General features: G+C 52.7%; 56 protein-coding genes and 1 other RNA gene (2 of these 57 only partly in view). 20 read left to right on the top strand and 37 right to left on the bottom strand.

Annotated elements, in window-relative coordinates:
- From hscA to trmJ, 7 genes are all read right to left on the bottom strand, one after another.
- Positions 1 to 1,336, bottom strand: partial view of a Fe-S protein assembly chaperone HscA gene (hscA, locus tag ACQE32_RS00575; RefSeq protein WP_426980655.1) — the 5' portion only. 515 nt of this gene lie to the left of the window's left edge; the window shows 1,336 of its 1,851 coding nt (coding positions 1-1,336); it begins with the start codon at positions 1,334 to 1,336; the stop codon falls past the left edge of the window.
- Positions 1,337 to 1,350: 14 nt separating this feature from the next.
- Entirely contained in the window at positions 1,351 to 1,869 is a 519-nt protein-coding gene (gene hscB, locus ACQE32_RS00570) for a co-chaperone HscB (RefSeq protein WP_426971644.1), read from the bottom strand.
- Between the two features lie 82 nt (positions 1,870 to 1,951).
- A complete protein-coding gene (gene iscA / locus ACQE32_RS00565) occupies positions 1,952 to 2,275 on the bottom strand; it encodes an iron-sulfur cluster assembly protein IscA (RefSeq protein ID WP_085070700.1) in 324 nt (107 codons plus the stop codon).
- Positions 2,276 to 2,284: 9 nt separating this feature from the next.
- On the bottom strand, positions 2,285 to 2,671 hold the full coding sequence (iscU, locus tag ACQE32_RS00560; protein ID WP_103060082.1) for a Fe-S cluster assembly scaffold IscU: 387 nt from the start codon (positions 2,669 to 2,671) through the stop codon (positions 2,285 to 2,287).
- Positions 2,672 to 2,695: 24 nt separating this feature from the next.
- Positions 2,696 to 3,910, bottom strand: coding sequence for an IscS subfamily cysteine desulfurase (locus tag ACQE32_RS00555; protein ID WP_426980654.1), 1,215 nt, complete (start codon positions 3,908 to 3,910; stop codon positions 2,696 to 2,698).
- Positions 3,911 to 3,949: 39 nt separating this feature from the next.
- Positions 3,950 to 4,444, bottom strand: a complete 495-nt coding sequence (iscR, locus tag ACQE32_RS00550) for a Fe-S cluster assembly transcriptional regulator IscR (protein ID WP_103060084.1) — start codon at positions 4,442 to 4,444, stop codon at positions 3,950 to 3,952.
- Positions 4,445 to 4,584: 140 nt separating this feature from the next.
- The gene (gene trmJ / locus ACQE32_RS00545) at positions 4,585 to 5,313 is read right to left on the bottom strand and encodes a tRNA (cytosine(32)/uridine(32)-2'-O)-methyltransferase TrmJ (RefSeq protein WP_085070692.1); all 729 of its coding nucleotides are present in this window, start codon (positions 5,311 to 5,313) and stop codon (positions 4,585 to 4,587) included.
- 122 nt (positions 5,314 to 5,435) lie between these two features.
- Here trmJ and suhB point away from each other — a divergent pair, with 122 nt between their 5' ends.
- Positions 5,436 to 6,239 carry an inositol-1-monophosphatase gene (gene suhB, locus ACQE32_RS00540; protein ID WP_085070691.1) on the top strand — a complete coding sequence of 268 codons (804 nt, stop codon included), beginning with the start codon at positions 5,436 to 5,438 and terminating at the stop codon, positions 6,237 to 6,239.
- Between the two features lie 63 nt (positions 6,240 to 6,302).
- Here suhB and ACQE32_RS00535 read toward each other — a convergent pair whose 3' ends face one another.
- Positions 6,303 to 7,283 (bottom strand): nickel/cobalt transporter, encoded by a 981-nt coding sequence (locus ACQE32_RS00535; RefSeq protein ID WP_427021178.1) that lies wholly within the window; start codon positions 7,281 to 7,283, stop codon positions 6,303 to 6,305.
- Positions 7,274 to 7,921, bottom strand: coding sequence for a DUF1007 family protein (locus ACQE32_RS00530; protein ID WP_426971639.1), 648 nt, complete (start codon positions 7,919 to 7,921; stop codon positions 7,274 to 7,276). The genes ACQE32_RS00535 and ACQE32_RS00530 overlap by 10 nt, the downstream gene beginning before the upstream one ends.
- 124 nt (positions 7,922 to 8,045) lie before the next feature.
- On the opposite strand from ACQE32_RS00530, the gene csiE reads away from it, so the two are divergent.
- The gene (csiE, locus tag ACQE32_RS00525) at positions 8,046 to 9,314 is read left to right on the top strand and encodes a stationary phase inducible protein CsiE (RefSeq protein ID WP_426973022.1); all 1,269 of its coding nucleotides are present in this window, start codon (positions 8,046 to 8,048) and stop codon (positions 9,312 to 9,314) included.
- On the opposite strand, the gene ACQE32_RS00520 is transcribed toward csiE, so the two are convergent.
- A complete protein-coding gene (locus ACQE32_RS00520; protein ID WP_427021177.1) occupies positions 9,297 to 10,451 on the bottom strand; it encodes a 3-phenylpropionate MFS transporter in 1,155 nt (384 codons plus the stop codon). The genes csiE and ACQE32_RS00520 overlap by 18 nt on opposite strands.
- 126 nt (positions 10,452 to 10,577) lie before the next feature.
- A complete protein-coding gene (glyA, locus tag ACQE32_RS00515; RefSeq protein WP_426971636.1) occupies positions 10,578 to 11,831 on the bottom strand; it encodes a serine hydroxymethyltransferase in 1,254 nt (417 codons plus the stop codon).
- A gap of 320 nt (positions 11,832 to 12,151) precedes the next feature.
- Between glyA and hmpA the strand changes: the two genes are divergently transcribed.
- On the top strand, positions 12,152 to 13,336 hold the full coding sequence (gene hmpA / locus ACQE32_RS00510; RefSeq protein ID WP_427021176.1) for an NO-inducible flavohemoprotein: 1,185 nt from the start codon (positions 12,152 to 12,154) through the stop codon (positions 13,334 to 13,336).
- A gap of 37 nt (positions 13,337 to 13,373) precedes the next feature.
- On the top strand, positions 13,374 to 14,066 hold the full coding sequence (locus ACQE32_RS00505; protein WP_426971634.1) for an aspartate/glutamate racemase family protein: 693 nt from the start codon (positions 13,374 to 13,376) through the stop codon (positions 14,064 to 14,066).
- Between the two features lie 111 nt (positions 14,067 to 14,177).
- Here the strand turns inward: ACQE32_RS00505 and glnB are convergent, their stop codons facing one another.
- From glnB to purL, 5 genes are all read right to left on the bottom strand, one after another.
- The gene (glnB, locus tag ACQE32_RS00500) at positions 14,178 to 14,516 is read right to left on the bottom strand and encodes a nitrogen regulatory protein P-II (protein WP_038624670.1); all 339 of its coding nucleotides are present in this window, start codon (positions 14,514 to 14,516) and stop codon (positions 14,178 to 14,180) included.
- A gap of 122 nt (positions 14,517 to 14,638) precedes the next feature.
- Positions 14,639 to 15,976 (bottom strand): two-component system response regulator GlrR, encoded by a 1,338-nt coding sequence (glrR, locus tag ACQE32_RS00495; protein WP_427021175.1) that lies wholly within the window; start codon positions 15,974 to 15,976, stop codon positions 14,639 to 14,641.
- The gene (gene qseG / locus ACQE32_RS00490; RefSeq protein WP_250650612.1) at positions 15,976 to 16,695 is read right to left on the bottom strand and encodes a two-component system QseEF-associated lipoprotein QseG; all 720 of its coding nucleotides are present in this window, start codon (positions 16,693 to 16,695) and stop codon (positions 15,976 to 15,978) included. Before qseG ends, glrR begins: the two co-directional genes overlap by 1 nt.
- A gap of 6 nt (positions 16,696 to 16,701) precedes the next feature.
- Positions 16,702 to 18,126 (bottom strand): sensor histidine kinase, encoded by a 1,425-nt coding sequence (locus ACQE32_RS00485; RefSeq protein ID WP_426971631.1) that lies wholly within the window; start codon positions 18,124 to 18,126, stop codon positions 16,702 to 16,704.
- Positions 18,127 to 18,749: 623 nt separating this feature from the next.
- Entirely contained in the window at positions 18,750 to 22,640 is a 3,891-nt protein-coding gene (gene purL / locus ACQE32_RS00480; protein ID WP_427021174.1) for a phosphoribosylformylglycinamidine synthase, read from the bottom strand.
- 267 nt (positions 22,641 to 22,907) lie between these two features.
- Here purL and mltF point away from each other — a divergent pair, with 267 nt between their 5' ends.
- On the top strand, positions 22,908 to 24,365 hold the full coding sequence (gene mltF / locus ACQE32_RS00475) for a membrane-bound lytic murein transglycosylase MltF (RefSeq protein WP_426971628.1): 1,458 nt from the start codon (positions 22,908 to 22,910) through the stop codon (positions 24,363 to 24,365).
- Between the two features lie 7 nt (positions 24,366 to 24,372).
- Here mltF and tadA read toward each other — a convergent pair whose 3' ends face one another.
- Together tadA and yfhb are read right to left on the bottom strand one after the other, a co-directional pair.
- Positions 24,373 to 24,882, bottom strand: a complete 510-nt coding sequence (gene tadA, locus ACQE32_RS00470) for a tRNA adenosine(34) deaminase TadA (RefSeq protein WP_426971626.1) — start codon at positions 24,880 to 24,882, stop codon at positions 24,373 to 24,375.
- Positions 24,883 to 24,941: 59 nt separating this feature from the next.
- Positions 24,942 to 25,577 carry a phosphatidylglycerophosphatase C gene (gene yfhb / locus ACQE32_RS00465; RefSeq protein WP_085070672.1) on the bottom strand — a complete coding sequence of 212 codons (636 nt, stop codon included), beginning with the start codon at positions 25,575 to 25,577 and terminating at the stop codon, positions 24,942 to 24,944.
- 231 nt (positions 25,578 to 25,808) lie between these two features.
- On the opposite strand from yfhb, the gene ACQE32_RS00460 reads away from it, so the two are divergent.
- Both ACQE32_RS00460 and ACQE32_RS00455 read left to right on the top strand, forming a co-directional pair.
- Positions 25,809 to 26,648: a MurR/RpiR family transcriptional regulator gene (locus ACQE32_RS00460; RefSeq protein ID WP_085070670.1), complete on the top strand. Its 840-nt coding sequence runs from the start codon at positions 25,809 to 25,811 to the stop codon at positions 26,646 to 26,648.
- A gap of 59 nt (positions 26,649 to 26,707) precedes the next feature.
- Positions 26,708 to 26,962: a YfhL family 4Fe-4S dicluster ferredoxin gene (locus tag ACQE32_RS00455; RefSeq protein WP_250650618.1), complete on the top strand. Its 255-nt coding sequence runs from the start codon at positions 26,708 to 26,710 to the stop codon at positions 26,960 to 26,962.
- Positions 26,963 to 26,974: 12 nt separating this feature from the next.
- On the opposite strand, the gene acpS is transcribed toward ACQE32_RS00455, so the two are convergent.
- The 11 genes from acpS to rpoE all read right to left on the bottom strand — a co-directional run bounded on the left by acpS (position 26,975) and on the right by rpoE (position 36,298).
- Complete coding sequence (gene acpS / locus ACQE32_RS00450; RefSeq protein WP_085070666.1) at positions 26,975 to 27,355, bottom strand: holo-ACP synthase; 381 nt, start codon at positions 27,353 to 27,355, stop codon at positions 26,975 to 26,977.
- Positions 27,355 to 28,086, bottom strand: coding sequence for a pyridoxine 5'-phosphate synthase (pdxJ, locus tag ACQE32_RS00445; RefSeq protein ID WP_426971623.1), 732 nt, complete (start codon positions 28,084 to 28,086; stop codon positions 27,355 to 27,357). The genes acpS and pdxJ overlap by 1 nt, the downstream gene beginning before the upstream one ends.
- Positions 28,087 to 28,145: 59 nt before the next feature.
- Entirely contained in the window at positions 28,146 to 28,880 is a 735-nt protein-coding gene (recO, locus tag ACQE32_RS00440; RefSeq protein WP_426971622.1) for a DNA repair protein RecO, read from the bottom strand.
- A gap of 7 nt (positions 28,881 to 28,887) precedes the next feature.
- Positions 28,888 to 29,793: a GTPase Era gene (gene era / locus ACQE32_RS00435; RefSeq protein WP_085070661.1), complete on the bottom strand. Its 906-nt coding sequence runs from the start codon at positions 29,791 to 29,793 to the stop codon at positions 28,888 to 28,890.
- Positions 29,790 to 30,470: a ribonuclease III gene (gene rnc / locus ACQE32_RS00430; protein ID WP_085070659.1), complete on the bottom strand. Its 681-nt coding sequence runs from the start codon at positions 30,468 to 30,470 to the stop codon at positions 29,790 to 29,792. Before rnc ends, era begins: the two co-directional genes overlap by 4 nt.
- A 130-nt stretch (positions 30,471 to 30,600) precedes the next feature.
- Positions 30,601 to 31,575: a signal peptidase I gene (gene lepB / locus ACQE32_RS00425; protein ID WP_085070657.1), complete on the bottom strand. Its 975-nt coding sequence runs from the start codon at positions 31,573 to 31,575 to the stop codon at positions 30,601 to 30,603.
- 9 nt (positions 31,576 to 31,584) lie between these two features.
- A complete protein-coding gene (gene lepA / locus ACQE32_RS00420; protein WP_426971621.1) occupies positions 31,585 to 33,384 on the bottom strand; it encodes a translation elongation factor 4 in 1,800 nt (599 codons plus the stop codon).
- Positions 33,385 to 33,621: 237 nt separating this feature from the next.
- Positions 33,622 to 34,089, bottom strand: a complete 468-nt coding sequence (gene rseC, locus ACQE32_RS00415) for a SoxR-reducing system protein RseC (RefSeq protein ID WP_426971619.1) — start codon at positions 34,087 to 34,089, stop codon at positions 33,622 to 33,624.
- Complete coding sequence (gene rseB, locus ACQE32_RS00410) at positions 34,086 to 35,042, bottom strand: sigma-E factor regulatory protein RseB (protein ID WP_426971617.1); 957 nt, start codon at positions 35,040 to 35,042, stop codon at positions 34,086 to 34,088. Before rseB ends, rseC begins: the two co-directional genes overlap by 4 nt.
- On the bottom strand, positions 35,042 to 35,692 hold the full coding sequence (gene rseA, locus ACQE32_RS00405; protein WP_426980639.1) for an anti-sigma-E factor RseA: 651 nt from the start codon (positions 35,690 to 35,692) through the stop codon (positions 35,042 to 35,044). Before rseA ends, rseB begins: the two co-directional genes overlap by 1 nt.
- A gap of 30 nt (positions 35,693 to 35,722) precedes the next feature.
- On the bottom strand, positions 35,723 to 36,298 hold the full coding sequence (gene rpoE, locus ACQE32_RS00400; RefSeq protein WP_085070649.1) for an RNA polymerase sigma factor RpoE: 576 nt from the start codon (positions 36,296 to 36,298) through the stop codon (positions 35,723 to 35,725).
- Between the two features lie 474 nt (positions 36,299 to 36,772).
- Between rpoE and nadB the strand changes: the two genes are divergently transcribed.
- The gene (nadB, locus tag ACQE32_RS00395) at positions 36,773 to 38,392 is read left to right on the top strand and encodes an L-aspartate oxidase (RefSeq protein WP_426980638.1); all 1,620 of its coding nucleotides are present in this window, start codon (positions 36,773 to 36,775) and stop codon (positions 38,390 to 38,392) included.
- On the opposite strand, the gene trmN is transcribed toward nadB, so the two are convergent.
- On the bottom strand, positions 38,377 to 39,147 hold the full coding sequence (gene trmN / locus ACQE32_RS00390) for a tRNA(1)(Val) (adenine(37)-N(6))-methyltransferase TrmN (RefSeq protein WP_426980637.1): 771 nt from the start codon (positions 39,145 to 39,147) through the stop codon (positions 38,377 to 38,379). The genes nadB and trmN overlap by 16 nt on opposite strands.
- A gap of 99 nt (positions 39,148 to 39,246) precedes the next feature.
- Here trmN and srmB point away from each other — a divergent pair, with 99 nt between their 5' ends.
- Positions 39,247 to 40,590, top strand: coding sequence for an ATP-dependent RNA helicase SrmB (gene srmB, locus ACQE32_RS00385; RefSeq protein ID WP_250650626.1), 1,344 nt, complete (start codon positions 39,247 to 39,249; stop codon positions 40,588 to 40,590).
- Between the two features lie 224 nt (positions 40,591 to 40,814).
- Here the strand turns inward: srmB and grcA are convergent, their stop codons facing one another.
- Positions 40,815 to 41,198: an autonomous glycyl radical cofactor GrcA gene (gene grcA / locus ACQE32_RS00380; RefSeq protein ID WP_250650627.1), complete on the bottom strand. Its 384-nt coding sequence runs from the start codon at positions 41,196 to 41,198 to the stop codon at positions 40,815 to 40,817.
- 272 nt (positions 41,199 to 41,470) lie between these two features.
- On the opposite strand from grcA, the gene ung reads away from it, so the two are divergent.
- Positions 41,471 to 42,148, top strand: coding sequence for a uracil-DNA glycosylase (gene ung, locus ACQE32_RS00375; RefSeq protein WP_250650628.1), 678 nt, complete (start codon positions 41,471 to 41,473; stop codon positions 42,146 to 42,148).
- Between the two features lie 38 nt (positions 42,149 to 42,186).
- Here the strand turns inward: ung and grpE are convergent, their stop codons facing one another.
- Complete coding sequence (grpE, locus tag ACQE32_RS00370; RefSeq protein WP_250650629.1) at positions 42,187 to 42,780, bottom strand: nucleotide exchange factor GrpE; 594 nt, start codon at positions 42,778 to 42,780, stop codon at positions 42,187 to 42,189.
- Between the two features lie 123 nt (positions 42,781 to 42,903).
- Between grpE and nadK the strand changes: the two genes are divergently transcribed.
- The 3 genes from nadK to bamE all read left to right on the top strand — a co-directional run bounded on the left by nadK (position 42,904) and on the right by bamE (position 46,071).
- Positions 42,904 to 43,782, top strand: a complete 879-nt coding sequence (gene nadK / locus ACQE32_RS00365) for an NAD(+) kinase (RefSeq protein ID WP_085070638.1) — start codon at positions 42,904 to 42,906, stop codon at positions 43,780 to 43,782.
- 87 nt (positions 43,783 to 43,869) lie between these two features.
- On the top strand, positions 43,870 to 45,531 hold the full coding sequence (recN, locus tag ACQE32_RS00360; protein ID WP_426971605.1) for a DNA repair protein RecN: 1,662 nt from the start codon (positions 43,870 to 43,872) through the stop codon (positions 45,529 to 45,531).
- A gap of 186 nt (positions 45,532 to 45,717) precedes the next feature.
- Positions 45,718 to 46,071, top strand: coding sequence for an outer membrane protein assembly factor BamE (gene bamE / locus ACQE32_RS00355; protein WP_426971604.1), 354 nt, complete (start codon positions 45,718 to 45,720; stop codon positions 46,069 to 46,071).
- A 38-nt stretch (positions 46,072 to 46,109) separates the two neighbouring features.
- Here bamE and ACQE32_RS00350 read toward each other — a convergent pair whose 3' ends face one another.
- Positions 46,110 to 46,397: an RnfH family protein gene (locus ACQE32_RS00350; protein ID WP_426971602.1), complete on the bottom strand. Its 288-nt coding sequence runs from the start codon at positions 46,395 to 46,397 to the stop codon at positions 46,110 to 46,112.
- Entirely contained in the window at positions 46,390 to 46,824 is a 435-nt protein-coding gene (locus tag ACQE32_RS00345; protein ID WP_427021173.1) for a type II toxin-antitoxin system RatA family toxin, read from the bottom strand. The genes ACQE32_RS00350 and ACQE32_RS00345 overlap by 8 nt, the downstream gene beginning before the upstream one ends.
- Positions 46,825 to 46,983: 159 nt before the next feature.
- Here ACQE32_RS00345 and smpB point away from each other — a divergent pair, with 159 nt between their 5' ends.
- The 3 genes from smpB to ACQE32_RS00330 all read left to right on the top strand — a co-directional run bounded on the left by smpB (position 46,984) and on the right by ACQE32_RS00330 (position 50,237).
- The gene (gene smpB, locus ACQE32_RS00340; protein WP_085070628.1) at positions 46,984 to 47,466 is read left to right on the top strand and encodes an SsrA-binding protein SmpB; all 483 of its coding nucleotides are present in this window, start codon (positions 46,984 to 46,986) and stop codon (positions 47,464 to 47,466) included.
- Positions 47,467 to 47,510: 44 nt separating this feature from the next.
- Positions 47,511 to 47,874, top strand: a transfer-messenger RNA (tmRNA) gene (gene ssrA / locus ACQE32_RS00335).
- Between the two features lie 1,286 nt (positions 47,875 to 49,160).
- The gene (locus ACQE32_RS00330; RefSeq protein ID WP_426971569.1) at positions 49,161 to 50,237 is read left to right on the top strand and encodes a porin; all 1,077 of its coding nucleotides are present in this window, start codon (positions 49,161 to 49,163) and stop codon (positions 50,235 to 50,237) included.
- Positions 50,238 to 50,267: 30 nt separating this feature from the next.
- Here ACQE32_RS00330 and ACQE32_RS00325 read toward each other — a convergent pair whose 3' ends face one another.
- Positions 50,268 to 51,041, bottom strand: coding sequence for an ATP-binding protein (locus tag ACQE32_RS00325; RefSeq protein ID WP_427021739.1), 774 nt, complete (start codon positions 51,039 to 51,041; stop codon positions 50,268 to 50,270).
- On the opposite strand from ACQE32_RS00325, the gene ACQE32_RS00320 reads away from it, so the two are divergent.
- Positions 51,001 to 51,159, top strand: coding sequence for a hypothetical protein (locus ACQE32_RS00320; protein ID WP_426973092.1), 159 nt, complete (start codon positions 51,001 to 51,003; stop codon positions 51,157 to 51,159). The genes ACQE32_RS00325 and ACQE32_RS00320 overlap by 41 nt on opposite strands.
- A gap of 147 nt (positions 51,160 to 51,306) precedes the next feature.
- Here ACQE32_RS00320 and ACQE32_RS00315 read toward each other — a convergent pair whose 3' ends face one another.
- Together ACQE32_RS00315 and ACQE32_RS00310 are read right to left on the bottom strand one after the other, a co-directional pair.
- Entirely contained in the window at positions 51,307 to 52,008 is a 702-nt protein-coding gene (locus tag ACQE32_RS00315) for a response regulator (RefSeq protein ID WP_426971567.1), read from the bottom strand.
- Positions 52,009 to 52,609: 601 nt separating this feature from the next.
- Entirely contained in the window at positions 52,610 to 53,554 is a 945-nt protein-coding gene (locus ACQE32_RS00310; protein ID WP_426980632.1) for a formyltransferase family protein, read from the bottom strand.
- Between the two features lie 278 nt (positions 53,555 to 53,832).
- Between ACQE32_RS00310 and ACQE32_RS00305 the strand changes: the two genes are divergently transcribed.
- From ACQE32_RS00305 to arnC, 3 genes are all read left to right on the top strand, one after another.
- Entirely contained in the window at positions 53,833 to 55,515 is a 1,683-nt protein-coding gene (locus tag ACQE32_RS00305) for an ArnT family glycosyltransferase (RefSeq protein WP_427021172.1), read from the top strand.
- A gap of 256 nt (positions 55,516 to 55,771) precedes the next feature.
- Positions 55,772 to 56,908, top strand: a complete 1,137-nt coding sequence (arnB, locus tag ACQE32_RS00300; protein WP_426971564.1) for a UDP-4-amino-4-deoxy-L-arabinose aminotransferase — start codon at positions 55,772 to 55,774, stop codon at positions 56,906 to 56,908.
- 1 nt (position 56,909) lies between these two features.
- Positions 56,910 to 57,281, top strand: the start of a protein-coding gene (gene arnC, locus ACQE32_RS00295) for an undecaprenyl-phosphate 4-deoxy-4-formamido-L-arabinose transferase (RefSeq protein WP_426971563.1). Its footprint extends 615 nt past the window's final position; the window shows 372 of its 987 coding nt (coding positions 1-372); its start codon is at positions 56,910 to 56,912; the stop codon falls past the right edge of the window.

The following is a 57,281-nucleotide window of genomic DNA, read 5'->3' as shown; positions in this document are numbered from 1 at the left end:
CAACCAGCTCACGCTCGCCCTGCAGCACATGCATGCTCATCGCCGTTTGACCATCTTTAAAGGTGGTAAATTCCTGGGCGCGCGCGACCGGAATGGTGGTGTTACGCGGAATGATTTTCTCAACCAGGCCGCCCATGGTTTCCAGCCCTAAAGAGAGCGGGATCACATCCAGCAGCAGCATATCGCTGTCCGGTTTGTTACCTGCCAGAATATCAGCCTGAATCGCCGCCCCGATGGCCACCACTTTATCCGGATCGATGGTGGTTAACGGCTGACGACCAAAAAATTCGCCAACCTTTTCACGCACCAGCGGGACACGCGTCGAGCCGCCCACCATCACCACTTCCAGCACCTCTTCCGGCGTGACATCAGCATCTTTCAGCGCCCGGCGGCAGGAGAGCAGCGTCCGCTTCACCAGCCCGGCGATCAGGTTATCGAAATCAGCGCGCGTAACCGTGCCCTGCCACTCGCCCAGCGTTACGGCAACGCTCTCATGTTCGCTCAGCGCGATTTTGGCGGCGATGGCCTTATCCAGCAGCTGCCGCTGTACGCTGTGATCGCCACGATCGTGCAGCCCGGCCTGCTCACGCAGCCAGTCGGCCAGCAGATGGTCGAAATCATCGCCGCCCAGCGCTGAATCGCCGCCGGTCGCCAGCACCTCAAACACGCCACGGCTCAGGCGCAGCACGGAAATATCGAAAGTGCCGCCGCCGAGATCGTAAACCGCAATCACCCCTTCCTGACCTGAATCCAGGCCATAGGCGATCGCTGCCGCAGTGGGTTCGTTCAGCAGACGCAGCACCTTTAACCCCGCCAGACGAGCGGCGTCTTTGGTCCCCTGACGCTGTGCATCATCGAAATAGGCGGGAACGGTAATTACCACGCCGTCCAGCTCGCCCTGCAGGCTTTCACGCGCACGCTCGGCCAGCGCCTGCAGAATATCGGCAGAAACGCGTACCGGATTCACTATGCCCGCTGCCGTCTGGATCATCGGCAGACCGTTTTCACTGGGCAGCAGTTGATAGGGAAGATGAGGATAACGCTGTTGAATATCGGCCAGCGAACGGCCCATCAAACGCTTAACCGAACTAATGGTATTCACCGGATCGGTTGCCGCCTGCTGGCGCGCTTCCCATCCTACGCAATTTTGCTGCGCCTGATACCACACCACCGAAGGCAAAAGGTGACGACCCTGCGCATCGGGCAGGGTTTCTGCCTGTCCGCTGCGCACGGTGGCGACCAAAGAGTTAGTGGTGCCCAGATCGATTCCCACGGCCAGACGACGCTGGTGCGGGGCAGCACTCAGACCCGGCTCGCTAATTTGTAATAACGCCATGTTAGTTTTCCCGGTTAGAAATCGAGCAGCTTCTCTTCCAGCTGTTCTGTCTGGCTGCGCAGTTTAGCGAGAAAACGCAGCTTGCGCACCGTATCTGCCGCCGCGTCCCACTGGGCAGCGGCCAGTTCCTGCTGCATTTGCTGACTGCGCTGCTGCATCATTGCTGCCAGCCGCTGCATAAAGGCTTGCAGTTTCGCTTCGGCGTCGGGCGCCTGTTCTATCGCGTCCAGCTCTTCCCGCAACGCCAGCTGCTCCATCAGAAAGGCGGTATCGCGCATCGTATGCTGTTCATTATTGATATCGAAACCGTGCAGCGACAGCAGATATTCCGCGCGCGGCAGCGGCTGGCGCAGAGCCTGATAGCCTTGATTGATGGTGGCGGCCTGCTGTAAGGCCTGAAGGCGTTCACGCTCCGGCTGTGACGCGAAGCGATCGGGGTGGAACTGACGTTGCAGCGCCTGAAAACGAGCGGTGAGCTCTGCCGTGTCAATCTCAAAAGAGGGCGGCAGGCCAAAAAGAGTGAAGTAATCCATAGCAGACTCAGTTGATAACAGAGGGATGCATAAAAAGAATCGCCCCGTTCCCGGAGCGATTTATTCTGCTGCTGCGCCAACGCTAAACGTTGAAGCTTTCTCCGCAGCCGCATTCATCTTTCATGTTCGGGTTATTGAACCTGAACCCTTCGTTCAGGCCTTCCTTCACGAAATCAAGCTCGGTCCCATCGAGATAAACCAGGCTTTTCGCATCGATAACCACGTTAACGCCTTTATCTTCGAAAACGGTATCTTCGGGCTGGGGCGCATCAACAAATTCCAGCACGTAGGCCATGCCGGAACAGCCAGAGGTACGTACGCCAAGACGTAAGCCAAAGCCTTTACCACGGTTATGCAAAAAGTTGCTTACGCGGGAAGCCGCGCTGTCGCTCAGGGTAATAGACATAAATCCCCCTTACTGTGCGTCTTTCTTGCTCTTGTAATCCGCGATGGCGGCCTTGATGGCGTCTTCAGCCAGGATTGAGCAGTGAATTTTCACCGGCGGCAGTTCCAGCTCTTCGGCGATCTGAGTATTTTTAATCGCAGCGGCTTCATCAAGCGACTTGCCTTTTACCCATTCGGTAATCAGCGAGCTGGAAGCGATAGCGGAACCGCAACCGTAGGTTTTGAAACGCGCATCTTCAATAATGCCGCTGTCGCTTACCTTGATTTGCAGCTTCATAACGTCGCCGCACGCCGGTGCGCCGACCATGCCGCTGCCGATAGAGGGATCGCTGTTGTCAAAAGATCCCACGTTGCGTGGATTTTCGTAATGATCGATTACTTTTTCGCTGTAAGCCATGATCTGTTCTCCTGAAACCTGAAATTAATGATGCGCCCATTCGATGCTGTTCAAATCCACGCCCGCTTTAAACATTTCCCACAGTGGAGAAAGCTCGCGCAGTCGGCCAATGGATTTGCGCACCAGTGCAATGGTGTAATCAATCTCTTCTTCAGTCGTGAAGCGGCCAAGGGAGAAACGGATTGAACTGTGTGCCAGCTCGTCGCTCATACCGAGCGCACGCAGCACGTAAGAAGGTTCCAGGCTGGCGGAAGTACAGGCGGAGCCAGAGGAAACCGCCAGATCTTTCAGCGCCATGATCAGCGACTCGCCTTCTACATAGTTGAAGCTGACGTTCAGAATGTTCGGTACGCCCTGCTCCAGATCGCCGTTAAGATAGACTTCTTCGATATCTTTCAGGCCATCCCACAGACGGTTACGCAGCGTGCGCAGGCGCGCCATTTCGCTTTCCATCTCTTGTTTCGCGATACGGTAAGCTTCGCCCATGCCGACAATCTGATGCACCGGCAGAGTACCAGAACGCATACCGCGTTCGTGACCGCCGCCGTGGATTTGCGCTTCCAGACGAATACGCGGCTTGCGACGTACGTAAAGCGCGCCGATGCCTTTCGGACCGTAGATTTTGTGCGCGGAGAACGACATCAGATCCACTTTCAGCTGGCTGAGGTCGATCGGCAGTTTGCCAACGCTTTGCGTGGCATCAACGTGGTAAATGATCCCGCGCGCACGGCACATTTCACCGATGGTCGCGATATCCTGCACCACGCCGATTTCGTTATTAACATGCATGATGGAAACCAGAACGGTATCGTCACGCATCGCCGCTTCCAGTTGCTGCAGATCAATAATGCCATTGCTCTGCGGCGCGAGATAAGTCACTTCAAAGCCTTCGCGCTCTAACTGGCGACAGGTATCCAGCACCGCTTTATGTTCGGTTTTGCTGGTAATGATGTGCTTGCCTTTTTTCTGATAAAACTGGGCGGCGCCTTTGATAGCCAGGTTGTCAGACTCGGTCGCGCCAGAGGTAAACACGATTTCACGCGGGTCAGCCCCTACCAGCTCGGCGACCTGGTTGCGCGCAATATCAACCGCCTCTTCCGACTGCCAGCCAAAACGGTGGGAACGGGAGGCCGGGTTACCGAAGGTGCCGTCCAGAGTAAGATACTGCATCATCTTTTCCGCCACACGCGGATCGGCCGGCGTGGTAGCGGAATAATCCAGGTAAATCGGTAATTTCATTGCTCTTAAGCTCCGTACATCGCTTCAAATCAAAAATTATCAGGCCCGCAGATTTATATTAATGGTCTCCTGCGTGCGGCCATTCGCCATACGGCGCGTTTCGTTATTCTGACGATCGGCTATATCAAGGATCTCTTTATTATTCACCAGCTCAGCCAGCGTAATGTTGTTGAGAAAATCGCTGATACGCTCGCTTAAATCGTGCCACAGGACGTGCGTCAGGCAGCGCTCACCGCCCTGGCAGCCCTCTTTCCCCTGGCAGCGCGTCGCGTCAACCGACTCATCGACAGCGGTGATCACCGCGCCAACGGCAATTTCAGCCGCGCTTTTGCCCAGCAGATATCCACCGCCCGGTCCGCGTACGCTGGCCACCAGGCCATTTTTACGCAGGCGCGAAAAGAGCTGCTCAAGGTAAGAGAGAGAGATCCCCTGGCGCTCTGAAATATCGGCCAGCGGCACCGGCCCTTCATGTGAGTGCAGTGCAACGTCAAGCATCGCAGTAACGGCGTAACGGCCTTTTGATGTCAGTCTCATAGCTTGGCGACCCTCAGTTATACCCTGTTTCGGAGTGATATATGATGGTCGCAAGTCTGACATTCCCGAGTGTTTTGGTCAACTATTTAACCTGGTAAAACACTCAAGTATTAGCCGCTGCGTTTGTACTCTGGCAATGCTTAATTTTCGCCGCGCTTTTTCTCAAAAGAGGCAAGCATGCCGCGCAGAATATTTAGCTCGTCACGCTCCGGGCGGGCACGCGTATAAAGGCGGCGCAGCTTGCTCATTACCTGCCCCGGATTCGACGGGCGAATAAAGCCGCTGGTCACCATCATCTGCTCCATATGCTGATAAAAGCGCTCCAGATCGTCGACAAGCGGATAGGGGCTCTCTTCATACTGCGGCTGCTCTACACGATCGCTTTGCAGGAAAGCCATGCGCACTTCATATGCCAGGATCTGTACGGCCATCGCCAGATTCAGTGAGCTGTAGTCGGGGTTAGCCGGGATCGCTACGTGATAGTGACATTTTTGCAGTTCGTCATTGGTCAGGCCGACGCGTTCACGACCAAATACGATGGCAACCGGCGCCTGCGCGCCCTCTTCCACACATTTGACGCCGCACTCGCGCGCATCCAGCATCGGCCAGGGCAGCGTACGCGAACGGGCGCTGGTGCCGACCACCAGACTACAGCCGGCAATCGCTTCATCCAGCGATTCGACAATTACCGCATCGCCAATCACATCGCTGGCCCCTGCGGCGAGCGAGATGGCCTGCGAATCAGGCTTAACCAGCGGATTAACCAGATAAAGGTTAGTCAGCCCCATAGTTTTCATCGCGCGGGCGACGGAACCCATATTGCCAGTGTGAGAGGTTTCCACCAGCACAATACGAATATTTTGCAGCATATAACTCAAGGAGGTCGGTGAGATAATTTGTTGATGCTAACATAAATGCAGGACATTTTCCGATCTCCCTGCTATACTCCGCGCCGTTTTCCTCGTTCTTTAACATCCAGTGAGAGATACTGATGCATCCGATGCTCAACATCGCCGTGCGCGCTGCGCGCAAGGCCGGCAATTTAATCGCCAAAAATTACGAAACTCCGGACGCCGTTGAAGCTAGCCAGAAAGGCAGCAACGATTTCGTGACCAATGTTGACCGCGACGCCGAGCGCCTGATTATTGAGGTGATTCGCAAATCTTATCCGCAGCACACTATTATCGGTGAAGAGAGTGGTGAACTGACGGCAGAAGATCAGGATGTACAATGGATTATCGATCCGCTGGATGGCACCACCAACTTTATTAAACGCTTACCGCATTTCGCGGTCTCTATCGCTGTGCGCATCAAAGGCCGCACCGAAGTGGCTGTGGTTTACGATCCGATGCGTAACGAACTCTTCTCCGCCGTACGTGGCCAGGGCGCTCAGCTGAACGGCTATCGTCTGCGTGGCAGCAATGCCCGCGATCTGGACGGCACCATTCTGGCAACCGGCTTCCCGTTCAAACAGAAGCAGCACGCTGCGACCTATATGAAACTGGTTGGCAAGCTGTTTACCCAGTGCGCGGACTTCCGTCGTACCGGTTCAGCGGCGCTGGATCTCTGCTATGTCGCTGCCGGTCGCGTTGACGGTTATTTTGAAATTGGCCTGAAGCCGTGGGATTTCGCCGGTGGCGAACTGATTGCTCGTGAAGCGGGCGCGCTGGTAACTGACTTTACCGGTAATCATGGCTTTATGACCTCTGGTAATATCGTTGCCGGTAATCCGCGCGTAGTGAAAGCGATGCTGGCTTCCATGCGCGATGAGCTGAGCGATGCGCTGAAGCGTTAATCTCACGCTGGCGAGAAATGCCGCACGCTTCTTCTGGAAGGTGCGGCATTTTTTTATCTTTTTTCAGCGCAGCGCGCGCAGGCCGCCTGAAATCGCCGGTTGCGCGCTGAGCCACAGCACGACGCCGCCAGTCATCAACAGCAAACCGCCTGCCAGCGCCAGGCTCTGTAACGCCACGCGTTGCCAGGGCGCAGGCGCAGTGCGCCGGTTCAGCCGTATCGCCAGCGTACGCGAGCTGTGTACCAAAAGCGCCATCATTGAGACCGTCAGCGCTGTGCCCAGCGCCATCGCCAGTGCGCTAAACACGCCCCATGCATAGACGCCAATCACCCGGGAAAAAAGCAGCATCATGATCGCGCCGGAACAGGGGCGCAGCCCCATCGACAGTACCACCAGCAGTGACGTTTTCCAGCTGGTTGCCTGGGCCAGCTGCTGATCGTCAGGCAGATTCTGGTGACCGCAGCCGCAGTGCGCATCGTGCTGATGATCAAGCGGACGCAGCTGCTGAATGCGCAGCGCGCCGTTACGCCGCAACTGACGCAGCGCGCGCCAGCACAGCCAGACGCCAAGCCCGACCACCAGCAGATAGCTGCCCTTCTCCAGCCAGTAGCTGCTGAGATGAAGCTGGCGGGAAGAGGCCTGCAGAATCACTAACACCAACGTCACCAGCGCTACCGCCACAAACCCCTGCACCAGCGCGGCGGCCAGCGTCAGGCGCAGGCTGGTTTTCAGGCGCACAGGATGCGTGGCGAGAAAGGTGGCGATCACCACTTTACCGTGTCCCGGCCCCAGGGCATGAAGAATGCCATACAGCAGGCTAAAGCCCAGCAGGGCCAGCCCAGCCTGATGCGGATGCGCTGCCGTTCGCTGCAACAGAGCAATCATCTGCTGATGCAGACCCTTTTGCCAGATAACGCTTTGCCACAGCAGCTGCGGCCAATACCACCAGGCGGCCAGCGCGCCCAGCAGCGCCAGCATCAGTACGCTCCACAGCGGCCACAGGCTGCGCCAGCGCGCGTTATCGCGTTGCAGAATCATTGACATGAGAGCGTTACCGTTTGAGCGAACTGACGGCCCAGGTCCATGCTTTCCGGCGGCGCATCGGCTTTATCCAGCGACAGGGCGAAATTTTTCAACGCAGCATCCGGCTGTGGCGTTTGCAGCGTCATTTTGCAGCGGGACGCCAGCGGTTCCGGCAGGCTTAACGCCTGAGCATTCTTCCAGGTCATATCGACAAAATAGGTGGGATCAAAAGAGCTAAAAGTATAGGTCTGGCCTTTCAACGGCTGCGGCTGCGCCAGCGGCAAAACAAATGTCAGCACCGCCTGCGCCCCGTTGCGAGCCAGCGCGTAAGATGGCGGCAGATTATCAAACTTTACCGCTTTGCCCCGATGCCAGAACTCGGTGAAATAGTGCTGTGCCAGTACGTTAGCCATTACTTCCGCCGCCAGTTTTTTCCATACCGGTGAACCGGGCTCGGCGTCGCCGGCATCATATAGCAGATCCGCTGAGGTGATCTCATCCATCGTCCAGACCATCTTTAAACCGGTCAGCGCATCATTACTGACCACCGGCATGGTTTGCATGGCAATAAAGCTGTGCGGATGAGACCAGGCTAAAGGCGAAAGGAGTAGCGTCAGGCAGCCAATACCGGCGCGTTTAATCAGGGTGGTCGCTGTCATTCATCTTCCTGTACGGCAATTCTGTGAGCCAGGTTAACGTCTGGATAAAAATATGTCGGCATGCATCTGTTGTCACGCCGGTTGTCTATGCTTATTTTTGGTATGACTGACCGGAAAATTCATGATGAGTTCTGCTACAACTACAGCACCACTCTTCTCCAGTTCCCAGCGTCGTTGTCATCTCCTGCTGATGCTCTATTTGCCCGAGCCCTTGCTGACCCTGGATAGCCTGTGCCAACTCAATCATGTAGATCCTCCGCTTGCCCGGCAAGATATAGCGGAGGTCGATGAAGAGATCCAGCGTTATCACCGCCTCGCCATTTTACAGCAGCAGGACGGCACATTTTTGCTGCAGGGCGAAGAGCTGGACAGACGCCTCTGCCTGCTGCACTGGCTGCGTCGGGCGCTGCGCGTTTCTCCGGTATTTATCGAAGGTCATTTTACGCCTGCACTGCGCCAGCATCTGCAGGCGCGTCAGATTGAAAAGCTTTTATATAACGAGCGCAACCTGCAGGCCCTGATTGAACACTGTGCAGGTCGCCTGCAACGCAACTTTAGCCCACGCGATCGGCTGTTTCTTCAGCTGTTTATGCAATATTCGCTGTGCCATGCGCGCCAGGCTAGTTTTTCGGCCCGTCAGCAGCTTTGGCTGGTAAATAAAGCCGAGCGGCTGGCGGCACAGGAGGTGATTCAGCACTGGCAGCGGCGCTGCCGCTTTGCACCCGACGCCAGCGAAATCGATTTCTATACATTGCTGTTCAGTATGATCCACGCGCCCTCCCCCGGGCGATTATCGCATCAGGGCGAACGGGAACTCATGGAGCAAACCCAACGGCTGATGGCGCGCTTTCAGTCTCTTTCCGGCATGCGCTTCAGCAATGAACAGGGGCTGTGCAGCCAGCTCTACACGCATCTGGCTCAGGCGCTGGACCGCTGCCATTTCTTGATCGGTATCGATAACAGCCTCTCTGAGGAGGTTATCCGCCTCTATCCACGCCTGCTGCGTACCACGCAAAGCGCTGTTGAAACCTTTGAAAATCATTATGGCATCCGCTTTTCCACAGAAGAGATGGGCCTGATCGCCGTTATTTTCGGATCCTGGCTAATGCAGGAGAGCGCTTTGCAGGAGAAGCAGGTGCTGCTGTTGACGGGCGATAAGGCTGCGCTGGAAAAGGAGTTAGAGCAACAGCTGCGGGAACTCACGCTGTTGCCGTTGAATATTAAATATTTATCAACATGCGACTTTCAGCGTTACGGAGCGCCGAAAGGCGTGACGCTGGTGGTCTCGCCTTATGCCGCCCCGCTACCGCTCTATTCGCCACCCTTCATTCATGCTGAGCTGCCGTTAACCGCTCACCAGCAGCAGCGAATTCGTCTATTGCTGGAATCCTGAGGCCTGTACGCGCGGACGCAGAAACAGCGCTGGCAGCACCAGCAGCGCCATTAACCAAAAGATATTACCGTGCAGATGGCGGAATAGTACGCCGCACACCATGGTCATCACCGCAATACCGCCGCCCATCGCCAGCGCCGAATAAACCGATTGCAGACGAATCACTTCCCCACCCTGACGCGCCGCGATAAAACGCATTGCCGCCAGATGGCAAACGGTAAAACTGCCGCAGTGCAGGATCTGGGCGACAATCAACCATGGCAGTTGGGTGGTCGTGGCCATCAGGCTCCAGCGCACCAGCGCGCAGATGCCGGAGAGCAGCAGCAGATCGCGCGCGCTCCAGCGGCGGAACAGACGATTGCTCAGCGCAAAAATGATAATTTCCGCCACCACGCCCAGCGACCACAAATAGCCAACCACGCTGGCGGAATAGCCCGCCTCCTGCCACCAGATAGCGCTAAAGCCATAATAGGCGGCGTGCGCGCCCTGCATCAGCGTCACGCAGAGCAGGAAACGCCATACGCTGTTTTCCTGCAGCAGAGATTTCCATTCGGTCCACCCGGCGCTCTCCGTGGCGCGAGTTTCTCCCACTGGCATTATTGCCGGTCGCAGTAGCATCCCACCCAGCATCATCACAATGCCCACGCTTAACAGCGCCAGGATCGCCTGGCTGTTCCAGGCGGTAATCAGCACGCCGGTCAGCGCCGAGCTGATGACAAACGCCAGCGAACCCCACAGTCTTACCGGCCCGTAAGGCAGCGCGATTTGGCGCGTCCAGGTGGCGGCCAGCGCATCGCTGAGCGGCACCAGCGGCGAGAAAAACAGATTGAAGCCGATCATTACCAGCAGCAGCCACAGCCACTGCTGTCCCAGCCAGAACCCGGCGGCGCACAACAGCGTTAACAGCGCCAGCAGACGCAGCGCCAGCACCAGCTGTGAGGGATCGCGCACTCGTGAGGCGATAAGCAGGCTGCCAACAAAGCGGGCAATCATTCCGGCCCCCAGCAGCAGACCGATTTTTTCCGCATCCAGCCCGCTGCCTTTTAACCATACGGCCCAGAAAGGCAGATAGATGCCATAACAAAAAAAGTAGGTGAAGTAACCGAGTGCTAACCAGTATGTTGAACGGACCGTCATATATCCCCCGACAATAAGGCGCTTACTTTGGCAAATCGTGGAAGGATAAGCAATTAAGGGTTTCTGCGGGGATAAAAAGCCCCGGCCAACGGGGCGGGGCTTTTAGCTAAAGCGAGAGGAAAACTCTCAGGCGTAAACCGGGAAGCGAGCGCAAACTTCCAGCACTTTCTGCTTCACGCGCTCGATGGTCGCTTCATCGTTGATGTTATCCAGCACATCTACAATCCAGCCAGCCAGCTCGCGAACTTCAGCTTCTTTAAAGCCGCGACGGGTGACCGCCGGCGTACCGATACGGATACCAGAGGTGACAAACGGGCTCTTGGGATCGTTCGGCACGCTGTTTTTGTTTACGGTGATGTTCGCACGGCCCAGCGCGGCATCGGCTTCTTTACCGGTAAGGTTTTTATCCACCAGATCCAGCAGGAACAGATGGTTGTAGGTGCCGCCGGAAACCACGTTGTAGCCACGTTCCAGGAAGACTTCGACCATCGCCTTGGCGTTCTTCGCCACCTGCTGCTGATAAACCCGGAACTCCGGCTCCATCGCTTCTTTCAGCGCCACCGCTTTACCCGCGATAACGTGCATCAGCGGGCCGCCCTGTCCGCCTGGGAAAACGGCAGAGTTAAGCTTTTTATACAGTTCTTCGTTGCCGCCCTTCGCCAGAATCAGGCCGCCGCGCGGACCCGCCAGCGTTTTATGGGTGGTGGTGGTAACGATATGCGCATGCGGAACCGGGTTCGGATAAACGTCTGCGGCAATCAGACCCGCAACGTGTGCCATATCAACAAACAGGTAAGCGCCAACGCTGTCGGCGATTTCACGCATTTTTGCCCAGTCGCATACGCCAGAGTAGGCGGAGAAGCCGCCAATGATCATCTTCGGCTTATGCTGCTGTGCCAGCGAAGCCAGCTCGTCATAATCGATTTTGCCCGTTTCGTCGATACCGTAAGGTACAACGTTATACAGTTTGCCAGAGAGGTTTACCGGAGAGCCGTGCGTCAGGTGACCGCCGTGTGCAAGGTTCATACCTAAAATGGTATCGCCCGGCTGCAGCAGCGCGGTATAGACTGCAAAGTTTGCCTGTGAACCAGAATGCGGCTGGACGTTGGCATAATCTGCGCCGAACAGCGCTTTGGCGCGATCGATGGCCAGTTGCTCAACGATATCTACATATTCACAACCGCCGTAATAACGTTTGCCCGGATAGCCTTCGGCATATTTATTGGTCAGCTGTGAACCTTGCGCCTGCATCACGCGCGGGCTGGTGTAGTTTTCTGAAGCAATCAGTTCAATATGCTCTTCCTGACGAACCTTTTCTTGCTCCATTGCTTGCCACAACTCGGCATCGTAATCGGCAATGTTCATATCACGCTTTAACATCCGCATCTCCTGACTCAGCTAACTTTTAACGGCACTATATGGCCCTGACGGGCGAAGGCCAACAGTGTAAACCGTTTTGCAGGTAGAAGCATAGCCTCGTGAACGGCTTTTTACGCAAACGATTGGCTTGAGCACTGGCAAGGTTTGCAGCCCGATTGCCTTCCTGCTTTTATCATGACAGTTATTCAGTCGCCGCCTGTCTGTTTTTCATTATTGCTAACGTTAGCATCCTTTATTTTTCCAGGATTATTTACAAATAACGACAAAAGCAATTAACATGCATTTAAAATGCAATTTATAAATTTCACTGGAGAGTGATTATGCTTGATGCCCAAACCATCGCCACCGTTAAATCCACCCTGCCCGCTGTGGCAGCAACGGGTCCTGCGCTAACCGCTTACTTTTATGACCGGATGTTTACCCATAACCCGGAACTGAAAGATGTGTTTAATATGAGCAATCAGCGCAATGGCGATCAACGTCAGGCCCTTTTTGACGCTATCTGTGCTTATGGCGCTAACCTTGAAAATCTGGCGGCTCTGCTGCCTGCCGTAGAGCGTATCGCGCAAAAACACACCAGTTTTTCCGTTAAGCCGGAACAGTATCAGATTGTGGGCAAACACCTGCTGGCCACCATTGATGAAATGCTCAATCCTGGCCCGGAAGTGCTGGACGCCTGGGCCAAAGCCTATGGCGTGCTGGCCAATGTGTTTATCCAGCGCGAAGAGGAAATTTATCATGATCACGAGGAAAAACCGGGCGGCTGGCGCGGCACACGGCCTTTCCGTATCAGCGCTATTCAGCAGCAGAGCGAGGTCATTAAAAGCTTTACCCTGACGCCGGTAGATGGCGAACCGGTGGCGGATTTTAACCCAGGCCAGTATCTGGGCGTGCATGTGCAGGATCCTGACTTCGCTAACCATGAAATCCGGCAATACTCTCTGACCCATGCGCCAAATGGTCGCGACTATCGCATCGCCGTAAAACATGAAGCGCTGGGTACGGTTTCCGGCTGGCTGCATGCGAAAGCAAAAGTTGGCGACGTGGTTAATCTGGCAGCGCCGGCCGGCGACTTTTTCCTGCAGGTCGAGGCGACAACACCTGTGACCCTGATTTCAGCTGGCGTCGGCTTAACGCCGATGCTGGCGATGCTGCATGCCCTTGCCAAACAGCCTCACCAGGCACCGGTAAGCTGGCTTCATGCAGCAGAGAACGGTGCCCGCCATGCGTTTGCTGATGAAGTCGCGCAAACCGGCGCGTTGCTTCCGCATTTCAACAGCCATGTCTGGTACAGCAAACCGCGTGAGCAAGATGCCGGACGCTTTAGCGCGCAGGGCAAAATAGATCTCTCTGCCGTTGCCGCCGAGCTGGCTGAAACAGATCGCCACTACTATCTTTGCGGTCCGGTAAGCTTTATGCAATTTATTGCGCGTCAGCTGCTGGATGCCGGCGTTCCCCATCAGCATATTCATTATGAGGTGTTTGGCCCGCACAAAGTGGTTTAAGCTCATTGCTGATTCCGGGTATTTACGCAGGTGACGCATGAAAACGATCGGTTTGTTGGGCGGGATGAGCTGGGAGTCAACGGCGCTCTATTACAAAATTATCAACGAAGGCATCAACGCGCAGCTTGGTGGTTTGCACTCTGCCAGGCTGGTGATGTATAGCGTGGATTTTTATGAAATAGAGCAGCTGCAGGCGGCCGGTAACTGGCAGGAAGCAGGAGAAAAGCTTGCGGCAGCAGCCCACGCTTTGCAGACGGCGGGCGCTGATTTTATCGTGCTCTGTACCAATACCATGCATAAAGTGGCACCTGCAATCGCCTCGGCGTGCACTCTTCCGCTGCTGCATATTGCCGACGCCACGGCGGAAGCGATTAAAACGGCCGGGATGGGTAAAGTCGGGCTGTTAGGCACCCGCTTTACGATGGAGCAGGCATTTTATAAACAGCGGCTGCAGAACGACTATGGCATTGAAGTAGTGATCCCGGATGAAGCCGGACGCGAAACCGTGCATCAGGTTATCTATCAGGAGCTGTGCCTGGGCCATATTAATGCCGCTTCCCGAGAGAAATATCGCGCGGTGATGGAAGAGCTGGTCGCGCAGGGAGCGGAAGCCATTATTATGGGCTGTACGGAAATTACGCTGCTTATCGATCAACAGGATGCGACGGTTCCGCTGTTCGACACCACGCAAATTCATGCTGAAGCGGCCGTCGCGCTGGCATTAGCCTGATGAAAAGCCAGCCCCGACCAGGCGCTGGCAAAGAGTGCGTTCGGATTTAAACTCCACTGGCGTCCAGGCGCGAAAGCAATCAGCTCGCCTGGACGTTAGCAGCCAGTGGAATCAGATCGCCTCTTCATCTTCTTCACCGGTACGAATACGCACCACGCGCGCCACATCGTAGACAAAGATTTTGCCGTCGCCGATTTTGCCTGTTTGCGCCGTCTGCATAATGGTATCGACGCAGGTATCGACAATGTCGTCAGCCACTACGATTTCAATCTTTACCTTCGGCAGAAAGTCGACCATATACTCCGCGCCGCGATAAAGCTCCGTATGCCCTTTCTGGCGACCAAAGCCTTTTACTTCAGTCACGGTCATCCCGGTAATGCCCACTTCAGCCAGCGCCTCGCGAACATCGTCGAGCTTGAACGGTTTGATAATTGCGTCAATCTTTTTCATAACGGACCCTTTTTCTCTCCCTCCGTGGCCGGACGGGTAATACTCAGACTGTGTGCGGTAGATACGATCTCTGTTTCCGCAGGCTAAGCTAACATATCTGACCGCGTGAACGGCACTAAAAACTACAACTCTTTGAAGTCGTTAGCATCCAGCTCGTGACGCGCCAGCAGCTTATAAAACTCGGTGCGATTGCGTCCTGCCAGCCTCGCCGCGTTGGTAACGTTGCCTCTGGTCATCTGCAGCAGCTTACGCAGATAGTTGAGTTCAAACTGATTACGCGCCTCGACAAAGGTCGGCAGCACCGTGTTTTCGCCCGCCAGCGCCTGCTCCACCAGCGCCTCGCTAATTACCGGCGCGGAGGTCAACGCCACGCACTGCTCAATAACGTTAACCAGCTGACGCACGTTGCCGGGCCAGCTGGCGCTCATCAGACGCTTCATGGCATCGGTTGAGAAGCTGCGGACAAAGGGTTTATGCCGTTCTGCCGCCTGGCGCAACAGATGATTCGCCAGCAGCGGAATATCCTCGGCACGCTCATGTAACGCCGGGATTTTCAGGCTTACCACATTCAGGCGGTAAAACAGATCCTCGCGAAACTCCTGCTTCTCCATCGCTTTCGGCAAATCACGATGGGTGGCGGAAAGAATGCGCACGTTAATGTCCAGGTCGCGGTTGCTGCCCAAAGGCCGTACTTTCCGTTCCTGCAGCACGCGCAGCAGCTTAACCTGCAACGTTTGCGGCATATCGCCGATTTCATCTAAAAATAGCGTGCCGCCTTCAGCCGCCTGGAACAATCCTTCACGCGCGCTTACCGCCCCGGTAAAGGCGCCCCGGGCATGACCAAACAGCTCCGATTCCAGCAGCTGTTCCGGCAAAGCGCCGCAGTTAATGGCAATAAAAGGTTTACCGGCTCGCGGGCTGGCGGCATGAATCGCCTTCGCCAGCACCTCTTTACCGGTACCGCTTTGCCCGTTAATCAGCACGCTGACGTCAGATTGCGCCACCATATGCGCCTGTTCCAGCAGGCGCTGCATCAGCGGGCTGCGGGTAACGATCGCTTCGCGCCAGGCATCATTGCTGGCTGGCGCGCTATGGGACATCGCTTCATCAATCGCCTTATAGAGCGCATCCCGATCCACAGGCTTGGTAAGAAAGCTGAAAACGCCCTGGCGCGTGGCTGAAACCGCTTCAGGTATCGAGCCGTGCGCCGTCAGGATAATCACCGGCAGGCCAGGATGGAGCTTCTGAATTTCGCCAAACAGCGCCAGACCATCCATTTCATCCATACGCAGGTCGCTGATCACCAGATCGACCTTCTCTCTATTCAGCTGACGCAGCGCGTCTGGCCCGCTGCTGGCCGTCGTGACCTGAAAACCTTCGCTGGTCAGACGCATTCCCAATAGCTTTAGCAGCGCGGGATCGTCATCAACCAGCAGCAAACGGGCAGAGTTACGTGGCATTATTGCGCCTCTTTTTCATGGCTGTTTTCACCTGACGGCGCAGATGTCACGCTCTCATCAGAATGACTATTATCTGAGACATCAGGCGACTTACGCGACGAGAGCTGCCGTTCAATATCGGTCAGCGTCTCCAGCTTGCGACGCGTCTCCATCAACTCCCGATTCAGGCTGCGCTGCTTTTGCCGCAGCGCATCAAGCTGACTGTCGCTGCTCTGCTGCAGATGATGGTAGCGCGTCCGGCTTTCTGATAAATCCAGCTGGGACGCCTGGTTATTACGCCACAGCTGCAGTAGCGGGCGAACCGAGGCGGGATAAGCCACGCTGAAACTGTCCAACTGCTCTACGTACTGACGCCGTTCAACCGGCGTAACGTTGCCGTTATCCAGCAGGATCCCCTGCTTAAAGCTGTTTTGCCAGTTAGTGGCGGGCCAGCCGTGCGCCTCCGCCCGCGCCTGTACCGGCGACAGCCTGGCTGCGCAATCAATGGCGCGTATCCAGTAGAGCGGATTTTTAATACTGCTGCTGTCATCAATGTGCCAGACGCGAGCGCAATCCACCGCCAGATAATCAACGATATTGATTTTTGGTTCAGGCGGCGTCGCAGCCTGATTGGGTAAAACGCTGTGTGTGGGCTGCTGACAGGCAGCAACCAGTAAGGCCGACATCAACAGCAGAGGACGGCCAAAACTTTGTGCGGCAGAGAATGTAAATATGGTCATTGGCTATCATTTCCCGGCGCTCAAATTAAGTTCAATACGGAAGCAAACATCAGCCTGATCCGTGGTGATTAGCTGCAGATCGCCCTGCATACGCCGCAGGCAATCTTTGGCAATGCTCAACCCCAGACCGCTGCCTTTAACCGCGCCCTTACGCTGCTGGCTTCCCTGGAAAAAAGGCTCAAAGATCATTGCCTGTTCTGCAACCGGAATCGGCGTGCCGGTGTTAGCAACATCAATCCATACCCGGTTGCCGTGCTTCTGGCTGCGCAGCCAAATGGTACCGGATTCACTGCCGTAATATACAGCGTTAGAATAGAGATTATCGATCACCCGCATCAACAGCATCGGTTCCGCGCGACAGGTGGCAACCTGCAGGTCTACCTCGGTTTGCATCAGTTTACTGCGCGCCGGAAGCGCGTGCGCGTCAACCACGCTATGAATAATTTCCGCCAGGTTTACCGTTTCCAGCGGCTGCGGACTGTCTGCCAGCTTGCGGTTGTAGTCAAGCAGCTGCTCGATCAAGCGCTGCAAATGACGGCTGCTGCCGTCCAGAATGGCGACCACCTCTTTCTGATCGGCGGTCAGCGGCCCCGCTACCTCATCCGCCAACAGCTCGGTGCCTTCGCGCATGCTGGCCAGAGGCGTTTTTAGCTCATGGGAGATATGGCGTAAAAACTCATGGCGCTGTGATTCCAGCCATGCCAGCCGTTCGCTCAGCCACATAATGCGCTGGCCCAGCGCCCGGATTTCACGCGGGCCTTTAAAGCCGACCATATTGCCCAGCGGCCGGCCTTCGCCCAGCCGGTTGATCATCCTTTCAACTCTTTTTACCGGTCCGATAATCATGCGGGTAAACAACAGTACCAGCCCCAGCGTTACCATAAACAGCAGCAGCGCCTGCCAGCCAAAGAACTGTCCGCGCTCGGCGATCTCCCGTTGCAGCTGTAAGCCACGCGAAAAAGCGGTTTCACGCGTGGCCTGTACCATTTGCGCGTTCGCGCTGGAAAAGCTTGTCAGGCTCTCCGTGGCAGCGCTGATCGGGTTACTGTTCAGACAGTGCAATTGCTCCAGCCGGGACAATGCCTGACGCAGGCTGTGCCAGGCGCGCAGGTCGGGCAGCACCTGAGCGTGGGCATCCAGCATCTGAGAATAGCGTACGCGCTGGGTTTGATAGAGCCGCGCCAGCATCGGATCGCCAAGAACACAATATTGACGATAGCTGCGCTCCAGCTCCAGCGCGGTGCGTGCCATAGCCTCACTGCGCCGGATGTCGGTTAGCGTGGTGCGATTAGTATCGGCAGCCTGCTGGCTGAGCGCCGAAAGGCTTTCCCAGGCTTGCCATGCCAGTACCAGCAGCGGCAGCAAGACCAGTAAAAACGCCATCAGCACCAGCTGACGCAGGGAACGCGGAAACAGTCGCCAGGTTTTCACATGCATTATCCTTATTGAAGTGAGAATGATGCTAACCAACAACGCGGCGGGAGGAAAGTCTGAAGCAAAAAGCAGCCAGCGGGAACGCGGCAATGGCCGCAGAAATAAAAACGGCAGAGCCGAAGCCCTGCCGTTCCAGATGCGATGAACATTCACCGCATTAAAATTAGGTGGTGCCTAACTCAACGTTGCGCCCGGTGTTTGATAAAGTCGCAAGCGAACTATTATCGGTACGTGGACGGCAGGCACCGTTTTGTGCGTCATTCGGCGTTTTATGAAGCGCTTGACCGCGTTAGCAGGGCTGTCATAAGGAGGTGAATGAGCCACTGCGGATATATTAGCAAACAATGTGCCAACTTTGAAATATTTATATAACTGGCTAATTATTAAGGGATTGCCGTGGCAGCTATTGGTGAAAAGCGACTTAACCTAAATATCGCCCCTCGCCTCTGTCGCTTATTGGCAACAGCCTGAGTACCATTATTAATACTTTATAAATATCATGGAGTTAAATGTCTCCTTTTGGAGACACCCGATCCCCTTCACTGTCGCAGATTAGCAACGCTCCCTTAAAAACAAAAAAACCGCACCGAAAACGGTGCGGTTGATAGCAGGATGAGAAATTATCCCAGCTGTTTACGCGCATTGCGGAAAATGCGCATCCACGGGCCATCCTCATGCCATTCGGCTGGATGCCAGGAGTTGCTCACGGTACGGAACACGCGCTCCGGATGCGGCATCATAATAGTGACGCGGCCGTTTTCACTGGTCACTGCAGTTATGCCGTTTGGCGAGCCGTTAGGGTTAGCAGGATAGTTTTCGGTTACCTTGCCATAGTTATCGACAAAACGCAGCGCCACGATGCCTTTTGCCTCCAGTGCAGCAAGATGGGCAGCGTCACGCACTTCGACAAAGCCTTCACCGTGCGATACGGCAATCGGCATACGCGAGCCAGTCATACCTTCCAGCAACAGCGACGGGCTGGCCGCTACTTCAACCAGGCTGAAGCGCGCTTCAAAACGCTCGGACTGGTTGCGTACAAAACGCGGCCAGAGATCGCTGCCGGGGATCAGCTCACGCAGGTTAGACATCATCTGACAGCCGTTACAAACCCCCAGCGCCAGCGTTTGCGGGCGATGGAAGAAGGTTTCGAACTGATCGCGAACGCGGCTGTTGAACAAAATTGATTTCGCCCAGCCTTCGCCAGCGCCCAGCACGTCGCCATAGGAGAAACCGCCGCAGGCAACCAGCGCCTGCATCTCTTCCAGGCCGATACGGCCAGCCAGCAGATCGCTCATATGCACATCCACCGCATCAAAGCCGGCGCGATGGAAAGCTGCCGCCATCTCAACATGCGAGTTGACGCCCTGCTCACGCAGCACGGCCACTTTTGGCCGGGCACCGCGGGCAATAAAGGGAGCCGCGATATCTTCCTGTGGCTTAAAGGTGAGATGAACGTTCAGGCCCGGATCGTTATCATCCTTTTTCGCTTCATGTTCCTGATCGGCACAGTTGGGGTTATCACGCAGACGCTGCATCTGCCAGGTGGTTTCCGCCCACCAGACGCGTAGCGTAGAGCGGCTTTCGCTGTAGACCACTTTATCGCCCGCGTGGATCACGAAACGATCGCCCGGCAGCGCCTTGCCAAGATAGTGAACGCCGTCGCTCAGGCCATGCTCGCTCAGCAGCGCTTCTACCACTGCGCGATCCTGCGCGCTGACCTGAATCACAGCGCCCAGCTCTTCATTAAACAGCGCCGCCAGCGCATCCGCGCCCAGCGTGGCGATATCCGCTTCGATCCCGCAGTGGCCGGCAAACGCCATCTCTGCCAGCGTGACCAGCAGGCCGCCGTCAGAACGGTCATGATAAGCCAACAGTTTCCCGGCCTGCACCAGCGCCTGTATGGCACTGAAAAAGCCTGCCAGCTGCTGAACATCACGTACGTCGGCCGGTTTATCGCCCAGCTGACGATACACCTGCGCCAGAGCGGTTGCGCCCAGAGCATTTTGCCCTTTACCCAAATCGATAAGCAGCAGCGCGTTATCTTCCGCCGTCTGCAGCTGCGGCGTTACCGTGCGGCGCACATCTTCCACGCGAGCAAAAGCGGTGATCACCAGCGACAGCGGCGCGGTCATTTCACGCTGCTCATTTTCCTGCTGCCAGCGGGTTTTCATCGACATTGAGTCTTTCCCTACCGGGATCGTCAGCTCCAGCGCCGGACAAAGCTCTTCGCCGATAGCTTTTACCGCATCGTAGAGGCCTGCATCTTCGCCCGGGTGCCCGGCTGCGGCCATCCAGTTAGCCGAGAGCTTCACGCGTTTCAGCGCGCCAATGTCAGTTGCCGCCAGGTTAGTTAACGCCTCTCCCACCGCCAGACGGGCCGAGGCAGCAAAGTCCAGCAGTGCGACCGGCGCACGTTCGCCAATAGAGAAAGCTTCGCCATGATAGCTGTCGAGGCTGGCGGTAGTAACCGCACAGTTAGCGACCGGGATCTGCCACGGCCCTACCATTTGGTCGCGCGCCACCATGCCGGTTACGCTGCGATCGCCAATGGTAATCAGGAAGGTTTTTTCCGCTACGGTCGGCAGATGTAAAACACGTTTAACCGCCTCTTCCAGCGTAACGCCATCGCGTACCAGCGCTTCTCCCTGCGCCTGCTGACGACTGACATCGCGCGTCATCTTCGGCGTTTTGCCCAGCAGGACGTCCAGCGGCATGTCGATCGGCTGATTGTCGAAGTGGCTATCGGAAAGGGTTAAATGCTGCTCTTCCGTCGCTTCGCCAATCACCGCGTAAGGGGCGCGTTCACGCTGACACAACCGATCGAACAGCGCCAGCTTGTCTGGCGCCACCGCCAGCACGTAGCGCTCCTGCGATTCATTACACCAGACTTCAAGCGGACTCATGCCTGGCTCATCATTGAGAATATCACGCAGGTTGAAACGTCCGCCGCGTCCACCATCGCTGACCAGTTCCGGCATCGCGTTCGACAGGCCGCCCGCGCCGACATCGTGAATAAACAGAATCGGGTTCTCTTCGCCCAGCTGCCAGCAGCGGTCAATAACTTCCTGACAGCGACGCTCCATCTCCGGATTATCGCGTTGCACTGATGCAAAATCGAGATCGGCGTCGGACTGGCCGGAAGTCATCGACGAGGCCGCGCCGCCTCCCAGACCAATATTCATCGCAGGCCCGCCCAGCACGATCAGCTTCGCGCCAACCGTAATTTCGCCTTTCTGCACGTGATCGGCGCGGATATTACCGATACCGCCCGCCAGCATAATTGGCTTATGGTAGCCACGCAGCTCGGTGCCGTTATGGCTGTTTACGCGCTCTTCATAGGTACGGAAATAACCGTTCAGCGCCGGACGACCAAATTCATTATTGAACGCCGCGCCGCCCAACGGGCCTTCGGTCATAATATCCAGCGCGCTAACGATGCGATCCGGCTTGCCGAAATCTTCTTCCCACGGCTGTTCAAAGCCGGGAATACGCAGGTTAGAAACCGAGAAGCCCACCAGCCCCGCTTTTGGCTTAGCGCCCCGGCCTGTAGCACCTTCGTCACGAATTTCGCCGCCGGAGCCGGTTGCCGCGCCCGGCCATGGCGAGATCGCCGTGGGATGATTATGGGTCTCTACCTTCATCAGAATATGGGTCGGCTCCTGATGGAAATCGTAAACGCCCTGCTGCGCATCCGCATAGAAGCGCCCCACCGCCGAGCCTTCCATTACCGCCGCGTTATCTTTATAGGCTGACAGCACATAGTCTGGCGTGGCGGCGAAGGTGTTTTTGATCATCCTGAACAGGGATTTCGGCTGTGATACGCCATCGATTACCCAGTCCGCATTGAAAATTTTATGGCGGCAATGCTCAGAGTTAGCCTGAGCAAACATATAAAGCTCGATATCGTTCGGGTTGCGCCCCAGTTTTTTAAACGCGGCCAGCAGATAGTCGATTTCATCATCGGCTAACGCCAGCCCCAGCTTCTGATTCGCCGTCTCCAGCGCGGCACGCCCTTGCGTCAGAATATCAACGCTTTGCAGCGGCTGCGGCTGTTGCTGCACAAAGAGTTTTTCCGCTTCCTGTAGCTCGCTAAACACCGTTTCCATCATGCGGTCATGCAGCAGCGCGGCCAGCTGCGGCCACTGTGCTTCCGTTAGCTGTGGCGCCTGCACATAAAAGGCCAGCCCACGCTCAAGACGGCGCACCTGCGGTAAATCACAATTATGGGCAATATCGGTGGCTTTAGAAGACCAGGGAGAAATGGTGCCCGGACGGGGCGTTACCAGCAGCAGACGCCCTTGTGGCGCATGTTCGGCGAGAGAGGGACCGTATTTCAGCAGACGTTGCAGGCGGGATTTTTCTTCTGCGTTCAGCGGTGCGCTGACATCGGCAAAATGGACATACTCGGCGTAAATATCACTCACCGGCAGGTGAGCGTCCTGAAAACGGGTCAGCAGTTTGTTTACACGAAATGCCGACAGAGCGGGCGAACCACGCAGAATTTCCATCATTAAGATCTCTCGTCTTCGAAGTGCCGGAGGGCGCTTCTTTGGGCGCAACAGGGAAAACGGACGATATTATAAAGAAACGGGGCCGGTAACGAAACCGTTTGCGTTGAAATTTCCGCGCTGCGAAATAGCCTGAAAATTGCACGATTCCTGCTATTAAAGTTGCTCTGTGCGGCTTTGTTGCGCAAAATGCCCCACGCTCTGGGATTTAATAGATAACAAACGCTGCCCAAAGAGACAGAGGCCTTAGAGCCACCGAGAGATAACTATTTGAAACGCCTGAAAATTAATTATCTGCTTATCGGGTTGATCACCGTGCTGCTGGCAGTAGCGCTTTGGCCAACCATCCCGTGGTACGGCGGGACGCAGGATAAAATTGCGCAGATAAAATCGCGGGGAGTGTTACGAATTAGTACCATTAATTCTCCGCTGACTTACTACACCGTCAATAACGCACCGGCCGGAATGGATTATGAGCTGGCGAAGCGATTCGCCGATTATCTGGGGGTGACGTTGCAGGTTACCGTTCGGCAAAATCTGAACGACCTGTTCGATGACCTTGATGACGGGGATGCCGATATGCTGGCTGCCGGGCTGATTTATAACAGCGAACGGCTGGCACGCTTTCGTACCGGCCCCAGCTATTATTCCGTCTCGCAGCAGCTGGTTTACCGCATCGGCACGCCGCGCCCGAAGAATCTTGGCAACCTGAAGGGGCGGCTCACGGTTGCTTCCGGCTCTGCCTATATGTCCACGCTACGCAATGTCAAAGAGAACCAGTATCCCGATCTGGACTGGGCGATCTCCACCGATCAGGGACCGAAAGCGCTACTGGAGGCAGTAGCGGATGGCGAGCTGGATTATACCATCGGCGATTCCGTGACTATCGGCCTGCTGCAACGTATTCATCCGCAGCTGGCGGTGGCGTTTGATATTACCGATGAAGAGCCTGTCACCTGGTATATGCAGCGTGAAGAAGATGACAGCCTCTATGCGGCGATGCTCGACTTCTTTAGCCAGATGGAAGAGGAAGGCGCAATGGCGCGGCTGGAAGAGAAATATCTTGGTCACGTTGGCGCTTTTGACTATGTGGATACCCGTACCTTCCTGCGCGCGATTGACGATACTCTGCCCGGTATCCGCCCGTTGTTTGAACGCTATGCGAAAGAAATAGACTGGCGGCTGCTGGCGGCAATCTCTTATCAGGAGTCGCACTGGAATCCGCAGGCGACCTCGCCAACCGGCGTGCGCGGCCTGATGATGCTGACCCGCAACACCGCTGACAGCCTGGCGGTGAGCGATCGTCTCGATCCGGAACAGAGCATTCGCGGCGGCAGTGAATATCTGCAACGCATGATGGAAAAGGTTCCTTCTACCGTGCCGGAGGATGAGCGTATCTGGTTTGCGCTGGCAGCCTATAATATGGGTTACGCGCATATACTGGATGTGCGCAAGCTGACTGAAAAACAGGGCGGCAATCCTGACAGCTGGGCAGACGTTAAGCTACGGCTGCCGATGCTGAGCCAGAAACGCTATTACAGTCAGACCACCTACGGCTATGCACGCGGTCACGAAGCCTATAACTACGTGGAGAATATCCGCAAGTATCAGCTTAGCCTGGTGGGCTATCTGCAGGAGCAAGAAAAAAAGCTGGCCCAGCGTAAAGCAGCGGAAGCGGCTTTGGGTGCGGGTTATCCGGCCGTTGCGCCCGATATCGCCATGAATTAAAGCGGTCTCAGGGCTGATTCGCCTGCGCTGCCCGCAGCGCCTGCCGCTGCGCACGTTTTTGTGCACGGCGCATGCGGAAAAAATCGCTGAGCGTGGCGGCGCATTCCTCTGCCAGTACGCCATGCTCCACCTTAACCTGGTGGTTCATGCCCGGATGCCCCAATATATCTACCAGCGACCCGGCCGCGCCGGTTTTTTCATCTCTGGCGCCAAAGACCAGTCGGCTAATGCGGCTATGAACAATCGCGCCCGCACACATGATGCATGGCTCCAGCGTGACGTATAGCGTGGTATCCAGCAGGCGATAGTTTTCCAGCACTTTACCTCCCTGACGCAACGCCATCATTTCAGCGTGCGCTGTAGGATCGTGCTGTTCGATGGGTCGGTTCCAGCCTTCGCCAATCACCTGATCATGCTGTACCAGCACCGCTCCCACCGGAACTTCGCCCTGCTCACGCGCCCGATGCGCCAGCTGTAACGCATAGCGCATCCAGTATTCATCACTTGTTTCGCTCACAGTACTCTCCAGCGGAAAAATGCGGCTGGCATTATAACCAAACCTGATAGCAGACCAAATTATTCCAACTGTTGCAGTTCGCCATGCGGCGTCACGCGCCAGCGGTGCTGGCAAAAATAGAGCAGTGGGTTGTCCTGCTTGCTGTCGCTATAGCCGCTGTAGAGCTGCAACGGCGTGCCGATCTGCTCTTCCAGCTGCACAACCTTCTCATGCCCCAGGCAGCGCAGGCTGAGAATACGTCCGCCCCAGCCTCGCTTCATTTGACTGGCGATCAGCTTTACGCGCGGCAGAAAGGCAGAGTCGTAATAGACCTTTTCCACCAGCGGCTGCGGCGACCCGGTGATCAGCCAGACATCGGCATCCTCACTGCTGAGATAATCGGTTAATCGCTGCTGCACTACCGGAAACGCCACCACCCGCTGACGGAACCAGCGGGCAAAGCTCTCCTCACGACGCTGTAACGCCGCTTCGCTGTGTCCAAAAGTGATAGACCATAGCAGCAGGCTCATTGGCCAGCGCGCCGCACGCCCCTTTAGCAACATACCGGCACCTACCACCGGCAGCAGCGGTACCACCAACAGCAAATTAAGCGGTTGTCGCCACAGCAGATAACGCATAAAGGTGCCAAACATATCCTGTTGATGTAAGGTGCCATCCAGATCAAAAAATACCACCCGTCGTTGCGAATCCGCCATTACACCGCTCTCCTTCGATAAACCTTTTGCTTCAGCATTCATTAGTGTAGACAGTAGCAGCCATCGCTGACTAACGGCAGCGCTATTGCAATGTAATTTGGCTTCCGCTTTGATCCGCGTTATAAAATTACATAAACAATGCTTTATGCTTATTCATCAGCAAGTAAGTAGCTAAGGCGGCGTGCAGGCCTGCTTCTGTTAGCTGGCAATATCAATCTGAAGGAGTCTGCCATGAGTGCCCTGTTACGCATCCGTCAACTCTATTCCGGGCTGGCGTTGAATGAGCGTCGGCTGGCCGATTATCTTCTGGCGCAGCCCGCACATGCCTGCCAACTCAGCTCGCCACGACTGGCGCAGGAAGCGGGTGTGAGTCAGTCCAGCGTAGTTAAATTTGCGCAAAAGCTGGGCTATAAAGGTTTTCCGGCGCTTAAGCTGGCGCTAAGCGCATCGCTACAGGCCAAAGAGTCAATTACGGTACATAACCATATTCTGAGCGGCGATCCGCTGAAGGTTGTGGGTGAAAAGCTGTTTACGGAAAAGGTTTCCGCTATTCGCGCTACGCTGGATATCAACAGCGAAGATAAGCTGCTGGAAACGCTGGCGCTTATCAAGCGCGCCGATCGCATTGTGCTGGTCGGCATGGGCGCATCGGGCCTGGTGGCGAAAGATTTTTCATGGAAGTTAATGAAAATCGGCATCAGCGCAGTAGCCGAACAGGATATGCATGCGCTGCTGGCCAGCGTACAGGCGCTACGCGCCGGGGATTTGCTGTTGGCTATCTCATACAGTGGAGAGCGACGTGAGATCAATCTCGCCGCGCAGGAGGCGGTGCGCGTGGGCGCTTATGTGCTGGCCTTTACCGGTTTTACGCCAAATACGTTGCAGCAGTGCGCTACCCACTGTTTATATACCGTGGCGGAAGAGCAGAGCACGCGCAGCGCCGCAATCTCCTCTACCTCGGCCCAGCTGGCGCTGACCGATCTGCTGTTTATGGCGCTGGTACAGCAGGATGCCGAACGCGCCTCTGACTATATTCGTCACAGCGAGTCGCTGGTAAAAAAACTGGTATGATCTGTTAGCGAGCGTATAATGACCGCGCTTTACGTTATTCAGGCAGGACCGGGAGCATCATGGCGTTACTGATTACTAAAAAATGCATCAATTGCGATATGTGCGAACCGGAGTGCCCTAACCAGGCGATTTCGATGGGCGATGAAATTTATGTGATTGATCCCTGGCTCTGCACAGAGTGCGTAGGACATTACGATACGCCGACCTGCATGAGCGTGTGCCCGATCGATAACACTATCGTGACCGATCCGGCACATCAGGAAAATCGTGAGCAGCTGTGGGAAAAATTTGTGCTGATCCACCACGCAGTATGAGGCGTTGCCGCCTCAACCTTCAATAATCACCGTTGCACAGGCGTAATGACGTTCATCAGCCAGCGTGACGTGAACGTTTTGCACCCCCAGCCGGGTTGCCAGCTCAGCCGCCTGCTGAAAAAAGCGTAGCTCCGGCTTACCCAGCGCATCGTTATAAACTTCAAACTGATTAAACGCCAGGCCGCCGCGAATACCTGTGCCGAATGCTTTTGCCGCCGCTTCTTTTACCGCAAAGCGTTTAGCCAGAAAACGCACCGGCTGCTGGTGCGTCTGATACTGCTGCCACTCGTTTTCACTCAGCACGCGGCGCGCCAGGCGATCGCCCGAACGGCTGATGACCCCTTCGATGCGCTCAATTTCAACAATATCGGTGCCCAGTCCAAGAATAGCCATTAGCGGCGCGCTTCCCGCATCAGCTGTTTCATCTCTTTTACCGCATCTGCCAGGCCGCTCATCAGCGCACGGCCAATAATAGCGTGGCCGATATTCAGCTCATGCATTTCCGGCAGCGCGGCGATCGGCTGCACGTTATGGTAGGTTAAGCCATGACCGGCGTTGACTTTCAACCCTTTCGACGCCGCATAGCTGGCCGCATGACGAATCCGCGCCAGTTCTGCATCACGCGCGCTGCCCTCTTCCGCTTCGGCGTAAGCGCCGGTGTGGATTTCGATATAAGGCGCGCCTGCCGCCACAGCGGCATCAATCTGACGCTCGTCGGCATCAATAAACAGGGAAACCAGAATGCCCGCCGCGCTCAGACGCTCTACCGCCGCGCTAACGTTCGCCTGCTGACCTGCCACGTCCAGACCGCCTTCGGTGGTCACTTCCTGACGCTTTTCCGGCACCAGACAGCAGAAATGCGGTTTTAGCTCACAGGCGATGGCTAACATCTCTTCCGTGACCGCCATCTCCAGGTTCATGCGCGTTTCAATGGTCTGTCGCAGCAGACGCACGTCGCGATCGGTAATATGGCGGCGGTCCTCACGCAGATGCACAGTAATGCCGTCGGCGCCTGCCTGCTCGGCAACAAAAGCTGCCTGAACCGGATCGGGATATTGGGTGCCGCGGGCGTTACGCACGGTAGCGATATGGTCAATATTGATGCCTAATAACAACTCAGCCATGACTATCCTCAGAATGTTGCGGTTATTCAGGCAGCGAAACGCGCTGGCGCTCGCTGTATTTACTCCTGGCGATCCGGCGTTTCAGCACGCTTTTTGGGAATAAACTGGCGGAACAGTTCCTGGCTTTTTAACGGCTTGCCGCCCAGCCAGGGTTTTAACGCCATTCGCGTAAAGCGTTTTGCGGCTCGCAACGTATCGCCATCAGGAAAATTTCGCTCGGCGAGCGCGCGCAGCTGCCGTCCGGTAAAGCTGCGCTGATTAATGACCAGGCTGGCAATAAAGCCTTTTTCTTCACGATAGCTATAGGTCATGCCATCTTCAATCTCTTCTCCTGTGCCAGCACAGTGCAAAAAATCGACGCCATAACCTAAATGACTGAGCAGCGCCAGTTCAAACTGACGCAATGCCGGTTCCGGGCTGCCGTTGGCCTGTGCCAGAGACTGGATGCAGTGAAGATAATCAAAGAAGAGTTCGGGAAAGGGGGTTTCATGCTCCAGCACGCGCGCAACCAGCTCGTTAACATACAGGCCGCAGTACAGGGTAGTGCCGCTTAAGGGCAAAGCCAGCGAGACCGCCTCTACATTGCGCAGCGTTTTCACTTCACCACGACCGCCCCAGCGAACCAGCAGCGGCGTGAAAGGCTGTAGCGCCCCTTTGAGATGGGAGCGCTTAGCGCGCGCGCCTTTGGAAATAACGCGCACCCGACCATGATTTTCGGTAAACAGATCCAGCATCAGGCTGGTTTCGCTCCAGGGCCGCCCATGCAGGACAAAAGCGCGTTGCCAGCCTTCCATTCAGTGATTAAAGATCGTCAACATAGCCCAGACTACGCAGCGCACGTTCGTCATCTGCCCAGCCAGACTTCACTTTAACCCACAGTTCAAGATGCACTTTCATCTCGAACAGCTCTTCCATATCCTTACGCGCTTCAATACCGATGGTTTTGATTTTGGCGCCTTTATTACCGATCACCATCTTTTTCTGGCCTTCACGCTCCACCAGAATCAGGCCGTTGATATCATAACCGCCGCGTTCGTTGGTGATAAAGCGCTCAATCTCAACCGTGACCGAATAGGGCAGCTCGGCCCCCAGGAAACGCATCAGTTTTTCACGGATAATTTCCGACGCCATAAAACGCTGTGAGCGGTCGGTGATGTAATCTTCCGGGAAGTGATGATCGGCTACCGGCAGGCGCTTGCGCACGATACTGGCAATGGTATCGACATTTTTACCGCTTTCTGCGGAGATCGGCACCATATCCATAAATTCCATCTGCTCGCTCAGGAATTTCAGGTGCGGCAGCAGGATAGATTTATCGGTAATGTTATCGACTTTATTGATGGCCAGCAGCACCGGCACTTTGTTCTCTTTCAGCTTGTTGAGAACCATTTCATCATCCGCCGTCCAGCGGGTGCCTTCCACCACAAAGATGATCAGCTCTACGTCGCCAATTGAGCTACTGGCGGCGCGGTTCATCAGGCGGTTGATAGCCCGCTTCTCTTCAATGTGCAGGCCGGGCGTATCCACATAAATCGCCTGATACGCGCCTTCGGTATGGATGCCCATAATACGATGGCGCGTGGTTTGCGGTTTACGCGAGGTAATGGAAACCTTCTGCCCCAGTAACTGGTTCAGCAGCGTGGATTTTCCAACGTTGGGGCGGCCGACAATCGCAATAAAGCCGCAGTGCATCTGTTGTTCGCTCATTCGAGTCCTAACTTAATCAGCGCCTGTTCGGCCGCTGCCTGTTCAGCTTTACGACGGCTGGAACCGGTGCCTACCACCGGATCCGCCATGCCGCTCACCTGACAGTGAATGGTAAATTCCTGATCGTGCGCTTCGCCACGCACCTGCACCACCAGATAGGAGGGCAGCGGCAGATGACGACCCTGCAGATACTCCTGCAGACGCGTTTTTGGATCTTTCTGTTTGTCGCCGGGGCTAATCTGATCCAGACGGCTTTGATACCAGTTCAGAATCAGCTGCTCGACGGTCTGAATGTCGCTGTCGAGAAACACGCCGCCGATTAATGCTTCAACGGTATCGGCAAGGATCGATTCACGACGGAATCCGCCGCTTTTCAGCTCGCCAGGCCCCAGACGCAGGCATTCGCCTAAATCAAATTCGCGCGCCATCTCCGCCAGGGTGTTTCCCCTTACCAGCGTTGCGCGCATGCGGCTCATATCGCCCTCATCCACGCGGGGAAAGCGGTGATAAAGCGCATTAGCAATAACAAAGCTCAGGATGGAATCGCCAAGAAACTCAAGACGCTCGTTGTGCTTACTGCTGGCACTCCGGTGGGTTAATGCCTGTTGCAGTAGATCCTGATGAGTAAAAGTGTAGCCCAGCTTTCGCTGGAGCTTGTTAATGAGGATGGGATTCATGCGATACCAATTTCAATAATGCGTCAATTATGCTGCATACGAAACAGGGCTGACAGCGGTCAACGCTAAACAGTTTCGTTTGCAGTGGCTTCCCGCAGGCGGGAAGCCATCCGTTTTACTCACGGCAACCTTAGTGGATGCCGCCAATACGACTCAGGCGAACGCCGGTTGGCCATTCACCCTCCTGTTTTTCAAAGCTCATCCAGATCGCGGTCGCTTTGCCAACCAGGTTTTTCTCTGGTACGAACCCCCAGTAACGGCTGTCAGCGCTGTTATCACGGTTATCGCCCATCATAAAATAGTGGCCTGCCGGCACAACCCAGCTCGCCTGCGGCTGTCCCGGCTGCTGATAATACATGCTGGCCTGACTTTGCGCTTCTGTTACCAGTAAAATATTGTGGGTTACGTCACCCAATGTCTCTTTACGGGCCGCCAGACGCAGGCCGCCGGGCATGGTTTCGCCCTGCGGCACCTGCCAGAAACCGTTACCGGATTCATTACCATCAAAGCCGCTGAAAGTCTGGATAAAGTTGCTGGGCGCTACGTCCGAGTAGGTAACCGGCAGCGCTTTATCGCACGATTTACCGCTGTCGCAAGCCGGGTTCACCGTCAGCGTTTTATTCAGAGCGTCATACGTCACGCGATCGCCAGGCAGGCCGATAACGCGCTTGATGTAATCCAGGCTCGGATCTTTAGGGTATTTAAACACAGCGATATCACCGCGTTTTGGATGCCCGGTCGGGATCAGCGTGGTTTGGGTAATAGGATCTTTAATGCCGTAGGCAAATTTCTCTACCACGATAAAATCGCCAATCAGCAGCGTCGGCATCATTGAACCGGAAGGGATCTGGAACGGCTCGTAAATAAACGAGCGCACCACGAATACCACCGCCAGCACCGGGAACACCGATGCTGCCGTTTCTACCCAGCCAGGCTGCTTCGCTACTTTCGCCAGCGTTTTATCATCCAGCGAACTGCCGGTTTGCGCCTGGGCCTGGGCCTGCTGCGCGCGGCGGGCTGGTGCCCACTTAAACCTGTCGATACACCAGATAATGCCGGTAACCAGCGTCGCAATCGCCAGAATCAGGGCAAACATATTAGCCATCAGATATCCTTATTTACTGTCTTTGCCCACGTGCAGAATGGCCAGGAACGCTTCCTGCGGCAGCTCAACGTTACCGACCTGCTTCATGCGTTTCTTACCTTCTTTCTGCTTCTGCAACAGCTTTTTCTTACGACTTACGTCGCCGCCGTAGCATTTAGCGATAACGTTTTTACGCAGCTGTTTCACTGTCGAACGGGCAATAATGTGGTTACCGATCGCCGCCTGAATCGCAATATCAAACTGCTGACGCGGGATCAGATCTTTCATCTTTTCTACCAGCTCACGACCACGATACTGCGAGTTGTCGCGGTGGGTAATCAGCGCCAGCGCATCAACGCGTTCGGCGTTGATTAATACGTCTACACGCACCATGTCAGAGGCCTGGAAGCGTTTGAAGTTATAATCCAGTGACGCATAACCGCGCGAAGTGGATTTCAGACGATCGAAAAAGTCCAGCACCACTTCCGCCATCGGAATCTCATAGGTCAGCGCAACCTGATTACCGTGATAGACCATATTGGTTTGTACGCCGCGTTTTTCAACGCACAGCGTAATCACGTTGCCCAGATATTCTTGCGGCATCAGCATGTGACATTCGGCAATCGGCTCGCGCAGCTCGCTAATATTATTCAACGGCGGCAGCTTGGAAGGGCTGTCGACATAAACGGTTTCACCACCGGTGGTTTCTACCTCATACACCACGGTCGGCGCGGTGGTGATCAGGTCAAGATCGTATTCACGCTCCAGACGCTCCTGAATGATCTCCATATGCAGCAGGCCAAGGAAGCCGCAGCGGAAACCAAAACCGAGCGCCGTTGAGCTTTCCGGCTCATAAAACAGCGAGGCATCGTTCAGACTCAGTTTGCCCAGCGCATCGCGGAAGGCTTCATAATCGTCTGAGCTGATCGGGAACAGACCGGCATAAACCTGCGGCTTCACTTTCTTAAAGCCCGGCAGCGCTTTTTCCGCGGTATGTTTCGCACCGGTTAAGGTATCGCCTACCGGCGCGCCGAGGATATCTTTAATCGCGCAAACCAGCCAGCCTACTTCACCGCAGTTCAGCACATCGCGATCCACCCGCTTCGGCGTAAAGATCCCCAGACGGTCAGCGTTGTAGACCTGCCCGGTACTCATCACCTTGATTTTCTCGCCCTTGCGCAGGGTGCCGTTTTTAATACGCACCAGCGACACAACGCCCAGATAGTTATCAAACCAGGAGTCGATGATCAGCGCCTGCAGCGGCGCGCTTGGGTCGCCTTCCGGCGGCGGAATATCACGTACCAGCCGCTCCAGCACTTCCGGCACGCCCACGCCGGTTTTGGCCGAGCAACGCACCGCATCCGTGGCGTCGATACCAACAATATCTTCAATTTCCTGCGCCGCGCGATCGGGGTCGGCCGCTGGCAGGTCAATTTTGTTCAGTACCGGCACCACTTCCAGATCCATTTCGATGGCGGTATAGCAGTTAGCCAGCGTTTGCGCTTCTACGCCCTGCCCTGCATCAACCACCAGCAGCGCACCTTCACAGGCAGCAAGAGAACGCGAGACCTCATAGGAGAAGTCAACGTGGCCTGGCGTGTCGATAAAATTGAGCTGGTAAGTTTCACCGTTTTGCGCTTTGTAATCGAGCGTCACGCTCTGCGCTTTAATAGTGATGCCGCGTTCCCGCTCCAGATCCATTGAGTCCAGAACCTGCGCAGCCATTTCACGATCGGCCAGGCCGCCGCAAATCTGGATCAAACGATCTGATAAGGTCGATTTACCGTGGTCAATGTGCGCGATGATCGAAAAGTTTCTTATATGCTTCATTATGGAGGTTATTCTGCCTTACAAATGCTGAAACTCTCGCGATGCAACCTCAGGAGAGCGTGGAATATCACAGGCGGAGACAGCCCGAATGGCGCATTGTACACGACATATCAGGGTGGTGGAATCATCGCGCCGGGAGATAAAGCAAGGAAAACGGGATGATAGCCTATTTGCTGTAAGGGAGGTGTAAAAAAGCGCAAAACATTGGCCGAACGAGATGCATCGTCCGGCTGACATTTAGTGGGATTCTGGCTCAACCCGAAGCGCATCGGGCGGCAACATAATATTCAGGATCACCGGCTGGAAAGCTTCGCCCTCGCCAAAGCGCATCGAAACGCCTTTGGCTACGATAAAGCCGCCGATTCCGCCTAACAGCGCGCCACAGGCTGCGGCCAGATCGGTATGAAACAGCATCTGAAACAGCCCGGCCAGCAAAAACAGCCCTAACAACGGCGTCATATAAACCAATAGCGCAGAGCTTAACAGGCTGCTTTCACGAATGCCTAACTCAACCCGTTGACCGGGCTGCAGCGGCTGTTCACTGGCAATCTGCATCACGTGCGCATTTTTTGGCCCCAGCTTGTTCAGCATTGCGCTGCCGCAGCCTTTGCGCGCTGAACAACTGTTACAGGTGGTTTTCACTTCCGAGTGGAGCGTGGCGATGCCATCCTGCCACGCAACTACGGTGGCCCATTCTCTCATCATCGTTGTGTACCTAAGTTGATACTGTCGGCGATACGCTTCGCCGTAGAGGGCGGCAATTCGCCAACAATGGTAATTTCAGTATTGTTGCGGGTAGCAGTTTGCACCGTGCGACGACCAGTACGCAATAGCTGCGTCGTGCTGTTTTTATCCGCCGGGCTGACGTTAATTGAAAAACTAAATAGCCCGTCTGAATAGAACCTTGATTCCACAAGCTTATTGATAGATGGCAGCGAACGTCGGCTTTGCGCCACCTCTTTCATACCAGCAGGCAACCAGACGGGCTGCCAGTTGAAAGAGACTTTTTGCGCTTCAGGCACCGAGAGCGACGGCGGCAAATCTGCCTTCTCCAGCCCCTGCATTAAATTGCGCACGCCTTCATCAACGGCAAAGCTGACCACGCGATACTGTTCCAGCGTTTCACCATCGCGATCGAGCAGATCGATACGCAACGGCAGCCGGGTTTCGCTATCCAGCCACACAATGTAGCTGTAACGCGTACCGTCGCGCGCCACAATGCGCACCACTTCGCACAGCTGATCGGCAATACGCGTGCGCCCAACGGGCACAAAATCATAGCTGGTGGTTAAGTGTTTGAAATCGGCGTAAACCACTGAGGGAAGCGCATCAACGATATGCGAGCCGGGCAGCGAGAAAGGCTCCAGCCCCGGTTCAAAGTAGCTGATATCCTTGCCACGCTGAATCACTTCCCGACGCGGCCCATCCATCTGCAACAGCTGGGCATAAATCTTGTTATCAATTACCGCATGGCGATAGCGTAACGATTCAATACCCAACCGGGAGACAGTGATGTAGGCGAGTTCATAATTGAGAGATTGGCTGGCCTGTTCCATCTGTTGTAACAACGCCCCGGATGCAGTTTCCTGCGCCGGGGCGACGGACGGATAAAACAGGCCGCCAGCCAAAAGGCTAACGACACACCAGAGCTGCTTCATTACTGCTGCTGTATTCCTAACGACTGATTTCCTGGAACCTGAACCTGCGCCTGTTGTGGGCCGTTCGCATCAAACTGCATCTGTTCGGTATGTAAACGACGCTGTAGTTCGTAATCCTGCAGCATGGCATTTACCCGACGACGCTGCTCCTGCACTTGCTGGCTGGCGCTGTTGGTGTCAAAGCTTTCAGAAGGCACGCCCAGGCTAACCGGTGAAGCCTTGCCCATCATTGGAAGCGTATTAAATACGGGCGCTTCTGAGCCCTGGCTGGCATCCTGCGGCTGGTTATAATGCTGTACGCCAACAATAACCGCCAGAGAGACACAGGCCGCCATGCCAACCTGGGTAATTTGCGCAGCCCACGGGCCCATTTTTTTCCAGAAAGGCATTTTTTCCCAGCGCGCAGGTTCTGGCTGCGCTTCCGGGATAAGCGTAGTGATATTACGCACCGGCTCTTGTTCGATAGCAGCGGCAACGCGCGCGGCAATATCGAAATGCACGGTTTCGCCCACGTCACCACGCAACGTATCGCGGATAAGATGATAGCTTTCCCATCTTTGTTGCAGCGTAGCGTCTTTAGACAATGCGGAAATCACTTCGTTGTCCAAAGTTTCGCCATCCATTAAAGCGGAAAGTTTTTCTTTCTGCATGCCTTAGTACCCTTCCTGTATCCGTTATTTCTAACGTTGGATAAGTGGTTGAACTTTGTTATCGATGGCCTCTCGTGCGCGAAAAATACGCGAGCGGACGGTGCCGACCGGACAATCCATGATGGCAGCTATCTCTTCATAGCTTAGACCATCCAGCTCCCGCAGCGTGATCGCCATACGCAGATCTTCCGGGAGCGATTCAATGGTACGGAACACTACCTGTTTCAGTTCATCAGACAACATTAGATTCTCAGGGTTCGAAATTTCTTTCAGCGCCCCGGCGCTTTCAAAATTTTCAGCCTCCATCGCATCCACATCGCTGGATGGCGGGCGTCTCCCCTGAGCAACCAGATAGTTTTTCGCGGTGTTAACGGCAATACGGTATAACCAGGTATAAAACGCGCTATCGCCGCGAAATGAATCAAGCGCACGATAAGCCTTAATAAAAGATTCTTGTACCACATCGGGTACATCGCCTGACGGTACGTAGCGCGAAACCAGGCTCGCCACTTTATGCTGGTAACGTACGACCAGTAAATTGAATGACTTCTGATCTCCTTTCTGTACCCGTTCAACGAGAATCTGATCCGTTAATTGCTCGCTCATCCGAGGTAATATCTCCTCAAATCATTCTCCACGCATAAATGAACCACCAGCAATCACTCAACTTTATGAGCAAGCTTTCGTTAGAGCCGGTCATAAGACAATAGTTCAGTTAAGCCACTTTTTTGTTGCGTCACCGGGTACTTTTACCTAACAAAATATTTAAATATGCTGAGGAAACGCACGGCGCCGACCTGTTTTTCATCATTAACCGGCTATCTGACGTAAGCCGCAGAGTACCCGATGCGCATGACATTTTCATCAATAACGCATAATTATTGCACCTTGTTCGCCATAATAAACAAATCACCGTTAAAACAGCCATTTCTCAGACTTTTCAAAGCAAAGAGCGATAAGGCCAGCGGTAAAACAAATGTTACTTTGCTTTAGATCGTGCTTTCATCATGTTTAATCTCTTTTTTAATCTGCTTTTTCCGCTTATGCTCGCATGACCACTTGTTTAGTAAAATAAACACCATGAGCGATATTTCTGATTACCAGTGCGATGTGTTGATTATTGGCAGCGGCGCGGCAGGTTTGTCATTGGCGCTGCGGCTGGCAGAGACGCAACAGGTTACCGTGTTAAGTAAAGGGCCGGTCAGCGAAGGTTCAAGTCTCTATGCACAGGGCGGTATTGCCGCCGTTTTTGATGAGATGGACAGCATCGAATCTCACGTAGAGGATACGCTGATTGCCGGAGCCGGGCTGTGCGAGCGCGAAGCGGTGGATTTTATCGCCAGCAATGCGCGCCACTGCGTCGAGTGGCTCATAAAACATGGCGTCGCCTTCGATAAAGAAACCCAGCCTGACGGCGAGGAACGTTATCACCTGACACGCGAAGGCGGTCACAGTCATCGTCGCATTTTACACAGCGCGGACGCCACCGGGCGCGAAGTGGTGACCACGCTGGTGAGCCAGGCGCTAAGTCATCCCAATATTCGCATTCTGGAACGTACGAATGCCGTCGATCTTATTCTTTCTGACCGGCTGGGCATGTCCGGGCCACGCCGTGTGCTGGGGGCCTGGATTTGGAATCGTAATCGGGAGCAGGTGGAAACCTGTAGCGCACGTGCCGTGGTGCTGGCCACCGGTGGCGCGGCCAAAGTTTACCAGTACACCACCAATCCTGACGTCGCCTCCGGCGATGGGGTTGCTATGGCCTGGCGTGCCGGTTGCCGCGTGGCCAATATGGAATTCAACCAGTTTCATCCGACCTGTCTCTATCATCCTCAGGCGCGCAATTTCTTATTAACCGAGGCGCTGCGTGGCGAAGGCGCTTATTTGCGCCGTCCTGACGGCAGCCGTTTTATGCCTGATTTTGATGAGCGCGCCGAGCTGGCACCGCGCGATATTGTCGCGCGCGCGATCGATCATGAAATGAAACGGCTTGGTGCCGAATGTATGTATCTGGATATCAGCCATCAGCCCGCTGATTTTATTCGCGCTCACTTTCCGATGATTGATGAGAAGCTCCGCTCGCTGGGTTTTGATTTAACCCGCGAGCCGATACCGATTGTGCCGGCGGCCCATTACACCTGTGGCGGCGTTATGGTTGATCATCATGGTCGTACCGATGTGGCGGGCCTCTACGCCATCGGAGAAGTGAGCTATACCGGTTTACATGGCGCTAACCGCATGGCGTCGAACTCACTGCTGGAGTGTCTGGTATATGGCTGGTCTGCCGCAGAAGAGATGGGGCGTACGCTGTCGCATATTGCGCGTATCGACAGGCTACCGGCATGGGATGAGAGCCAGGTAGACGATTCGGACGAACGGGTCGTGATCCAGCACAACTGGCATGAGCTGCGGCTGTTTATGTGGGATTACGTTGGTATTGTGCGCACCACCAAACGCCTGGAGCGCGCCAGCCGCCGCATTGCTCTGCTCCAGCAGGAAATAGAAGAGTATTACCGCCATTTCCGTATCTCGAACAACCTGCTGGAGCTAAGGAACCTGGCGCAGGTTGCCGAACTGATTATCCAGAGCGCCATGCTGCGTAAAGAGAGCCGGGGCCTGCACTTTACGCTCGACTATCCCGCCACACTGCCGGATTCAGGCCCAACGATCCTGACGCCGCCGGGTTACATAAACAGATAAAAGTCCTGCGTCAGGCTGCAGAAAGCCGGGGAGTAACGCTGGTCTGGCCCGCGAATGACCATGTGCTCTTGTAACAGCTCTCCCGCAACCGGCGAAAACCCCAGCAGCACGCGATGCGGCAGTCGTGTGCTGTTTTCCGCCACATCATTACGGAAACGCAGATGCCAGCCACGCGCCAGCGCCATGCTGACGAACCGCTTGCCCTCTTCTTCCGGCAATACCAGGCAAAAGAAGCCCTCTTCGCCAATCAGCGTTTCCGCGCACTGCAATAAACTTTCATGGTTCAGGGTATGCGTGGCGCGCGCCTTATCCCGTGCGGATGAAGCACAGGCTGGCCCCGGCGTAAAATAGGGCGGATTGCTGACAATCAGCGAATAACGTTGTTCCTGACGTTTTGCCCAATCAATAATATCAGCCTGATGGATATGAATACGCTGCGCCCAGGGCGAACGCGCAGCATTTTCGGCTGCCTGCGCTGCCGCCTCTGGCTCCAGCTCTACGGCATCAATCGCTACTGCTTCGGCGGTGCGCTGCGCCAGCATTAATGCCAACAGACCGCTGCCGCTGCCGATATCCAGAACACGCGCAGCCTGCGCCACCGGAGCCCACGCGCCCAGCAAAATGCTGTCGGTGCCAACTTTCATTGCACAGCGATCGTGTGCGATAAAAAAGCGTTTAAAAGTAAAACCGTTGCCACGTAACTGGCGTTTTGATTGCGACATAATCAGGACCAAAGACAAAAACGGTGCCAGCATAGGGGAAATAAGAAAGGGTTAAAAGCGATAAACTGCCGACAAACAGATGAAGATCGTCGCTAATCTGTCTATAATCAGCGCCCCAAACTGAGGTAGAACATGACCGCAACCACATTCTCCGAACTCGAACTTGACGAAAGCCTGCTGGATGCCCTGCAGGACAAAGGCTTTTCCCGCCCTACCGCTATTCAGGCAGAAGCGATTCCCCCTGCGCTGGATGGTCGCGACGTGTTGGGTTCAGCACCAACCGGGACCGGGAAAACGGCGGCTTATCTTTTGCCTGCGCTGCAACATCTGCTGGATTTCCCGCGTAAAAAATCTGGTCCGCCACGGGTATTGATCCTGACGCCGACGCGCGAACTGGCGATGCAGGTTGCCGATCAGGCGCAGGAGCTGGCTAAGCATACTCAGCTGGACATCGCCACCATTACCGGCGGCGTGGCCTATATGAACCACGCTGAAGTGTTCAGCGAAAACCAGGATATCGTGGTAGCCACCACGGGACGCCTGCTGCAATACATTAAAGAAGAAAACTTCGACTGTCGGGCGGTAGAGATCCTGATCCTCGACGAAGCGGACCGCATGCTGGACATGGGTTTTGCGCAGGACATCGAGACTATCGCGGCGGAAACGCGCTGGCGCAAGCAAACCATGCTCTTTTCTGCCACGCTGGAAGGCGACGGCATTAAAGATTTCGCCGAACGTCTGCTCAAAGAGCCGGTGGAAATCGATTCGGATCCTTCACGTCGTGAACGTAAAAAGATCCAACAATGGTATTACCGCGCAGACGATGTTGCCCATAAGACCAAATTGCTGGTGCATCTGCTGAAACAGCCGGAAGCCACCCGCTCTATCGTCTTTGTGCGTAAGCGCGAGCGTGTGCATGAACTGGTCGGCTGGCTGCATGAAGCCGGTATTCAGACCAGCTATCTGGAAGGCGAGATGGTGCAGGCAAAGCGTAACGAAGCGCTGAAGCGTCTGATGGATGGTCGGGTTAATGTACTGGTAGCCACCGATATAGCCGCACGCGGCATCGATGTGGATGACGTTAGCCATGTGTTTAACTTCGATCTGCCTCGCACGGCGGATGTCTATTTGCACCGTATTGGTCGCACCGGCCGCGCGGGTCGTAAAGGCACGGCGCTGTCGCTGGTCGAAGCGCACGATTATCTGCTGCTGGAGAAAATCAGCCGCTACATCAGTGAGCCGCTGAAAGCGCGCACTATTGATGAGCTGCGCCCGGCCACGCGCGCGCCCAGCCAGAAATTAAAAGGCAAGCCGTCGAAGAAAGTGCTGGCGAAGCGTAAAGAGAAAGAGAAGAAAAAAGAAGAAGAGAACAAGCCACGCGTTAAAGTACGTCACCGCGACCGCAAAAATATCGGGAAGCGACGCAAACCTGCCGCCGCTAACGGTAGCGATACGAATAAAGATGGTGCTGAATAATTGCACCGGGCAACAAAAAACCGCCGATAATTGGCGGTTTTTTTTCAGGCTGAGCGAGGGAATCGGGGCCTGTACGCAAGTTTTGACGCCAACCCGTTAAAAAGCTTAAAGATTGTCAGGCGTTAAACGATAAGCGTTTACAGACTATTGTTTCTGAATCTCTTTTCTCCTTTCTGGCGCGCTGCTTTTTTCAACGCGCCTGCAATCTTCAGAACCTTTTTAGCTTACAGGCTCTCAGTAAAAGTACGAGTAATGACATCACGTTGCTGTTCAGGAGTCAGAGAATTAAAACGTACGGCATAACCTGATACGCGGATGGTCAGCTGCGGATATTTTTCCGGATGCTTAACCGCATCTTCCAGCGTTTCACGACGCAGCACGTTAACGTTCAGATGCTGACCGCCTTCCACGCGTACCTGCGGTTTCATTTCCAGCGGGACTTCGCGATACTCGAACTGTCCGAGATCGCTTACCGGGACAATCTGATCTTCGGTGTAATCGCCTTTTGCACAGACGCAACGCGCTTCAGCCTTTTCATCATCCAGCAGCCAGAACGAGTTAAGCAGTGCGTTGTTATTGGTTTTTGTAATTTGAATACCTGTAATCATATTTGCCTCCCAGGCGTAATGACGCCAACGCCATGACGGCGTCAGATTTGCGTTTAAAAAACATCCGTCTGTTTATATACCAATGCATTGCCCGACCAACTTTGATACAAATCAATTAAATGCCTGGTGCCAGAATTGGCACAAAGCTAAATTTTTGTTTTGAATCAATTTTCCCGAATAAATTATTTTTGTAAATTTTCAATTTATTTTGGGGGTTGCTCATGCGCGCAGAGTCGCTACTCTGTTGTTTTACTTTAAGAAGGAAGAACGTCATGGATAAAGCAGTAACCTGGCATGATGTGCTGGCAACGGAAAAAGAGCAGCCCTATTTTATTGAAACGCTGAAGATGGTGGCACAGGAGCGCGCGGCAGGCGTTACGGTTTATCCGCCGAAAGAAGATGTGTTTAACGCGTTTCGTCTGACCGAACTCAACGATGTAAAAGTAGTTATTTTAGGGCAGGATCCCTATCACGGCCCTAACCAGGCGCACGGTCTGGCATTTAGCGTCAGGCCTGGCGTTGCGGTTCCGCCTTCATTAATGAATATGTATAAAGAACTGGAGCAGGATATTCCCGGCTTTACGCGTCCGAATCATGGTTTTTTAGAGAGCTGGGCAAAGCAAGGCGTGCTGTTGTTGAATACGGTATTAACTGTCGAGGCGGGCAAAGCGCATTCCCATGCGCGTTTTGGCTGGGAAACCTTTACCGATCGGGTGATTGCCGTTATTAACGAGACGCGTGAAAACGTGGTGTTTTTACTCTGGGGCTCACATGCGCAGAAGAAAGGCAGTATTATTGATACGCAACGGCATCATGTGCTGAAGGCACCGCATCCCTCCCCGCTTTCTGCCCATCGGGGATTTTTTGGCTGCAGGCACTTTTCCCGCACCAATGAGATTCTGGCGCAGCAGGGCGACAAGCCAATTGACTGGACGCCACATCTTCCCTGAAACAACCGCGCCGTGACTGAGCCACGGCGCGAGCAGAATTAGCCTTTGGCTTTCGCCACGGCAACCATCGCCGGGCGCAGCAAACGACCATTCAGGGTATATCCGCGCTGCATCACCATCATAACGTGGTTCGGCGCAACGTCGTCCGATTCCATCATCGACATCGCCTGATGAACATCGGGATTAAACGGCACATTGGTTTCACCTACCACCTCAACGCCGAATTTACGTACCGCAGCCAGCAGAGACTTCAGCGTCAGCTCGATACCTTCGATCATCGCATTCAGGTCTGGATTGGTTTTATCCGCCACTTCCAGCGCACGCTCCAGGCTATCGATCACCGGAAGCAGCTCATTAGCGAATTTTTCCAGCGCAAACTTATGCGCTTTTTCCACATCCAGTTCGGTACGGCGGCGGATATTTTCAATCTCTGCCTGCGCACGCAGCTGAGCATCACGTACGCCGTTCTGTAATCCGGCCAGCTGCTCTTCAAGCTGAGCAATACGTTCATCACGCGGATCCACCACGTCTGCTTCAGACTCTGCCGTCTCCACGCTCTCGTTTTGCTGCTGTTCCATTTCAATCTCGTCTGAGACTTGCTCGTTTGGTGCTTTCTGATCTTTACTACTCATGAATTTCTCCGCGTTTTGCACATTCATCTCGCTGGTTCGCTTATTATGGGGATCAGATTAATGGTTTCAAGGGAACCAGTCACAATGTCAGGGCAGAATTGCCTCATGAGGAAGACCAGCATAATGAACAAACATTTCCAGTGCATCGGCATCGTCGGACATCCCCGTCATCCTACCGCCCTGACCACTCACGAAATGCTCTGGCGCTGGCTTAGCGAGAAAGGCTACGAAGTTATTGTTGAACAACAAATTGCGCGTGAGCTGTCGCTGGAACATGTGCAAACCGGCTCGCTGGCGGAAATTGGTCAACGCGCCGATCTGGCGGTGGTGGTCGGCGGCGATGGCAATATGCTGGGCGCGGCGCGCGTACTGGCGCGTTACGATATAAAAGTTATCGGCATCAACCGTGGCAATCTGGGCTTTCTCACCGATCTGGACCCCGATAACGCGCAACAGCAGCTGGATGATGTGCTGCGCGGCGAATACATCACAGAAAAACGTTTTCTGCTAGAAGCGCGCGTGTGTCGTGGCGAAGGCGCGCCGCGTATTGGCACCGCAATTAATGAGGTGGTGCTGCATCCGGGCAAAGTGGCGCATATGATTGAGTTTGAGGTTTATATCGATGAGAACTTCGCGTTCTCGCAGCGCTCTGACGGGCTGATTATCTCTACGCCTACCGGCTCTACCGCCTACTCTCTTTCGGCTGGCGGCCCAATTTTAACGCCATCGTTGGATGCCATCGCACTGGTGCCAATGTTTCCGCATACCCTTTCCGCCCGTCCGCTGGTCATTAACAGCAGCAGCACCATCCGCCTGCGTTTTTCCGACCTGCGCAACGATCTGGAGATCAGCTGTGACAGTCAAATCGCGCTGCCTATCCAGGAAGGCGAAGATGTGCTGGTACGCCGTAGCGACTATCACCTCAACTTGATCCACCCAAAAAACTACAGCTATTTCAATACGCTAAGTTCTAAACTCGGCTGGTCGAAAAAATTATTTTAAAAAGCGCAACGTGCCGCTTTACTGTATATAAAACCAGATTATACTGTACGAAAAACCATGTCTGTGTTTATGTACAGGAAGGCACATATGCTGGCCCAACTCACCATCAGTAATTTTGCAATTGTTCGCGAGCTGGAAATTGATTTTCAACGTGGCATGACCGCGATTACCGGGGAGACCGGTGCTGGTAAATCCATTGCTATCGATGCGCTGGGCCTCTGTCTGGGCGGCCGTGCTGAAGTGGATATGGTGCGCCAGGGCGCTAATCGTGCCGATCTCTGCGCCCGCTTTAATCTGAAAGATACGCCTTCAGCCCTGCGCTGGCTGGAAGAAAATCAGCTGGACGATGGCCAGGAGTGCCTGCTGCGCCGCGTAATCAGCAGCGATGGCCGCTCCCGTGGTTTTATCAACGGCACCGCAGTGCCCCTCTCTCAGCTGCGCGATTTAGGCCAGCTGCTAATTCAGATTCATGGGCAGCATGCGCACCAGCTGCTGTTAAAACCGGAACATCAAAAATCTTTGTTGGACGCCTATGCCGATCAGCCGCTGCTGATGCAGAGCATGGCGGCCAACTACCGTCAGTGGCATCAGAGCTGTCGCGCACTGGCACAGCATCAACAGCAGATGCAGGAACGCGAAGCAAGACGCGAGCTGTTGCAATATCAGCTAAAAGAGCTGAATGAGTTTGCCCCAGTCGCCGGTGAGTTCGAACAGATTGACGAGGAATACAAACGCCTCGCCAACAGCGGGCAGCTGCTTTCCACCAGCCAGCAGGCGCTTCACTTGCTGGCCGATGGCGACGACAGTAATTTGCAAAGCCTGCTCTATACCGCACGTCAGATGATGGGCGAACTGGTCACGATGGATGAAAAACTGAGCGGCGTGCTGAACATGCTGGAAGAAGCCTCCATCCAGATTAGTGAAGCAAGCGATGAGCTTCGTCATTACTGCGATCGTCTTGATCTCGATCCCAACCGGCTGTATGAGCTGGAGCAGCGTCTGTCACGTCAGATAAGCCTGGCGCGTAAGCATCACGTTGCACCAGAGGCGTTACCGGCCTTCCATCAGCAACTGTTGGACGAAGAACAACTGCTGTCGCAGCAGGAGAGCGATCAGGAAACGCTGAGCATGGCGGTAACGCAGCATCATCAGGCGGCACTTGCCAGCGCACAGAAGCTGCATGAGCAACGCGCGCATTACGCGCAAGAGTTAACTCAGCTGATTACCGAGAGCATGCATGCGCTCTCAATGCCGCACGGTCAGTTTACTATTGCCGTACAGTTCAACCCTGAGCAACTCACCGCTGAGGGCGCGGATCGCATCGATTTTCGCGTTAGCACTAACCCGGGTCAGCCGTTACAGCCGTTGGCTAAAGTGGCTTCCGGTGGTGAGTTGTCACGTATTGCTCTGGCGATTCAGGTTATCACCGCCCGTAAGATGGATACGCCAGCGCTGATTTTCGATGAGGTGGATGTGGGTATCAGCGGGCCGACGGCCGCAGTGGTTGGCAAGCTGTTGCGTCAGTTGGGCGAATCAACGCAGGTTATGTGCGTCACGCACCTGCCGCAGGTGGCGGGTTGTGGTCATCATCATTTCTTCGTCAGCAAAGAGACTGACGGCGCGATGACTGAAACCCACATGCAGCCGCTGGATAAGCGTGCACGCCTGCAGGAACTGGCGCGTTTGCTGGGCGGCAGCGAAGTGACGCGGAATACGCTGGCGAATGCGAAAGAGCTTTTAGCGGCCTGATATGCACTTTTTTACATTCCTGCGGTCATATGCTTGCTCTGTAAAGGTTTCCAACTGCGGTCAGGTTTATTATCATCGACAGCTTGTCGCCTGAATGAAACACATTGATCGCAGGCTGTGTTCAGACCGTGCTGGCACCAAACTCGCCTGTTTAAAAGGCGTTGAGCCTAAAAAAGGAATGTATAAATGCGCTGTAAAACGCTGACTGCTGCTGCAGTGTTACTTCTCATGATGACTGCTGGCTGTTCCACTCTGGAGCGCGTGGTTTACCGTCCTGATATCAATCAGGGTAACTATCTCACAACCACTGACGTTGCCAAGCTGCGCGTGGGCATGAACAAACAGCAGGTTGCCTATACGCTGGGTACGCCGATGATGAGCGATCCATTCAGCAACAATACCTGGTATTACGTATTCCGCCAGCAGCCTGGCCATGAAAAAGTAACCCAGCAAACGCTGACGCTGACTTTCGACAGTAGCGGCGTTCTGACCAATATCGATAATAAACCGAACCTGAGCGGCAACAAAGCTAACAACTAACCTGTTGTCGGGCATAAAAAAAGGCGCTGAAAGCGCCTTTATTTTTTTGCCGAACGTTCAGCACGCTGCCGTCGCAGCTCTTTCGGATCGGCGATAAGCGGACGATAAATTTCCACGCGATCGCCATCGTTAACCTCGTCCTGCAGTTTTACTGGTCGGCTATAGATGCCAATTTTATTCTGCGTCAGGTCAATATCATGACGCAACTCCAGTAAGCCGGACGCGCGGATAGCCTGTTCAACGCTGCTGCCTTCTGCCAGCGTTACCTGGCGCACATACTGTTTTTCCGGCAGCGCATAGACTACCTCAACAGTGAGCTCAGGCACGGTAAACCTCTTTTGCACGCTGGGTAAAGGCCTGAACCATACTGTTTGCCAGCTCTTTAAAGATACGGCCAAACGCCAGCTCAACCAGCATGTTAGTAAATTCGAACTCCAGATTGAGCTCAACTTTACAGGCATCGTCACCCATTGAGGTAAAAGTCCAGCCGCCGGTTAGCTTACGGAACGGACCATCCACCAGCTGCATGCGGATGCTTTGATTACTGGTGAGCATGTTATGCGTCACGAACGTTTTGCTGATACCAGCTTTAGAAACATCGACCGACGCCGTCATCTCCTGTTCGGAAGCGGACAGCACACGGCTTCCCGAACAACCAGGCAAAAATTCCGGATAGGCATCAACATCGTTAACTAACTGGTACATTTGTTCAGCACTGTAAGGCACGAGTGCAGAACGGCTAATCTGGGCCATATCGTTTCCTGTGATTCCTAAAACGTACAAATAATAGCATTTTCAACAGCCAAACAGAAATTCTCTAAGTCGCAAGGCGTGCTAGAATAGCTTTTTTTCCCGGCGAATTTGGGACCGGGGATGCGATTAACACTGGTCTGATGTAAACTAAGTTGCACTATGACAAAGAAAAAAGCACATAAACCTGGTTCTGCCACTATTGCCCTTAACAAACGCGCCCGCCATGAATACTTCATTGAAGAGGAGTTCGAAGCGGGAATGGCGCTACAAGGATGGGAAGTTAAATCGCTACGCGCCGGTAAAGCCAACATCAGCGACAGCTATATTCTGCTGCGCGACGGTGAAGCTTATCTGTTCGGTGCCACCTTTCAGCCGTTGTCGGTCGCATCCAGCCATGTTGTCTGCGATCCTACGCGTAACCGTAAGCTGCTGCTAAATCAGCGCGAGCTGGACAGCTTGTACGGCCGCGTTAATCGCGAAGGCTATACGGTTGTTGCGCTGTCGCTCTACTGGAAAAACGCCTGGTGCAAGATTAAAATTGGCGTTGCGCGCGGTAAGAAACAGCATGACAAGCGTGAAGATGTAAAAAGCCGCGAATGGCAGCTGGATAAAGCACGCATTATGAAGAATGCCCATCGCTAAGCGCTGGATTGACCAAACGTTTTTTGCTATACTCTTTAATTCTTGGGGCTGATTCTGGATTCGACGGGATTCGCGAAACCCAAGGTGCATGCCGAGGGGCGGTTGGCCTCGTTAAAAGCCGCAAAAAAATAGTCGCAAACGACGAAAACTACGCACTAGCAGCTTAATAACCTGCTTAGAGCCCTCTCTCCCTAGCCTCCGCTCTTAGGACGGGGATCAAGAGAGGTCAAACCTAAAAGAGATCGCGTGGATACCCTGCCTGGGGTTGAAGCGTTAAAACTAATCAGGCTAGTTTGTTAGTGGCGTGTCCGTCCGCAGCTAACAAGCGAATGTAAAGACTGGACTAAGCATGTAGTACCGAGGATGTAGGAATTTCGGACGCGGGTTCAACTCCCGCCAGCTCCACCAAATTCTTGGTTGATGGTTCCAGAGCCATTTAACGAAGTCCTGAAAGCCCGCATGGCACAAGCCCTGCGGGCTTTTTTGTGTCTGTAAGCTTCCGAGCCGATCCGCCTGAATCCAAAGATAATTGGTACACATTTAGGTACACGCTATAAAGTGGGCGGGGAATGTTTCAGCGGCAGCGGCCCGGCTTTCAGTAGATCCTCGTTTACGTCTTGAATATTCGAAGCGTATTAAAGAAATGGCTGAAGACCTTAGACCATGGGCTAATCTCGGCCTCATCACATGGGAACAGGCTGCACGTGAGGCACAGGAAACTCGCAACCTGATAATGGATAGGGTCAGATCGCGAAGTACCCCGCTGAGCCGTGCAATAGCAGAGCAGATGAAATCATCTGGCAAAACGATAAATGAGCTATAAGATTCCAAAAACCAGGAGACAGCTGGCTATTAACGGGGCAGGCATTACCGGAGGAGCTGCTGGCGGAGCGATGGCTGGTTTAATGTGCGGTCCGGGAGCGCCAGAATGAGTAGAAAAACCATGAGACATCTCTCATTGAAATTTAAAATGCCTGATTTTCGCGGCGTATCGCGCCGCTTCAGTTTAAGAAAATTATTGGTACCTCAGAAGGTGTTTCGCCAACCCAGACTAATACTCACATTCAATACCGGGGCAGAGATATTCAATTTCCTCAATTAGTTCAGCACACTTTTTTTTAAAAGAGGCAGAACTACAAGTATACTTTAATTCATCAAGCCGATTTAGAATTTGCCTGTGATCAGGTAATTCGCCATTCAATAACGAATCCATTGTCACCCTCCCCAGAATAGTGAGTTGAGTAATATCATAGCATTTTACTTCACCAAGCTGTTCAAAATGCTGGGCAATTTGTTGCTCTATTGTGTTTGACATCGTTTTGACTACCCAATTAAAGAAACCATGCTCATGTAAATAATATTGATTATAGTTTTTTTAAAGACTATTTGAAGTCAATACTTTTGATTTACACGCAATCACAACAGTTATTTCAAAAAATTACAATTCAGTAATGGCAAGATAAAAATCTAAAAACACCCCTTAACCAGAATAAAAATCTAGATTTAAAACACAAATCGATTTTTTATGTCGAAAGATGTAAATATACAGCTTAAACCTTATGATTTAGCGCCAACGACAGCAACATCTTAAAAAAATTCAGTTGAGCCCTTAAAAAAGCTCTGTTACATAACATCCAGCCTTGAAGGATTTTATTACAAGGCAGACAGATGCTTAATTACACAGAGACATAATTATGAAAAAAACAATTGTTGCGTTATTCATTGGTACAGCTTTAGCGCCCGTTGCACACGCTGCTGAAGTCTATAATAAAGATGGCAATAAACTTGACGTTTACGGCAAGGCCGTTGCTCGTCATTATTTTAGCAAAAATTCATCTATTGATGGTGACAATACCTACATCCGTTTTGGATTTAAGGGTGAGACCCAGATCACCAATGAACTTACTGGCTATGGTCAGTGGGAGTACAATATTCAGGCTAATCACTCAGAAAGTGGTCGCGATGCGCAGAATGGAAACAAAACGCGTTTAGGTTTTGCTGGTCTGAAGTTTGGTAACTGGGGCTCACTGGATTATGGACGTAACTACGGTGTGATTTATGACGTCGCAGCGATTACAGATACGCCAGTGATTTTTGATGACGAGACTTTCAGCTATACCGATAACTTTATGACAGGCCGTGGTAATGGTTTCTTAACTTATCGGAATAACAATTTCTTTGGTTTGGTTGATGGCCTGAATTTTGCTCTTCAGTATCAGGGCGCGAACAATGATAGCACAAACAACTCCCGCGATCCTATGCGCTCAAATGGAGATGGCTACGGTGCATCTGTAAGTTATGATTTCGGATACGATATTACTGCTCTTGGCGCATATTCATCTTCACGCCGCACTGAAGCCCAGAACAATCTTTTACTGGGTGAAGGTAAACATGCTGATATCTGGGCTGTAGGCCTGAAATACGATGACGGTCACGCTTACCTGGCAGGTACATATGCGCAGGCGCGTAATCTTACACCGATCCGTTCACTCGGTTATGCTAATAAGTCAGAAAACCTTGAGCTGGTGGCTAAATATACCTTTGACAACGGCTTCGTGCCTGGCGTAGGTTATTTCCGTTCCAAAGGAAAAGATTTAGGGCCAGCTGCGGACCAGGATCTGTTGCATTACTGGGATTTTTCTATCAGCTATTATTTCAACAAAAACATGTCCATTTATGCTGACTATAAGCTTAACCGCATCAGCAGCAACAACCAACTTGGACTCGCCCACGATGACCAAACGGGTCTGGGCCTCACTTATCAATTCTGATAATAAAGGCCTGCTTTGCAGGCCTTATCTTTATGTTGGAATGATCAAAACAAATCGGGCTCCACCAAGTGTACTATCTTCACATTTCACCGTCCCGCCATGAGCCTGGGCAATTGCCCGTACCACTGACAGCCCCAGGCCTGATGAACCATGAGCAGTTTGTTTTAGAGGATCTATTCGATAAAACGATTCAAAAATAGTATGCCGCAATTCCGCTTCTATACCTGGCCCCTCGTCTTCGACAGTAATATAAAGCTTGTCGCCACCCATCCAACAATGAATGCTGATAACACCTTCATTGGCGTAATCAAGCGCATTATGGAGTAATGCAAGTATCGCCTGCCTGAGTCGTACATGATCTGCGTAACAGTTGTTAACCAAAATTTTGTAAACCAGCTTTTTCCCACGCTTAGCAAAATTTGGCTCAAGTGATTGTAAGATAGTATTTATTTCCTGACTGACATCGCCCCATTCTCTGTAGAGTGTAAGCTGATTTGAATCTGCTAAACTCACCGTCCGCAAATCATCAATTAAGCGTGACAGGCCATCAATATTTTTCATAAATGCAGCAATGACATCAGGATCGGCGCTAAGTACTCCGTCAGCTATTCCCTGAAGCCCGCCTTTAAGAACCGTCACAGGGGTTCTCAGCTCATGAGCAATAGCTGCGTTCCAGAGCTTCATATCGTTCGTCATGATCTCCATACGTTCAGCCATCAGATTAAAATCCTGCACCAATAGATCAAGTTCATTAAGGCAGAACGTGCCTGCCTTAGCTCTTGTGGTAAGGTTTCCCTGGGCAATTTGTCTTGCAGAGGCTGCAATGGATGTAATAGGAGGCAATAGCTTTTTTGCAAACTTAAGCGAAATAAAAAAAGATAAAAAAACCGTTAATAAAGTAGATATTAATATCGGCAAATAATCACTGGGTTCGGGAATGATTTCTATTGGATCATGGATAAAAAAAAAGCGTAAAGATAATACACGGGGATAGGTAATATTGTTGCAATTACAGTGAGCATAGCAAGCAGTTGGAAAATACGGTGTTGCAATGAATTTTTATGCATGCTTAATCCCCCAGACGATAACCCACACCTCGTATTCCTTCCGGAACATGAGATATGCCTACCGTTTCAAGTTTTTTTCTTAGCTTGCTGATATGACTATCAACCGTTCTGTCGCTGACATCGGAGTCAGAGAAACAAGCCTCAATCAATTCGTAACGAGTAAAGACCCGACTAGGATTACGCATCAAATGCAGGAGAATTCTAAACTCCGTATAAGTGATAAGTTTTGAAATTTCTTTATGTCCTTCATTTGTCCAGAGTTGATGTGTCGCCTGATTAATAGTCAGATGTTGAGAGCGATAAACTTTTAATTCGTCACTGTGGCTGTGGTAAGTCATTCGCTTAAGAATCACATGTACGCGCGCGACAAGCTCTACCGGGCTGAACGGTTTAACCAGATAATCGTCGGCTCCCGTCTTCAGAGCCAAAACCTTATCAATATCGGCATCCAGCGCAGTCAGCATCATTATCGGTGCGTTGCTAAAGCTTCTGATTTCTTTCAGCACATGCCAACCATCTTTTTTGGGCATTTTTATATCAAGTATCACAAAATCAGGGAGAGTTTGCTGCGCTATTTTCACAGCGACTTCGCCATCAATTGCATGGATGACGTCAAAACCCTCACGCCGGAGATAAGCTTCTACTATCGTTGCAATGCCAGTATCGTCTTCCGCAAGTAATACTCGTTTTTTATTCCTGCTCATAACGAACTCCAGGACCAGTCATTTAATTTTGAAAAAGCACATAATAACCTCAGCAAAAAGCACCTATCTTTCTGATTTATATTACTCTGAGACAACGCCTTGCTGATAATGCGTCACCTATAAAAAAGAAAATTCTGGTGGCATTTTATATTCTTTTCCATTAATGAACAATAGATTAATTAAAAAACAAGCATCGCTTTATTAAAGCAGCGCTTACTAATTTATTTCTACATGTAAAATAGATGGATATTACGTTGCACCACATTATTCCCTTATGCCGTGCATTTAATATAATCCAGGTTTTAATAAAGCTATCGATGTCTAATTTTGATAACCCGTTAAGCCATTATTATTATCGTTTGCATCATCTATCATGAGACAATTAAAATCAAAGAACTTACATTATTATTGGCCAGCACTCAACACAGGGTAAGACACTTAATAGAATGAGTGTACAGTATTGCCTGCTACATTAAATTTACCGCAACCCGCAGCAAACTGAATCTTATGCCGCACCCTGGATGCGGCTGTTAAGCAAAAATTTTACAGACATATTTGGGAGCAGTGCAAACACTTTCATTCTTAACGAGGCGTAAGACTCTTATACAAGCAGCATACCGCAGTGTGCTTTTAACTCTCTGACAATAGCGCCAGCCTCACTGTCCCTTACTTCGCCACACATTCCTCGTTTCACTTCAAGCACGCCTACACCACAAGCTATTAACAGCGGATCAAGAGAAATTATCGTTCCTGGCTGACTTTCAGAAAAAGATTCCTTAATACAGCTTTCCCATATAATCAGCTTTTTTTTCCCCGCCATCGTATACGCACCGGGCCAGGGATATGTGATCCCACGGATCAGATTATGGATTTCAATGGCAGATTTTTTCCAGTTTATAAGGCCATCATCCGGTTGCCTTGCTCCGGGACAACTGGCGAGCCTTTCATCCTGAATCCGCTCAATAAGTGTTCCCTGCTGCAAGCCCCGTAACCATTCAGGTAATCGTGCGCGGGTCATCTGAACAAGTTTTTTATGCAAGCTCAAAGCATTATCATGTTTTTCAATCGTAACTTTGGCTTGAGCTAAAATTGGACCTGCGTCTTTCTGACGGGTGACCCTGTGAAGGGTTACTCCGGTATGTTTCTCACCATTAATGATGACCCAGTTCAAGTGCGAGCGGCCTCGGTAAGCAGGTAAAAGCGAGGCATGGATATTATGAGCACCAAACGTTGCAGCCTGTGTTATTTCTTCAGTCAGTTCTTGCCGGTAAGATAAAGTAAACAGGTAATCCGGTTTAAGTTGCTTTATTAATTCAACGCACTGTGATTCATTAACGTTGTCGGGAAAAAAAACAGGGATACTGAGTTTTTCAGCTTGCCCGGCAACTGAATCAAAAAAAATCTCTTCAGAATCACTGTTTCTATGCGTAAAAACAGCAACAACATTGTATTCGGCTTCAAGCAGCGATTGCAAACCGGCACAGCCCATATCGTGATAGCCAAAAAGGATAGCCACAGGTTTTTTAAAATATCGTTCAAGCCTCATATGACCTACGTTATACATGTATGTGTTGAAGTATATACATACCAATAGTTATATAAATGAATGCCAAACAACAACTGTTTATTTACACGATTACACTAAAACGCAACAAAAAACACCGTCTGATACACATTATTTATAGAGAATATTTGTGTATTTTTTTTTGCACGATTAGTTTTTATAAACCCCGTTAACGTCCGTGCAAAACTGCTGGAACCCGCGTTGGTTACATTTAGCTCAGGTTTGCGTATAACTCATTGCCATTTTATAAGCTTATTTTGATGATAACTGAGAACTTTAATAAACTCACAAAAACCTACGAAAATAAAAAATCGTTATTAACCTCTGGTAATGTTGACCTTATTTATTTTATTGGCCTGTTTATTTGCTGGATGTTACCCGGCCTTATTGGACATGAGCCATGGAAACCTGACGAAGCCTACTCTTTTGGCCTGATATTACATATATATCAAACTGGAGACTGGGTTGTACCCACTCTCGCAGGGGAGCCATTCATGGAAAAGCCCCCCATTTACTATGTGATATCAGCGTTAATGGTTCATTTGTTATCTCCTCTGTTATCTCTTCCCGATGCTGCCCGTCTGGCATCCGGAATTTTTATGATAATCACATGTTCAGCAATTACCGGGGCAGCCAGGCTAACATTTGAGAAAGGGTACGGTAGATGGGCGGCAGTTGTATTTTTGTCATGTCTGGGTCTATGCGTTCGCTCTCATCAAATGATAACCGACACTGCACTGCTGGCCGGCTGTAGCCTGGGGCTGTTCGGATTAATTGCTTCAGAAAAACGTTGCTTAATTGGGGGAGTATATCTTGCTATTGGCGCTGCGTTTGCTTTTCTGGCCAAAGGCTTGTTAGGACCAGGGATCCTTGGGTTAACGGTTTTTTTTGCTGTGCTTTTATTTAAGCAATGCAGGAAAAAGGATTTCTTTATCGCGATTATTGTGGCTTCTCTGATCTTCATAAGCGCAGTTACCCCTTGGTTATATGCATTGTGGCAACGTTCCCCAGAACTTTTCCTTACCTGGTTATGGGATAACAATCTTGGCCGTTTCTTTGGCGCTAACGACCTTGGCCCTAAAAAGGGGCATTTCTTTTATCTGTATACCCTCCCCTGGTACGCTTTCCCTGCACTTCCTTTAGTATTTTACTATTTGTATAAAAAAAAGAATGAGATGTACTCATTCGGGTTAAAAGCATCATTGCTTTATTTTATCATCACCTTTTTCGTACTTTCAGCATCCAGTGACGCCCGAGAGCTTTATGCCCTTCCAATGTTGCCTCCGCTTGCCATTATCGCTTCCGGCATAGCTAAAAATCTTCGCATGAAAAAAGTATCCACGTCAGTGATTATTCTGACAGTTTTTTTTGCGCTTGTTTTATGGGCCATCGGCTTGCTCTTTGCTTTTGGGTCGGCTTGCCCCTGGTTTATAGAAGTAGTCACCCATTATCTTCCGGGTTTTAACGCAGAGTTTAATCCAAACCTCATTTTTTCTGCTCTTGCTGCCACGTTGTTTATTTGTCTTGCACTTATGCAAGGACTAAAAAAGAACATGCCTGATGCTTATTATTTTTTCTGCATAATTACACTGGTCTGGTCTTGCATTATGACTCTCGGTCTTCCGGCTATCGATTACTCAAAACGGTACTCTGACGTTTTCCTCAGCCTTAAGCCTTATCTTAAAGGTAATGAATGCCTGGTTAGTAAAGGGCTGGGAGAGCCGCAGCGAGCCATGGTTGAATACTATACGGGAATAAAAACCAAGCGAGTTGAGATGCATGGTATGGAACATAATTGCAGCCTGTTATTGCTACAGACCTCTATCTCCTCTCCGAGCGAAAATAATGAAGATATTCTTTGGAAAGGTCATCGGCCAGCAGACGACGACGAATTTTATATACTTTATAAACTCACGGCAAAAACGAAGGATTACCTCAATTGATTTCCATTGGGTATTTATAAAACCCCGTAAAGGGGACGGCAAAATGTAACTACCAGCGCGGTGTAAATGTTACAAAATGAAAATTAAATGGCACCTTGCGTGCCCTTTCTATCTTTCTTATAAATTGTTTATTTAGCGTTTATTTTTTGTAGCCCACTATATCGGCCGTCAGTTGTGACGTTAGGTAAATATATTATTTTTTAGCATTAAATTTAACTTAACGCACTCAACCTTCTGTATTAATGGTAAGGATAATATGGCTTTTTTACCTTTTTCACGTCCCTCGTTTGGAGAAAGTGAGATTGCTGCCGTGCGTGATGTTTTTGATTCTGGCTGGATAACAACCGGACCCAAAAATGCAGCACTCGAGCAGGCTTTTTGTGAGTTGACAGGCAATCAACATGCTATTGCTGTTAGCTCAGCTACGGCAGGTATGCATGTTGCGTTACTCGCACTAGGCATTAAACCTGGCGATGAAGTCATTACGCCCTCTCTCACTTGGGTGTCCACGATTAATATCATCACGTTGCTCGGAGCCACTCCGGTAATGATTGATGTTGATCGGCACACTTTAATGGTGACGCCAGAGCAGATTGAAGCAGCAATAACACCACGCACTCGCGCCATTATTCCGGTGCATTATGCGGGCGCACCCGCTGATCTGGACGGAGTCCGTGCAGTCGGCACACGTCACGGCATTCCAGTGATTGAAGATGCAGCTCATGCAGCAGGTTGTTATTACAAAGGACAACATATTGGCAATCAGGGAACGGCAATCTTCTCTTTTCACGCCATCAAAAACATGAGCTGTGCCGAAGGTGGCCTGATTGTTACAGATGATGCTGAACTGGCAGATCGTATGCGCAGCCTAAAGTTTCATGGGTTGGGTGTAGACGCCTATGATCGCCATACTCACGGCCGCAAGCCGCAAGCTGAAGTCGTCATGCCGGGATTCAAATACAATTTGCCGGATATTAGTGCGGCGATCGCGCTGGTCCAACTACAGAAACTGCCTGCTTTCAACGCACGTCGTGCTGAAATTGCCCAACGCTATCTGACTGAATTGGCCGATACGCCATTCTTACCGCTGGAGCAGCCTGCATGGCCGCATCAGCACGCATGGCATCTTTTCATTATTCGGGTTGACGAAGCACAGTGTGGCCTGAGCCGTGATGCATTGATGGAAGCACTAAAAGCACAGGATATCGGCACAGGCCTGCATTTCCGTGCAGCCCATACACACAAATACTACCGCGAACGCTATCCGCATCTTTCCCTTCCTAATACGGAATGGAATAGCGATCGCATCTGCTCAATCCCCCTTTTCCCGGATATGCACGATGAAGATGTTGAACGCGTTATCCGTGCATTGCGTCTTTTAGCTGGAGCCTGAAATGCTGGAAGAAAAAGCTATTCGTAAAATTTCTGTGGTGATCCCTGTATATAACGAACAGGAAAGCCTACCTGAGCTGGTGCGCCGTACGAATGAAGCCTGCGCTGTACTGAAGCTGGATTATGAAATCCTACTGGTTGATGACGGCAGTAGCGATCGCTCAGGCGAAATGATCGCCGATGCCGCTGATATGCCCGGTAGTCATATTCTGGGTGTTCTGTTGAATCGCAACTACGGTCAGCATTCAGCGATCATGGCTGGCTTTAGTCATGCCTCTGGTGATTTGATTATTACCCTGGATGCCGATCTGCAAAATCCCCCGGAAGAGATTCCCAATTTGGTTAAGGCCGCGCAACAGGGCTACGATGTGGTC

The sequence above is a fragment of the Pantoea sp. FN0302 genome (assembly GCF_050113775.1).
GTDB classification, from domain to species: domain Bacteria; phylum Pseudomonadota; class Gammaproteobacteria; order Enterobacterales; family Enterobacteriaceae; genus Mixta; species Mixta alhagi.
Note: the sequence above shows the minus strand (reverse complement) of the source record. Positions and strands in the feature narration are given on the sequence as shown.

Coding starts and splice junctions, on each gene's coding strand:
- bamE (WP_426971604.1), top strand. CDS start 45,718: ATGCGCTGTAAAACGCTGACTGCTGCTGCAGTGTTACTTCTCATGATG.
- ACQE32_RS00505 (WP_426971634.1), top strand. CDS start 13,374: ATGAAAACGATCGGTTTGTTGGGCGGGATGAGCTGGGAGTCAACGGCG.
- csiE (WP_426973022.1), top strand. CDS start 8,046: ATGAGTTCTGCTACAACTACAGCACCACTCTTCTCCAGTTCCCAGCGT.
- hmpA (WP_427021176.1), top strand. CDS start 12,152: ATGCTTGATGCCCAAACCATCGCCACCGTTAAATCCACCCTGCCCGCT.
- recO (WP_426971622.1), bottom strand. CDS start 28,880: ATGGAAGGCTGGCAACGCGCTTTTGTCCTGCATGGGCGGCCCTGGAGC.
- ACQE32_RS00460 (WP_085070670.1), top strand. CDS start 25,809: ATGAGTGCCCTGTTACGCATCCGTCAACTCTATTCCGGGCTGGCGTTG.
- ACQE32_RS00330 (WP_426971569.1), top strand. CDS start 49,161: ATGAAAAAAACAATTGTTGCGTTATTCATTGGTACAGCTTTAGCGCCC.
- era (WP_085070661.1), bottom strand. CDS start 29,793: ATGAGCGAACAACAGATGCACTGCGGCTTTATTGCGATTGTCGGCCGC.
- smpB (WP_085070628.1), top strand. CDS start 46,984: ATGACAAAGAAAAAAGCACATAAACCTGGTTCTGCCACTATTGCCCTT.
- qseG (WP_250650612.1), bottom strand. CDS start 16,695: ATGACCATATTTACATTCTCTGCCGCACAAAGTTTTGGCCGTCCTCTG.
- trmJ (WP_085070692.1), bottom strand. CDS start 5,313: ATGCTGCAAAATATTCGTATTGTGCTGGTGGAAACCTCTCACACTGGC.
- lepB (WP_085070657.1), bottom strand. CDS start 31,575: ATGGCTAATATGTTTGCCCTGATTCTGGCGATTGCGACGCTGGTTACC.
- ACQE32_RS00555 (WP_426980654.1), bottom strand. CDS start 3,910: ATGAAATTACCGATTTACCTGGATTATTCCGCTACCACGCCGGCCGAT.
- suhB (WP_085070691.1), top strand. CDS start 5,436: ATGCATCCGATGCTCAACATCGCCGTGCGCGCTGCGCGCAAGGCCGGC.
- rseC (WP_426971619.1), bottom strand. CDS start 34,089: ATGATGAGAGAATGGGCCACCGTAGTTGCGTGGCAGGATGGCATCGCC.
- ACQE32_RS00305 (WP_427021172.1), top strand. CDS start 53,833: ATGATAACTGAGAACTTTAATAAACTCACAAAAACCTACGAAAATAAA.
- nadK (WP_085070638.1), top strand. CDS start 42,904: ATGAACAAACATTTCCAGTGCATCGGCATCGTCGGACATCCCCGTCAT.
- rnc (WP_085070659.1), bottom strand. CDS start 30,470: ATGAATCCCATCCTCATTAACAAGCTCCAGCGAAAGCTGGGCTACACT.
- yfhb (WP_085070672.1), bottom strand. CDS start 25,577: ATGGCGGATTCGCAACGACGGGTGGTATTTTTTGATCTGGATGGCACC.
- ung (WP_250650628.1), top strand. CDS start 41,471: ATGGATAAAGCAGTAACCTGGCATGATGTGCTGGCAACGGAAAAAGAG.
- glrR (WP_427021175.1), bottom strand. CDS start 15,976: ATGCCACGTAACTCTGCCCGTTTGCTGCTGGTTGATGACGATCCCGCG.
- ACQE32_RS00345 (WP_427021173.1), bottom strand. CDS start 46,824: ATGGCCCAGATTAGCCGTTCTGCACTCGTGCCTTACAGTGCTGAACAA.
- ACQE32_RS00535 (WP_427021178.1), bottom strand. CDS start 7,283: ATGTCAATGATTCTGCAACGCGATAACGCGCGCTGGCGCAGCCTGTGG.
- iscU (WP_103060082.1), bottom strand. CDS start 2,671: ATGGCTTACAGCGAAAAAGTAATCGATCATTACGAAAATCCACGCAAC.
- glnB (WP_038624670.1), bottom strand. CDS start 14,516: ATGAAAAAGATTGACGCAATTATCAAACCGTTCAAGCTCGACGATGTT.
- ACQE32_RS00310 (WP_426980632.1), bottom strand. CDS start 53,554: ATGAGGCTTGAACGATATTTTAAAAAACCTGTGGCTATCCTTTTTGGC.
- rseB (WP_426971617.1), bottom strand. CDS start 35,042: ATGAAGCAGCTCTGGTGTGTCGTTAGCCTTTTGGCTGGCGGCCTGTTT.
- rpoE (WP_085070649.1), bottom strand. CDS start 36,298: ATGAGCGAGCAATTAACGGATCAGATTCTCGTTGAACGGGTACAGAAA.
- acpS (WP_085070666.1), bottom strand. CDS start 27,355: ATGGCTATTCTTGGACTGGGCACCGATATTGTTGAAATTGAGCGCATC.
- hscB (WP_426971644.1), bottom strand. CDS start 1,869: ATGGATTACTTCACTCTTTTTGGCCTGCCGCCCTCTTTTGAGATTGAC.
- arnB (WP_426971564.1), top strand. CDS start 55,772: ATGGCTTTTTTACCTTTTTCACGTCCCTCGTTTGGAGAAAGTGAGATT.
- recN (WP_426971605.1), top strand. CDS start 43,870: ATGCTGGCCCAACTCACCATCAGTAATTTTGCAATTGTTCGCGAGCTG.
- grcA (WP_250650627.1), bottom strand. CDS start 41,198: ATGATTACAGGTATTCAAATTACAAAAACCAATAACAACGCACTGCTT.
- iscA (WP_085070700.1), bottom strand. CDS start 2,275: ATGTCTATTACCCTGAGCGACAGCGCGGCTTCCCGCGTAAGCAACTTT.
- lepA (WP_426971621.1), bottom strand. CDS start 33,384: ATGAAGCATATAAGAAACTTTTCGATCATCGCGCACATTGACCACGGT.
- rseA (WP_426980639.1), bottom strand. CDS start 35,692: ATGCAGAAAGAAAAACTTTCCGCTTTAATGGATGGCGAAACTTTGGAC.
- purL (WP_427021174.1), bottom strand. CDS start 22,640: ATGATGGAAATTCTGCGTGGTTCGCCCGCTCTGTCGGCATTTCGTGTA.
- nadB (WP_426980638.1), top strand. CDS start 36,773: ATGAGCGATATTTCTGATTACCAGTGCGATGTGTTGATTATTGGCAGC.
- glyA (WP_426971636.1), bottom strand. CDS start 11,831: ATGTTAAAGCGTGATATGAACATTGCCGATTACGATGCCGAGTTGTGG.
- pdxJ (WP_426971623.1), bottom strand. CDS start 28,086: ATGGCTGAGTTGTTATTAGGCATCAATATTGACCATATCGCTACCGTG.
- ACQE32_RS00315 (WP_426971567.1), bottom strand. CDS start 52,008: ATGAGCAGGAATAAAAAACGAGTATTACTTGCGGAAGACGATACTGGC.
- iscR (WP_103060084.1), bottom strand. CDS start 4,444: ATGAGACTGACATCAAAAGGCCGTTACGCCGTTACTGCGATGCTTGAC.
- srmB (WP_250650626.1), top strand. CDS start 39,247: ATGACCGCAACCACATTCTCCGAACTCGAACTTGACGAAAGCCTGCTG.
- ACQE32_RS00455 (WP_250650618.1), top strand. CDS start 26,708: ATGGCGTTACTGATTACTAAAAAATGCATCAATTGCGATATGTGCGAA.
- ACQE32_RS00530 (WP_426971639.1), bottom strand. CDS start 7,921: ATGACAGCGACCACCCTGATTAAACGCGCCGGTATTGGCTGCCTGACG.
- ACQE32_RS00520 (WP_427021177.1), bottom strand. CDS start 10,451: ATGACGGTCCGTTCAACATACTGGTTAGCACTCGGTTACTTCACCTAC.
- grpE (WP_250650629.1), bottom strand. CDS start 42,780: ATGAGTAGTAAAGATCAGAAAGCACCAAACGAGCAAGTCTCAGACGAG.
- trmN (WP_426980637.1), bottom strand. CDS start 39,147: ATGCTGGCACCGTTTTTGTCTTTGGTCCTGATTATGTCGCAATCAAAA.